Below are 54935 nucleotides of genomic sequence, written 5' to 3' on the forward strand. Positions count from 1 at the left end.
ATAGGGTTTCGCCATGCCCGCTGGCCTCCATTCCCCAGCCGGCATCTTGAATCACATAATAGGCCCGAGCAAAACCCCTCTCGATTCAGCCTCACGTCATCTCGCTCTAAAATCAGGACGAGCGCTCCAGGATCACGCGGAGATCATCGAGGCTTGGCAGCACATGCGCGCCGGCGACAAGAAGATCGTCGCTGGGCGGGAGCAGGTCAGGCACCATGACCGTCGCGGCGCCGGCCGCAAGGGCCGCACGCACGCCCGCCGGGCTGTCCTCCACCGCCACGCAGTGCGCCGGGTCGATGCCTAGGCGACGGGCCGCGAGCAGATAGGGCTCCGGGTGCGGCTTGGGATGGCGGACGTCGGTGCGGGTCACCACCACCTCGAAATAATGCAACAGCCCGCTGCGCGCGAGCCGCTGCTGCGCATAGGGCGCGTTGGTGGACGTGGCGATGGCCATCGGCACGTCCCGTTCGGACAGATATGCGAGCAGGTCCGCCGCGCCGGGGCGAAGCGGGACGCCGGCATCCACCGCCGCCTCGAACGCGGCGTCGCTCAGCGCGTAAAAATGTTCGAGGGGGAAATCCGCGCCTAGGCGGTCGCGCAGCATCGCTTGGTTGGCGTCGCGGTTGATGCCGACCATCTCGCGCAGCAGCATATCGGGCAGCGGCCAGCCGATCGCATCGCCAACGTCGATGAACACGCGGCGATGCGCCGCCTCGGTATCCAGCAAGGTGCCATCCATGTCGAAGATGACGCCGCAAAGCGGATCGGGCAGCCAGCCGGCAATCGGCCGCGCGAAATCATGGTGGAGGGAAAAGGCCATGCCCCCCATATGGCCGCGAAGCGTTCCAGTTCCATTGCAAAGCGCGGATATTGCGTTTCCGGAAATGCAGGTCAGTCCACCACCTGCGCCGACCAGGTGCGGATCCAGCGCCATGCGCCGCGACATTCGCCCATGCTGGTCGCTTCGACCAGGCGGAAGCGCGCGCCGTCCCAGACATAGGCGCTGCTTTCGCCGCAATCGCCGATGCCGCGCCCCTTGCCGAAACTCTCGAGCCGCGATGTGTCCGCCGTCCAGCTGGCGTTGATCAGGTCCGGGCGCTTGGCGTCTTCGCCCCAGCCCGGTTGCAGGTCGAAGGCGGCGTAGCGGAAGGTCCGCCGTCCGGCCACACCGCTGGCGATCACCGGGACGGCGGTGGCGTTATACGCACCCAGGCCGCACGGCGTCAGGATCAGCGTCTCGGTCTTGCTCAGCCGATGCAACTCCGGCGGCTCCACGTCCTTCATCTGGTCGGTGCAGCCCGTGAACTTGCCCAGCGCGGTCAGTTCCTCGCGCCAGAGCGCGGCCGGCGCAGGGCCGGCGGGGACCGGGGCGCGGCGGATGACAGGCGCGGCGGGCGCCGGCTTCACTGCGAGCGGTCCGAGCGCGCCCGTGGCGACGAGCGCGGTGCTGGTGCCGGCCCTACCCTGCCGCGCGTCCATGTAGCGGAGCGCCGCGGCCGCGCCGGCAAGCGAGGGCTTGCCCAGGACACGGCCGCCGCTCCGCACCTCCAGCACCCGGCCGCGCGCCATGGCAATGGCAAGCGCGGCGGCCTGCGGCCCGCGCAATGTCGCTTCGCCATCGCGGGTCGGGGCGAGCGCGATCTTCTGGCCGTCGATATGGAAGGCCACCTCGCCCCCGCCCTTCGCGTCGCGGCTGACCCACACCTCGGTCGCGCCATCTGGCCCGGCTTCGCGCACGACGCCGACCATCACCGGATTATCGGGGATCGACCCGTCTTCCGGCACCAGCGACACGGCTTCGCATCGGTTGCGATTGTCGCAGCCGATCGTCCAGTCCCGGTAGGTTTCCAACGCGCCGGGCTTGGGCACTTGCGCCTGCGCGCCGCCCATGCCCGACCAGCCCAGCGCCGCGATCGCGGCGACGTAGAAAAATTTGTCCCCCATCGCTTAACCATAACCGATTTGAAATCGTTGCGGTAGAGTCCTGTTTCAGAGGCTCAGCATCAGCCCCGCGAGCGCCGCGCTCATGAGGTTGGCGAGGCTGCCGGCGACCAGCGCCTTCAACCCCAGCTTGGCGATCATGGGCCGCTGGTTGGGGGCAAGATTGCCAGTAACCGCCATCTGGATCGCGATCGAGCTGAAATTGGCAAAGCCGCACAGCGCGAAGGTGATGATCGCGACGGTGGCCGGCGAGAGCGTGCCCTGCACCTGCCCCAGGTTGATATAGGCGACGAATTCGTTGAGCACGACCTTCGTGCCGAACAGGCCGCCGGCGACCTGCGCCTCGGTCCAGGGAATGTTGAGCAGATACATGACCGGCGAAAAGACATAGCCGAGCAGCATCTGGAAGCTGAGATCGGGATAGCCGGCAAGCGCGCCGATGCCGCCCAATATGCCGTTCGCCAGCGCGACCAGCGCAACGAACGCCAGCACCATCGCGCCGACCGCGACGGCGAGCTTGACGCCGGTCTGCGCGCCCTGCGCGGCGGCCATGATGATGTTGGCGGGCTTCTCCTCATCATGGGTGGCGACCGGCATGGGCTCGCCGGGCACGGTTTCGGCGTTGAGGACCGCCGGACCCGCGCTGCTGCGGCGCGTTTCGGGCAGGTGGATGTCTTCCTCCAGCGGCAGTTCCGGCTCGCGCACCGGCTCGTCGGGCATCACGATCTTCGCCATGAGGAGGCCGCCGGGCGCGGACATGAAGCTCGCCGCGAGCAGATAGTCGATCTTGATCCCCATGGAGGCATAGGCGGCCAGGATGGTGCCCGCGACGCCTGCCATGCCGCTGGTCATGACGGCGAAAAGCTGCGGCCCGTTGAGACCGGCAAGATAGGGGCGGATGACGAGCGGGCTTTCGCTCTGCCCCACGAAGATATTGGCGGCGGCGCACAGGCTTTCGACCTTCGAGACGCCCGTGACCTTCTCGATTCCGCCGCCGACCCAGCGGACGATGAACTGCATGATGCCGAGATAATAGAGGATCGACACCAGGCTGGCGAAGAAGATGATGACAGGCAGCGCCGAAATGGCGAAGCTCGCCCCGCCGATTTCGGGCCTCGCGAGCGGACCGAAGATGAAGTCGGTGCCGGCCTGGGCATAGCCGAGCAGGTTGGCGACGCCGCGCGACATGGTGGCGATGATAGCGCGGCCGGCCGGAACATAGAGGACGAGGAGCGCGATGCCGGCCTGGAGCAGGAAGGCCGCGCCCACGACGCGCGGGCGGATGGCACGGCGGTTGGAGGACAGGGCGAAAGCGATGGCGAGGATGAGAAGGATGCCGGCCAGGCCGATGAGGAGATGCATGAAGCGCTTTCGCGTGAAGGACGGGTTGGCGCGACTATATGGTCGAGGCGCGCCGGAGGCCAGAGCGTTTGACCATAGCCTTGGTGCCCGTTCAGGCCGCCTTGCCCGCCTCGTCCGCTTCGCCCGATCCGAAAGCCAGCGACATCCAGCTGCTCATCGCGTCGATCGCGAGCGGGGTCAGGCGCATCGACCGGCGACGGCGGCTGTTGGGGGATGTGCGATGCTCGGCCAGCAGCCCGCGCCGCTCCATCAGGCCCACATGCCCCAGCGTGACGTTCATCGACAGGCGCAGCGTCTCGCTCAACTGTTCCAGACTAAGCGACGCGCCGTCCAGTTCAGCCCGATAGAGCAGCAGCAATATGTCCCAGGCGGGGTCGGAGAAGAGATTCTGCCCGAACAGCATCGCGCGCACCCGGCGCGCCTCGACATAGCGGGCGAGAGACGCGGCTTGCCCGGCATCCTCATTGTCGAGAATGGCGGGCTCTTCGGGCCGGGCGTGAAAATTGCTGAGGCAGCGTTGCAGCGCGACCACCAGATCGACCGCTTCCTGACTGGGGAGGCCCCGCTCAGGCGGGATATGCGCGGTCATGGCGAGCCTTCCGGTCGAGTTCGATGCCAATCAGGGTGAAAAGCAGCAGCGGGATGACCCAGACGGTGCTCAGCCCTTCATAAATGCGTTCGGAAAATGTCTGGAGCAGCAGGGTCGCGGCGTGGGTCAGCACGGTCAACAACTGGCTGGCGGCCGCCCAGATCGGCCAGTAACTAGACGATTGCAGCATCAGCCAGATCAGCGCCACGAGCAGCGCAGTATCGACGATGGTGAGCCAGAGCTGCGTGCCCTGCCATGACCCCACCAGCAAAGCGGGCATGGTCAGCAGCACGCTGGCGAAGAACAGCAAGGCGAACAACCGGCCGTCACGCCCACCGAACAGCATGGCGAAGCCGCAGGTCAAAAGGGTCAAAGACCAGAAGGAAGCCGCCAGCATCCGAAACTCCGAATGAGAGGGGTCATACGCGCGCCGAATGCGGGCGGCTTCCACCCAGGTCAAGCGACCAGGGTCAGGTGGCGCGGCTCTTCATGAGCGGGCGCGTCCATTCCGAGCGGGCAGCCAACGGCGGTGACCTCCATCTGGCTGTGCTCGAGGCAGCGGGTCAAAAGGGCGGTCGCGCGGATCATGTCGCTGCGTCCCTCGATGAGCTTGGCTGCGCTGTCGTGAATCTGCTTCAGGATGCGCTGGCTTTCCATGGCGGTGAGGCCCGAACCCTGCGCGGCGGTAACAAAGGCGGTCGTCAGATGTGCCGCATCGACCAGCGCATTGTCGATCGTAGCGAAGGCCTGCCGGGTCTGGTCGGCGACGGCCTGGGTCTTGGCGGGGTCAAGGTTCAGCACAAGTCTTCTCCTTCGCACGACACCCGGTCGGGGAGGTGCGTTATCAGCGTGGCGATGTGGGGAGGATCAGCCCAGCGCCTTGAAGGCGCCGGCTATCAGAAGCAGCAGAGTGACGAGGCCGACCCCGGTCAGGACCGCGGCGCGGATCATCGCCAATATGCGGCCATCGGCACTCAGTTCATTCGTCGATCCCCCTAGTGGCGGGCCGAAGGCGAGAAGACGGCGCAGGAGCGTGCCCTGCTTTCTGTCGTCATCCGGCCTGTCCGGCTGAGCCAGAGTTGCCGCAGCGTGGGGATCGGACGCAAGCCGTTCCGATTGATGTATCAAAGGCTGATATGTACCGAACTGGGCCGCTGGTTGGTGTCCCGAAACGAAAAGCCGCGCCGCCTCCTTGCGCGACGGCACGCCGAACTTGCGCAAACTGGTGCGGACGCGCTGATCGACCGTATGCTCCGATACCTGGAGCTGGCGCGCGATCTCCTTGGAATTGAAGCCCTGCGCGACCAGGCGCAGGCACTGCTTTTCCCCCTCGCTCAAGGCTGGCAGGGTATCGGCCACTCCATCAGTCCTCCTGCGCGTCACGCGACACGGTTTCGGCAGAATGCCCCGCCGCAGGGGCAGTCTGTCAACGACCTATTGCGATTCGCCTAAGCCACTGGTCGCAAAATCGCACGACATGGGCAGGTTGCGCAATGAAACGGCAATTCCGAAATCGCGTTTCGGTTCCGTAATGGAGGATCGCGGCCGAATGCGGAGGGTGGATGTCACCCCCCTTCGGTCAATCAGGCCGCCTTGGCGCGCGACTGGCGCTTGCGCTCGTTGGGATCGAGGAAGCGCTTCCGCAGGCGGATATTCTTCGGCGTAACTTCGACCATCTCGTCGTCGTCGATATAGGCGATCGCCTGCTCCAGCGCCATGCGCTTGGGCGGGGTCAGGCGGATGCTGTCATCCTTGCCGCTGGCGCGGAAGTTGGTGAGCGCCTTCGACTTCATCGGATTGACTTCGAGATCCTCGGGTTTGGCATTCTCGCCGATGATCATGCCTTCATAGAGCGCTTCGCCCACACCCACGAACAATATGCCGCGCTCTTCCAGCGGGCCGAGCGCATAGGCGTTCGCCTCGCCCGCGCCGTTGGAAATGAGGACGCCGTTCTTCCGCCCTTCGATCTTGCCCTTGTAGGGGCCATATTTCTCGAACAGGCGGTTCATGATGCCGGTGCCGCGCGTGTCCGACAGGAATTCGCCATGATAGCCGATCAGGCCGCGCGACGGGGCGGAGAAGGTGATGCGAGTCTTGCCGCCGCCCGAGGGACGCATGTCGGTCATCTCGGCCTTGCGGATGTTCATCTTATCAACGACGGTGCCGGAGAATTCATCGTCCACATCGATGACGACCGTTTCATAAGGCTCGGTGCGGTCGCCATTCTCGTCCTGGCCGAAGAGAACGCGCGGGCGCGAAATGCCAAGCTCGAAGCCTTCGCGGCGCATCGTTTCGATAAGGACGCCAAGCTGGAGTTCGCCGCGCCCGGCAACCTCGAAACTGTCCTTGTCCTCCGATTCGGTGACCTTGATGGCGACGTTCGATTCAGCTTCACGGGCCAGGCGGTCGCGGATCATGCGGCTCGTCACCTTGCTGCCCTCGCGGCCCGCCATCGGCGAATCGTTGACGGCAAAGCGCATCGACAGCGTCGGCGGATCGATCGGCTGCGCCTGGATCGGCTCGCTGACCGAGGTGTCGCAGATGGTGTTGGCGACGGTCGCGACGGTGAGGCCGGCCAGTGAAATGATATCGCCCGCCTTGGCTTCATCGACCGGCACGCGGTCGAGACCCTGGAACGACATGATCTTCGACGCGCGGCCGGTTTCGATCACCTTACCGTCCATGTCGAGCGCGTGGATCGCCTGGTTCACCTTGACCGTGCCGGACTGGACCCGGCCGGTCAGGATGCGGCCAAGGAAATTGTCGCGGTCGAGAAGTGTCACCAGGAAGCTGAACGGCGCGTCCTGCTCCAGCGCCGGTGGCGGCACATGGTCGACGATCTTCTGGAACAGCGGCTCCAGCGTGCCTTCGCGGCGCTGCGGGTCTTCGCTGGCATAACCGTTGCGGCCCGACGCGTAGAGGACCGGGAAGTCGAGCTGCTCGTCGGTCGCTTCCAGCGTCACGAACAGGTCGAACACCTCGTCCAGCACTTCCTGGATGCGCTCGTCGGGGCGATCGACCTTGTTGACGACGACGATGGGCTTCAGGCCCAGCGCCAGCGCCTTGCCGGTCACGAACTTGGTCTGCGGCATCGCGCCTTCGGACGAATCCACCAGCAGGATAACGCCATCGACCATGGAGAGGATGCGCTCCACCTCGCCGCCGAAATCGGCGTGGCCGGGCGTGTCGACGATGTTGATGCGGGTGCCGTTCCATTCGACCGAGGTGGGCTTCGCCAAGATGGTGATGCCGCGCTCTTTTTCCAGGTCGTTGGAGTCCATCGCGCGCTCTTCGACACGCTGATTGTCGCGGAAGGTGCCAGACTGGCGGAAAAGCTGATCGACGAGAGTGGTCTTGCCATGGTCGACGTGCGCGATGATGGCGATATTACGCAGGGACATGAGGTGCCTTTGGGATCGGTTGGGTCCGGTCGGCACAGGGGCTGTCCGGGGTCTATCGGGCGCGCCCCTACAGGAAATGATGCGATGCGGCAAGGGTGGGGCGGCGCCGCCCGATCAGCGCAAAAGGCCCGGCCTCACCACGCGAATGCGGCGATAGCGCGCCTCCACCAGGCTGAACAGGCCGAACAGCCCAAGGCCGAGCGCGACGATCCCCAAGAGGAGCGCGCCATAGGGTTGCGCGCGCAGTTGCCGCAGCGCCTCTCCCAGGCCCCCGGCCTGATCCGCGTCATGGGCAAGGGCGGCCGAGGTGAGGAACCAGCCAACGATAAGAAAGATCAGGGCACGGGCGGCATAACCGCACCTTCCAATCAATCGGACCGAGTCGGGTGCCGGGACATCGCCGCCCAGTTCGTCGAAGCGCGCCTTATAGGCTTTGATCGCCTGCGCCGCCGCAACCGCCCCGAAGCCGAGCCCGACCAGCACCAGCAGCAGGACGCCGCCGGGCTGGTCCAGCAGCCAGGCCGACCATCCCTGCGCGCTGGCATCGCCCGGCGTGCCTTGGCTCCGCGGCGTTTCGCGCAGCGCCAGTCGCCCGGACAGTATCGCCAGCCCGACATGGGTCAAGCCGCTCAGCGCATAGCCGATCCGCTCGAACGCCCCCTTCATGTCCCGGCCGCGCCGCTCGGGATCGGTCCATGCTTCGGTCAGCCGCCAGAAGGCATATCCCGCAAAGCCCATGGCGCACAGAGCCAGCAGCGCCCGCCCCATCGGTGCCTCCGCCATCGTACCGAGCGCCCCCTGATTGTCGATCGGACGGCCGCCGTTGATCGCGGCATCGAGCGCAAACCAGCCGATGAGGATATAGACCAGTCCCCGCGCGGCAAAACCCAGTCGGGCCAATGAAGTAAACCGGTTGTCGCGCGTCATAGGATCTCCCTTGTCGCGCGCCAATGCGTGGGCCAAGCCATTCGTTCCGAGACGGCAATCGCCGATGGACATTGCAAGCGCCATCCGCGTTCATAAGTGCGACAGGCAGCGCGTCGCATAGCGCCGACAAATCATCGAAGGAGGCGATGCGATTATGAGCACAGGGATTACCACGCCGCGCCGAAGCCTGCTGGCCGCCGGCGCGGTCCTGCCGTTCATGGCACTGGCGGGATGCGCGACCACCATGGGCCGGTACAGCCTGGAGGAAGGGGTGCGCCGATTGCTGCAATTGTCGACCCAGCGCGCCTTCGCACGACTGACCGAGCCCGGCGGCTTCTATGACGACCAGTTGACGCGCATCGCCGTACCCGACCTCGCCGACACGCGCAGCGGCGCGATCGTGGCGGCGATCCTGCGGACCAACGCGGTGCGCGATCGGATCGCGCTGGCTCTGAACGACGTCGCAGTCGATCTGGCGGACGGCGCCGCGCCGATCGTGCTGGACACGGTGCGGTCAATGTCGATCGCTAACGCGGTCGACGTGTTGCGCGGCGGGCCGACCGCCGCGACCGACCTGCTCGCGCGCAATGCCAGGGGCGCGGTGGTGGAAGCGCTGCTGCCCGGCCTGTCCCGCGCGCTGCGATCCGACCTATTCGAAGTGCTGAGCGCCGCGCTGGCGGCATCGTCCGGCAACGATCTGACCGCAATGGCCGACAATGTGTCCAACCAGATCGGCGGCGCGATCTTCCGCGCGATCGGGCGAGAGGAAGCGGCGATCCGCGCCGATCCGCGCGCGACCCGCGACCCCATGCTGATCGCGCTGCTCGGCTTCTGACCTTGCCCACGGGCGCGGCGCGCGGCAATATCGCGCCGGGCTTGCCGCCAAGGTGCGTTATCTCCATATGACACCTTGAGCGCTGATGCAGGCAAGGAGACGAGATGGCTACCACCGCGCCCACGACGACCGCGACCGCCGATACGCTGAACCTGACCCCGCCCGATCCGGTGCCGGTGGTCGCGCCCGAAAAGGCGGCGGGACTCGTGCCGATCGAGGAGGGCACGCGCAGCAAGCTCGAAGAAAAGGTCGACGCCTTCGTTGAAGATCTTGTCGCGCAGGATGCCAATTCGCCCGAATTCGGCAAGCGCGTCGATCAGCTCACCAATATGGGCCGCAAGGAAATCGCCGAGGCGGCGGGGCACTCCAACCGCTTCCTCGACCGCCCGGTGCGCGCGATGGACAGCGACAGCAAGGTCGGCGCGGATCTCGCCGAACTGCGCCGCACGGTGGAGGATCTCGATCCCGGCAAGCAGGGCAGCCTGCTCGCGCCCAAGAAGCTGTTCGGCATCATTCCCTTCGGCAACAAGATGCGCGACTATTTCGACGGCTATAAGAGCGCGCAGGGACACATCAATTCGATCCTGGGCAGCCTGGCCAGCGGGAAGGACACGCTGATCAAGGACAATGCCGCGATCGACGTCGAGCGGCAGAATATGTGGCAGACCATGGGTCGTCTGGAACAGATGATCCACATCAGCAAGACGATGGACGCGCGGCTGGAGGCCAAGGCGCTGGAGCTGGATTCGTCCGACCCCGCCAAGGCGAAGGCGATCCGCGAAACCGCGCTCTTTTATATCCGTCAGCGCACGCAGGATCTGCTGACGCAGATGGCAGTGACGGTGCAGGGCTATCTCGCGCTCGACCTCGTCAAGAAGAATAATGTCGAACTGGTGAAGGGCGTCGACCGCGCCAGCACCACGACGGTCGCGGCGCTGCGGACGGCGGTGACGGTGGCGCAGGCGCTAGTGGGCCAGAAGCTGGTACTCGAACAGATCACCGCGCTCAACACCACCACCGCGAACATGATCGACCGGACCGGCGAGTTGCTGAAAAGCCAGACCGCGCAAATCCACGAGCAGGCGGCGTCCAGCACCATCCCGATCGAAACGCTCCAGCGCGCCTTCCAGAATATCTATAACACGATGGACAATATCGACACGTTCAAGCTCAAGGCGCTGGAGAATATGAAGACCACGGTGAACACGCTGTCGAACGAGGTCGAAAAGTCGAAGGGCTATATCGCCCGCGCGGAAGGACAGGCCCGCGCCGCGCAGGAAGCGCGGACGGACAATCCCCTGCTGAGCGCGATCGAGGGGTGAGGAAAATGCCCTGCGCCCCTTCCCGTTCGGTTCGAGCCTGTCGAGAACTGTTCTCGATACGCCGTCTCGACACGCTCGACGGCTACTCGAACCGAACGGAGACCGGAAAAGCATGAACCGCTCCGACCGCGTCCTGGCCGATGCCGAAGCGGTGTTGCGCCGGCATAGCGAGCGCGGGCAGAGCCTGTCCACGCGCGCGCGACAGCGGCGCAATGCGGGCCTGATTCGCAAGCTCAAATATGCCTTCTGGGCGGTGCTCGCCATCCTGCTGGGCAGCGCGGTCGCGGGCTTCGTCATGCCGCTGGGCATTACCGGGGTGATGATCGCGCTCGGCGTCGTCATCGCGGCGCTGATCCTGATCGCGCTGCTGCCGATGCAGGATCGGGTAAGGACCGAAGCGCTCGCGCAGACCGATCTTGCCGCCCTGCCGCTCAAGACCGAAATCTGGCTGGAGAATCAGCGCAAGGCCCTGCCCGCTCCTGCCGTCACGCTGGTCGACAGCATCGGGGTGCGGCTCGAAACGCTCGCTCCCCAGCTGGAACGGGTGGGCGAAGGCGATCCCGCCGCGCAGGAAATCCGCAAGCTGCTGGCTGATCACTTGCCCGAACTGGTCACAGGCTATCAGTCTATCCCCGAACCGCTGCGGCGCGAGGAGCGCAACGGGCGCGTCCCGGAAAAGCAGCTGGTCGAAGGGCTCAGCGTCATCGACGCCGAAATCGCGCGGATGAGCGAAACGCTCGCCAGCGGCGATCTCGACAAGCTCGCCGTGCAGAACCGGTTTCTGGAGCTTAAATATCAGGAAGCCAGGGATTTGGGGCAGTAGGCCCCTCCCCGGCGATCCATGATCCACCTGACCCTCATCATCGTCGATTTTCTGACCGGGCTGCTGGCGGCCGGCGCATGGGCGCTGGCGTCCGCCGGCGGAGCGATTGCGATGCTGGTGGGGGGCGGGTTCGCCGGCTTCAAACTTTTCAGGCGCTGGCGGCGCAAACCATAAAGCTTGGAAAGAAATGCCCCGGCCGGCCATCGGCGCGTGCAGTTCGCCTCAGGGCCGACCGGGGTTCCAGCATCGTCCGACTTGGAGAGGACATGACAACGCTGTCCAAGGCGCTCTAGGCGATGCGGCACACCAACGCAAGCCTCTTTATCTATGTTGCCGCCCCGGCTTCCCGCCGGGGCGGCCGCGGATCAGCGCGCGACCGACAGGCGGTAGATCATCGCATGATGATAGGGCTTGCCGGGATCGACCCGTGCCGACACGAAACCGGGCTTGTTCGGCGCATCGGGGAATTTCTGCGGCTCCAGCGCGATGCCGTCGCCCATGCGATAGACATGGCCGTTCTTGCCGATCAGCGCGCCGTTCAGGAAATTGCCGGTGTAGAATTGCACGCCGGGTTCTGTGGTAAGCACCTCAAGAACACGGCCGGATACCGGGTCTTCGAGGCGGGCCGCGAGTTCAGGCGTCTTGGTCAGCCCCTTGTCGAGCGCGAAATTATGGTCGTAGCCGCGCCCATAGACGATCTGCTGGTCACGCCCATCACGGATGCCGTCCGCCACGCGCCGCCCGGCCCGGAAGTCGAAAACGCCGCCCGCGACGGGCTTCAGTTCGCCGGTGGGGATCAGATTGGCATCGACCGGCGTGTAGGCTTTTGCGGGAATCGTTAGCCTGTGACCTAGCGCGCCGTCGGGCGATCCTTCGCCGGCCAGGTTGAAAATGGCATGGTTCGTCATGTTGACGATCGTGGGCTTGTCGGTCTTGGCATCGAAAGCGATGCCGAGATTGCCCGCCTCGTCGAGCGTATAGGTGACGGTGACGTCCAGCTTGCCGGGATAGCCGGCGTCGCCGTCCGGGCTGCTGAGGCCGAGCACCAAGGTTGCGGTCGGCCCGCTCTTCAATGAGACGATTGTCCAGTTCTGCTTGTCGAAGCCCTTGCCGCCGCCATGCAGCGAATTGACGCCATTGTCGTTGACGGGAAGCTGATAGGTCTTGCCGTCCAGCACGAACTTGCCCGCCGCGATCCGGTTCGCGTAGCGGCCCACGGTCACGCCGAAATAGTTCGGGAAATCGACATAGCCCTTGGCATCGTCATAGCCGAGCAGGACGTCGGAGATCTGGCCGTTGCGGTCGGGACCGGACAACGACTGGAGCGTCGCGCCATAGGTCAGTATCTTCGCCGACACGCCCTTGCCATTGCTGAGCGTGACGCTTTCGATCGGGCCGCCATCGGCCAGCGATCCCGCCGGTGCCCGGCTCGCCTCGGCTGCCAGCGCCGTGCCGCCCCACAGCGCGAGCGCCATCGCGCCCGACAGCTGTAATGAAAGATTGACCAGCCTTCGCATCGACGTCCTCCCGAAACCCAAGCGCCCATTGACGGGCGGTTGAGGGGGATATACTCGGACATATTAAGCGGACGCAAGCCTTTGAAAGGCGGGTGCGCATCGATCGACATGCGGGAGAAGGGTGGATGGCAGGACCGATATCGTCAGGCGCGGCGGCGGCCGCTCCGCACAGCCCTGGCACGCGCTATGGCCCGGCGCTGGCCCTGCTCGCCAGCCTCTTCTTCATGTGGGGCTTCATCACCGTCATCAACAACACGCTGCTGCCGCACCTGCGCAGCGTGTTCGACCTCAGCTACACCCAGACGACGCTGATCGAATCCGTCTGGTTCATCGCCTATTTCTTCGCGTCCATTCCGTCCGCCAAGCTGATCGAACGGGTCGGATATCAGAAATCGATGGTGATCGGCCTGCTCGTCATGGCGGCGGGCGCGCTCGGCATGACGCTGGCAGCATCGATCCCCTCCTATGGCGTGACCCTTGTCATGCTGTTCGTGATCGCCAGCGGCATCACGCTGCTGCAGGTGGCGGCCAACCCCTATGTCGCGGTTGTGGGAAAGCCGGAGACTGCTTCCTCGCGCCTCAACCTCGTCCAGGCGATGAACTCCGCCGGCACCATGCTCGCGCCGATGTTCGGCGCCTATCTCATCCTTGGCCGGTCGAAAGGCGGCACGGCGCAGGGCGAAGTCGTCCTAACCCAGGCCGAACGGCTCGCCGACGCCCAGTCGGTCATCCTGCCCTATGTGCTGGTGGCCGTGGTGCTGGTGGTGCTGGCAGTCGTGATCGCCCGCTTCCCCCTGCCCGCGATGGGCGCGGCGACGCAGCGGCACAGCAAGGAGGAGCGGCGCAAATATTCGCTCTGGAACCACCGCAATCTGGTGTTCGGCATCCCCGCCATCTTCATCTACCTGATCGCCGAGATCGGCGTCGCCAATCTGTTCGTCAATTTCGTCAGCCAACCGCAGATCGCCAACCTGACGCACGAACAGGCGGGCAATTACCTCACTTTCCTGTGGGGCGGGATGATGGTCGGGCGCTTTGCGGGTTCCGCGATCATGCAGAAGTTCGATGCGGGCCATGTCCTTGCCGCCTTCTCGATCGGCGCGTTCCTAGTGATGCTGGTGACGGTGTTCACAACCGGCCCGGTCGCCATGTGGTCGCTGATCCTCGTCGGCCTGTTCCATTCGATCATGTTCCCGACCATCTTCACCTTGGGGATCAAGGGCTTGGGTCCGCTGACCGAGGAAGGGTCGGGCCTGCTCATCATGGCGATCGCCGGCGGTGCGCTGGTGGTGGTGCAAGGGTGGCTGGCGGACCTGTATGGGCTCCAGACCAGCTTCCTGCTGACCGCCGCGTGCGAGCTGTACGTGCTCTTTTACGCCCTTTGGGGCTGCAAGGTCACGAACGCCCTGCCCGATCAGTAGGTGGGGCAACGATAATCAAATCCCCCCTGCAACTGCAGGAGGGATGATTGCCGAACCGCCCTTACCGCAAAATCAATGCACGAAGCGCGCCACCACGTCGCGATAGGAGCGGCTGACCTTCACCTGCGCGCCGCTCTCCAGCACCAGGAAGCACTCGCCGTTGGTGTGCGGCTTCACCTGCCGCACCTGGCTCAGATTGACGATGGTGGAGCGATGCACCCGCTGGAAATTGCGCGGGTCGAGCCGCTTTTCCAGATCTTTCATCGTCTCGCGCAGGATCAGGCTGTTATCGGCGGTGTAGATGCACATATAGTCGCCCGCCGCGTCGATCCGCTCGATCGAATCCACGTCCACGCGGAAAATCTGCCCGCGATCCTTGATGTTGATGAGCTTCTCGAACCGGTTGGAGGCCGGCGCGTCGTCGTCCGCCGCGAAGTCGCTCATCGCCTGCGGCGCGACCTCGGCCAGCACTTCGCGGAGCTTTTCCGCCTCCTGCACCTGCCGCTTTTCATTGAGGCGCTGGCGCACCCGGTCGAGCGCGTCGGCCAGGCGCCCTTCCTCGACCGGCTTCATCAGATAATCGACCGCCTGCGCCTCGAACGCGCGGATCGCATAGTCGCTATAGGCGGTGCAGAAGATGACGAGCGGCGGCTCCACCTCCATCAATCCCTGGACGACCGAAAAACCATCGAAGCCCGGCATCTGAATGTCGAGGAACACTAGGTCGGGTTTATGCGTCTTGATGGCACGGATCGCTTCGCGGCCGTTGGTGCAGGTTTCGATAATTTCGACATCCTCATGCGCTTGCAGACGGAGCTGAAGGCCTTGAATAGCCAGGCTTTCGTCGTCGACGAGGATCGTTCTGATGGTCATGCGGCCACTTTCGATGTTTCATCCATATTCAGCGGAAATTCGATGATGACCGAAAATCCGCCCGGCGTGGAACGCGTTTCAAAGCTCTGTCGTTCCCCGAAGGCTTGAATTAACCTGTCGCGGATGTTCGGCAGGCCCACGCCTGTTCCCTCGCTCATGGGAATGTGCGGCTTCATTCCGCTTTCGTTCAATCCCGGCCCGCTATCCGATACGACGATCCGGACATTATCCCCGGCAGGTTGCGCGCTGACAGCGATATCGGCACCGTCCTCCCGTGGCGTGACGGCATATTTGATCGCATTTTCGACCAGAGGCTGAAGCAGCAGCGACGGAAGCCGCGCCTTCGCCACCGCAGGATCGATGGTAAAGCTCGGCCGCAACCGATCCTCGAACCGCATCTTCTCTATCTCCAGATAGAGTTTCAGCGTCTCCACCTCCTGCTCGATCGTCACCTGCGCGGTCGGCTCGTTGATCAGCGTGTAGCGCAGGAAGGAGGACAGGCGCGAAAGCATCGCGTTCGCCCGGTCGGTTTGCTTCAGCAGCACCAGCGTCGAAATGCTGTTGAGCGTATTGAACAGGAAATGCGGGTTGAGCTGGTAGCGCAGCATCGCCAGCTGTGCGTTCGCCGCCTGATTTTCCAGCCGCAGCAGCTGGTCCGCCTGTTCCTCCACCGTCAGGTAGAAGTTGATGGCGTAGTATAGCGCGGACCACGCCCCGATCAGCGTCATCGACAGGTAGAATGCGCCCAGAAACAGTTGCAGCCCCGCCGTTTCGCTGCCCCGGTTCTGGGTCGAAAAGACCCAGGCGTCGATGAAGGCTACCAGGCCCGCCGCCATCACCACCGTCAGGATCGAAACGCCCCAGGTGATGATCGGGCGCTGCTTCAGCAGAAAGCGGAAAACGACCGCGATCAGCAACGTCACGGAATAGCCGGTGACGGTGGAGATCAGCACCGGGATCAGGCTGGAAAAAGGCTGGCCGTTGGCCACGGTGGACGATCCGCGCAGCAGGAACGCGCCGGCCCAGCCGACCGACTGGAGGTTCCAGAAAGCGCGATTCTTGTCGGCGAAGAATGGCTGCGGCTTGATGCGAGGCACGGACACGGACATTCCAGCGAGCCTAGCCGCCCGCGCGCCACATTGGAACCACTCCGTTCGCCAGCCTCGCCGGCTGGTCAGCGACGGTCCTTGACCTTCATGCTCGGCGCCAACTGGTTCGCGCCGATCTTCACCGGGTCGTCGGTGAAATTGGCGACAAAGGTCGAATTGCGCTCCAGCCCCGGCACGAAGCCGGCGCTGTTCCCCTCGATCGTCAGCCCTGCGCTCGAATGTTCGCGGCCTTCCGGCGCCACGGTGATGAAAGCGGACCAGTTATCCTTGTCCTTGCCCTGCACCATCTCGTTGCCCGAAATGATCCCGGTCGCGCCGTTCGACAGGTCGATCATATAGTTGGTGAGCTTGCCGCCCGAATCATCGAAGCTGTTGCCGGTGATGGTGACGCGGGCGGTGCGGGTCTTGAGATAATGGCCGCCGTCACCCTGGTCGAAGCGGCTGTTGGTCACCACCAGATTGGCGAGCCGGCCGATATAGACGCCGTGGGCGCAGTCGAGATCGCGGTCGCAGCGGCCGAGATGGCGGAAGGTCGACTTGTCGATCATCACCTGCCCGCCGTCATAATCGCCGGTCAAAATCCCTTCCTCGCTGTTGCGGAACAGGCTGTTGCGGACGGTGAGGTTACCGCTTTCGAGGCGGATGCCCGCGCCATTGCCGTCGGGGACGCGGATATTCTGGAATATCACGCCCTCGACCGTGCTCGCCCGGCCACGCAGGACCAGCGCCCCCTTCCCTTCGCACGGCACCCCGTCGAAGATCGCCGTGCCGGGCTTTGAGGCGCGGATTGTGACGTCGCCGCCCTGCTGCACGCCGCACTGGTGATAGGTGCCGGGCGCCACCTCAATCGTGCCGCGCCGGTCGCCGATCGCCGCCAGCGCGTCGCCGATGGACCCGAAGCCCTGCCCCGTTTCGACGACGGTGAAGGGCGCGCCGCCGCCCTGCGCCAAAGCGGTGGAGGCAATCGCGGCGGATACGAGGAGGGCGGTGGAAAGGATGCGCATGCTGCTGAAAATAGGCCGCATCGGCTGAACGGCCAAGGCGACAACGGGGTTAACATGGCTTCGCCCCGTTATGGCACAGGCGCAGGGCGGGAGGTTAACGCGCCCCCGCCTTACGCCGCCATCTCATCGCCGCCCGGTCATTCCCACTTGGCGGTCGCCTTCTGCGTCTTGCTGTTCCAGAAAATCTGGATCTTGCTGATCGTGCAGAGATCGAAGTTGGTCCAGTAGGCATCATCGCCATCGGTGAAGACGACCTTCAGGTCATAGGTGCATGTCTTGCCGCGCGCCGGAAAGGTGATCGGCACCGACTGCTGGTCCTCCAGCACATCGTTGCCCATCACATCCTCTTCCCAGTTCTTGGATTTGGCGGGCGACACATAGACTTCGGCAATGTCATAGCCGGTGCGGTTGACGAGCGTGAAGTCCTGATCGCCGGCATGGGCGGCAACGGGCAGCAGCAGCGCGGCAGCGCCCACGAAAAACGCGAATCTGTTCATGATGATATGTCCCCCGCCGACAGGAATCGCCGGCATGTTGGTGGCTAATCATCCGACCATCTCTCAACAAGACGTTGTTTTATAATATTGATCCAGATCAGCATGATTTCGCGGGCCGGTTCAAGGTCACGCCCGGATCATCCCGCCGCATCCTCCCGTCCACGGTGGGACGGCTGTCTGACGGGCGTCAGATGTCGATCGGCAATTCGGTAGTGGCCTTGATTTCCGACAGGGCGACCATCGAATTGACTTCCTGCACCCCCGGCACGCGCGAGAGCTTCTCGAAGAAGAAGCGCTCATAGGCTTCGATGTCCCGCGCGACGATCTTCAGCATGAAGTCCACCGTGCCGAGCAGCACGAAACATTCCAGCACTTCGGGAAATTCCCGGATCGCGGCGGTAAACTCCTCCAGGTTGGAACGGCCCGTCGCCGTCAGCTTCACCTGGGCGAAGATCTGGGTGTTGAGGCCGATCTTCCGCCGGTCGAGCAACGCCACTTCGCCCCGGATGTAGCCGGCATCCTTCAACCGTTGGATGCGCCGCCAACATGGCGCCTGCGACAGGCCCACCAGCGCCGCGACATCGGCGGTGGAGCGGCTCGAGTCCTGCTGAACGGCCGTGAGGATCTTTCTGTCGAAGGCATCCAGAAATTCCGACATGATTTATTCTCAATTTATCTAATTCTCGAACATATTTATTCCCTAATCGACATAACGGCGTATGAATAGCAATTTTTATCAGCCCGTGCGGTGATAGTATTGCCGGAAAGGGAGCAGCGCCATGGCGCACGCCTTCGAAAATGCCGATTTTCAGGAACGCCTTCGCGTCATCAACGACGAGCAAACCGGTGCGACGGGGATCATCGTGATCCATTCCACCGCCATCGGCCCGGCGGCTGGCGGCTGCCGTCTCTGGCATTATGACACGCAGACCGATCTCGTCACCGACGCGATCCGTCTGGCGCGCGGCATGAGCTACAAGAATGCGATGGCGGGCCTCCCCTTCGGCGGGGGCAAGGCGGTTCTGCAACGCCCCGAAGGCGATTTCGACCGCGCCGCGCTCTTCCGCGTGTTCGGTAACGCGGTGGCATCGCTCAAGGGCGAATATATCACTGCCGAAGATGTCGGCACCACCATCGCCGACATGCGGGTGGTTCGGCAGCAGGCGCCCTATGTGGCGGGGCTGGAGGTGGCCGAGGGCATGGCCGGCGGCGACCCGTCGCCCTGGACCGCGCTGGGCGTGTTCGAAAGCATGAAGGCCGCCGCGCGGGACGTGCTGGACTTCGACCTCGCCGATGCAACGGTCGCGGTGCAGGGTGTCGGCAATGTCGGTGGCCGCCTGTGCCGTTTGCTACGGGAAGCCGGCGCGAAGCTGATCGTCGCCGACGTCGATGAAGCGCGCGCCGCCGCACTCGCCCGCGACCTTGGCGCAAAGCATGTCGGGATCGAGGAAATCCTCGTCGCGGACGCCGACATCCTCGCCCCCTGCGCGCTGGGCGGCGTCCTTAACGCCGACACCATCCCCGACCTTCGCGTCCGGCTCGTCTGCGGCGGCGCGAACAACCAGCTTGCGACCGAAGCGGACGGCCAGGCGCTGGTGGATCGCGGCATCCTCTACGCCCCCGACTATGTCGTGAACGCCGGTGGCATCATCAACGTGTCGGCCGAATATCTGGGCGAAACCAGCGATCAGGTCGCCGACCGCGTCGGCCAGATCGCAGGCCGGCTGCTCGATGTCCTCCACCGCTCCACCCAGGAACAGGTGCCCCCCGGCGTCATGGCCGATCGCCTCGCCCAGCATCTGATCGCGAGCGCGAGGCGGCGTCAGGCCGCGTGATGCGCTTCGACATCGTCACCCGGACCGATCCGCAGGCGTTGATCCGGCTGCTCAACCATTTCGCGCAACGCGATCTGCTTCCCGGCCATGTGACGGCGACCCAGGCGGACGGGCGGCTCACCATATGCATCGTTCAACCGGACATGGACGAAAAGCAGGCGCGCATCATTGCCGAGAAAATGGGCAGTTCCGTGCTCGTCGAAACCGTTTGCCTCCAGCCGGGCACAGCGGCCTGCGCAGCATGATGCTGACCCGCGCCTATGACGCCCGCATGGTCCGCATGTAGCGGCAGGGCGAAGTCCGACGAACTGTCGGGTTCGACCCTGACGATAACCTCGCCCGGCCCGCGCGCCCGTGGTCCGATCAGAAGGGCACCGGACCGGCTAGATGAGGCCGGCAAGCGGGCTCGAAGGATCGGCATACATGCGCTTGCCCATCCGCCCGGCGCGATAGGCCATGCGCCCTGCCTCCACCCCTGCCTTCATCGCGGCCGCCATCAGCACCGGGTCTTTGGCTTCGGCGATGGCGGTGTTCATGAGCACGCCGGTGCAGCCCAGCTCCATCGCCTGCGCTGCCTCGGACGCAGTGCCGACGCCAGCGTCGACCAGCACGGGCAGCTTCGTACCCTCCACGATCAGGCGGATCGTGACGCGGTTCTGGATGCCAAGCCCCGAACCGATCGGCGCGCCCAGCGGCATGATCGCCACCGCGCCCGCATCCTCCAGCCGCTTGGCTGCGATCGGATCGTCGACGCAATAGACCATCGGCTTGAAGCCTTCCTTGGCCAAAATCTCCGTGGCGCGCAGCGTCTCGACCATGTCGGGATAGAGCGTCCGCGCCTCGCCCAGCACCTCCAGCTTGACCAGATCCCATCCGCCCGCCTCGCGCGCCAGCCGCAACGTGCGGATCGCCTCCTCGCCGGTGAAGCAGCCGGCGGTGTTGGGCAGGTAGGTCACTTTCTTCGGGTCGATATAGTCGGTCAGCATCGGGGCGTTCGGGTCGCTCACATTCACCCGCCGCACCGCGACCGTCACGATCTCCGCGCCCGACGCCGCCAGCGCCGCCGCATTCTGCTCGAAGCTCTTATATTTGCCCGTCCCCACGATCAGCCGCGAGCGGAAGGTCTTGCCCGCGACGCTCCAGCTATCGTCATCAACGGGAGACACATCGCCGCCTCCCACGAAATGCACGATCTCCAGCTCGTCGCCATCCTCGACCCGCACATCCTTCAGCGTTGATCGCGGCACCACCTCCAGATTGCGCTCCACCGCCACCTTCTCGGGCACGAAGCCCAGTTCGCTCGCCAGCTCCGCCAGTGTCATGCCCTGACGCACACGGCGATGCTCGCCATTGATATGGATGGAAATGGTGCCGTCTATGCTCACGCTCATGTCCCGAATTGGCGAAGAGTCTCGACTAAGCGAGACAGGAAGGGCTAAGGATCGTGCCGCATATAGGGGCCACCGCGCCCCTGCCGCAACAGCATAGGGGGACAGGGCTTGGGCGACACACGCAAAATCTATGTGCTGAATGGCCCCAACATCAATATGCTCGGCACCCGCGAGCCTGAAATCTACGGCTATGACACGCTGGACGACATTGCCGACCGGATGGAGGACGCCGCCGGCCGCGCCCATGTCGAACTGGATTTCCGCCAGTCCAATCATGAAGGCCATCTGGTCGACTGGCTCCAGGAAGCGCATCAGGAGGGCGCGCACGCCGTCATCCTCAACGCCGCCGCATTGACCCACACTTCCGTCGCGCTGCACGACGCGATCAAGGCGATCAGCGTGCCGGTGATCGAGGTTCACCTCTCCAACCCCCACAAGCGCGAGGATTTCCGCCACAAAAGCTATGTCGGCATGGCGGCGAAGGGTACGATCGCGGGCTTCGGCGCGCTTTCCTACATGCTGGCGCTCGAAGCCGCGCTGGAACTCTGAGCCAGCGCCACCTGCCGCACGAAAGTTGCGCTTCGGCGTGAAACTGCCTAGGCGCTCCCCCCAACGAACAGATTATTCGAACAAGGGTCTCTCATGAACGACAAGCATGACAAGGGCGCGATGCAGGTGGATGTCCAGCTGGTGCGCGATCTCGCGGCGCTGCTCGACGACACCAACCTCACCGAGATCGAGGTCGAGGATGGCGACCGCAAGATTCGTGTCGCGCGCAAGGCTGCTCCTGCCGCGCAGGCCGCCCCCGCCTATGCCGCCCCGGCCCCGGTCGCCGCACCCGCCGCCGCTCCCGCCCCGGCCGCCACACCCGCCGCCTCGCCCGAACCCGCGTCACCCTCCGGCCATGTCGTCAAATCGCCGATCGTCGGCACCGCTTATCTGTCGGCCGAACCCGGCGCAGCCCCTTTCGCCCGCGTCGGCGCGCAGGTCGGCGTGGGTGAAACCGTGCTGATCGTCGAAGCGATGAAGGTCATGAACGCCATCCCCGCGACCGTCGCCGGCACGATCAAGGCGATCCTGGTCGATAACGGCCAACCGGTCGAATATGACCAGCCGCTGATCGTCATCGAATAAGGCCGCGCACCCCATGGCCATCGAGAAACTGCTGATCGCCAACCGCGGCGAGATCGCGCTCCGCATCCACCGCGCCTGTCACGAGATGGGTATAAAGACGGTGGCGGTGCATTCCACCGCCGACGCCGACGCGATGCATGTCCGCCTCGCCGACGAAGCCATTTGCATCGGACCGCCCGCCGCCAAGGACAGCTATCTCAACATCGCCGCCATCATTTCGGCGGCGGAAATCAGCGGCGCGGACGCGATCCATCCGGGCTACGGATTCCTGTCCGAGAACGCCAAGTTCGCCGAGATCGTGGAGGCGCACGGCATCAAGTTCGTCGGCCCCAAGCCCGAACATATCCGCACCATGGGCGACAAGATCGAGGCGAAGCGCACCGCCGGCGCATTGGGCCTGCCGCTCGTCCCCGGTTCCGACGGCGCGGTCAGCGATGTCGAGGAGGCCAAGTCGATCGCGGAGGCGGCCGGCTATCCCGTCATCATCAAGGCGGCGTCCGGCGGCGGCGGCAGGGGCATGAAGGTCTGCAACTCGCCCGACACGCTCGAAACGCTGATGCAGCAGGCCGGCAGCGAGGCGAAGGCCGCCTTCGGCGACGCGACCGTCTATATCGAAAAATATCTGGGCAACCCACGCCATATCGAGATCCAGGTGTTCGGTGACGGCAACGGCAATGCCATTCACCTCGGCGAACGCGACTGCTCGCTCCAGCGCCGCCACCAGAAGGTGCTGGAGGAAGCCCCCTCCCCCGTCCTCTCCGCCGCAGAGCGCGAGCGGATCGGCGGCGTGTGCGCGAAGGCCATGGCCGACATGGGCTATCGCGGCGCGGGCACGATCGAGTTCCTGTGGGAAAATGGCGAATTCTACTTCATCGAGATGAACACCCGGCTCCAGGTCGAACATCCGGTGACGGAGATGATCACCGGCCTCGACCTCGTGCGCGAACAGATCCGCGTCGCCGAAGGCCGCCCGCTCTCGGTCGCGCAGGAAGATCTGCGCTTCACCGGCCATGCGATCGAATGCCGCATCAACGCCGAAGACCCCAGGACCTTCGCGCCCTCGCCCGGCACCGTCACCAGCTATCATGTGCCCGGCGGGATGCACGTCCGCGTCGATAGCGGCCTCTATCAGGGCTACCGGGTGCCGCCCTATTATGACTCCATGATCGGCAAGCTGATCGTCTATGGCCGCACCCGCGAAGGCGCGATCATGCGCCTAAAGCGCGCGCTGGAGGAATATGTGATCGAGGGCATGAAGACGACCATCCCCCTTCACCAGGCGCTGCTGACCGACCCGGATTTCCTCGACGGCAATTATACGATCAAATGGCTGGAGGAATGGCTGGCGCGGCAGGAGGGATCATAATCCACCCCCGTTCGTCCTGAGTAGCCATTGAGCTTGGCGAAATGGCGTATCGAAGGATCAAGTGCTTCGATACGAGGCTTCGACAGGCTCAACTTCTACTCAGCACGAACGGCTGCGGGATTGTGGCGCATCTCCTCGCGACCCCCTTGCAGCCTTCCATATTTCGACTAATATCGAAATATGGAATCGGCCGCCGCCATCGACGCCCTCAGCGCCCTTGCCCATCCCACGCGGCTGGCGCTGTTCCGACTGCTCGCGACAGCGCCCGACGCGGGCCTGGCGGCCGGTGACATAGCGGAAAGGCTCGCGGTCGCGCCCTCGACCCTCTCCCACCACCTGTCCGCGCTGGAGCGGCCCGGCCTTATCCGCCACCGCCGCGACCAGCGCCGGCTGCTCTACAGCGTCGCGCCGCCGACCGTCAGCGCGCTCATCGCCTTCCTGACCGACCAATGCTGCGACGGCCGCCCGGACCTGTGCGGAGGACGGCCATGAAGCGCGTCTGCGCCGCCGAAGCGCTCGGCACCGCGCTGCTCGTCGCGACCGTGGTCGGATCAGGAATCATGGCGCAGCGGCTTTCGGGCGGCAATGTCGCTGTCGCCCTCCTTGCCAACACGCTCGCGACCGGCGCGGCGCTTTATCTCCTCATCACCCTCTTCGCCCCGATCAGCGGCGCGCACTTCAACCCCGTGGTGAGCGCGCTGGCCGCTCCGCGCGCCGAATGGCTCCCGCGCATGGCCGCTCAGGTCGGCGGCGGTCTTGCCGGCACGATCCTCGCCCATGCGATGTTCGGCCTGCCGCTGCTCGCCCTCGGCACGAAGGTCCGCACCGGCCCCGACCAATGGCTTGCCGAAGCCGTCGCCACCTTCGGCCTGCTCCTCACCATCCGCCTTGGCGTGGCGCTCCGCCCCGCCGCCATCCCCGCTCTGGTCGCCGCGTGGATCGCCGCCGCCTACTGGTTCACCGCCTCGACCAGCTTCGCCAATCCGGCGGTCACGCTCGCCCGCGCCTTCACCGATAGTTTCGCCGGCATCCGTCCGGTCGATGTCCTGCCCTTCGTCGCAGCCCAGATCGCGGGCGCGACGCTCGGCCATCATCTCGCCGGCTGGCTGCTCGCCGCCCCGGCCCAACCACAGGAAAGCCCGACCCATGAAAGCCACCATCTGGCATAATCCCGCCTGCGGCACATCGCGCAAGACGCTCGCAATCCTTGAGGAAACGCCGGGGGTCGAGGTCACGGTGATCGAATATCTGAAGACCCCCTACACCCGCGAAAAGCTGGCCCAACTCATTGTCGACGCCGGTCTCACCCCCGCCCAGGCGATCCGCAAGATGGGCACCGATGCCGAGGATATCGGCCTGCCCGATCTTCAGCCCGACGCGATCCTCGACGCGATGGTCGCCAACCCCGCCTATGTGAACCGGCCTTTCGTGGAAACCGACAAGGGCGTTCGCTTCTGCCGCCCGCAGGACGCGGTTCGCGAGATTCTGTGATCATGTTTCGATATCGAAACGATCTCCGGGAAAACCGCCAAACAACTGTACAGCTCGCTGTACAAATCGGCCGCTCGCCCCTGTCACGAGGCCGTAACAAAGCCATGATTTGAGCCTTGCTTTAGGCGCGGGAAAGCATAGCCTGCGGCCATGGCAAAGGAACCGGCATTGGCGACCATCGCCGTCTACAGCCTCAAGGGCGGCGTGGGCAAAACCACCTTCTCGGTCAACCTCGCCTGGGCGTCCGCGACCATATCGAAACGGCGCACCCTCCTCTGGGATCTGGACCCGCAGGCCGCCTCCAGCTGGCTCCTCTCCACCGACAGCAAAAGCCGCGACGCCGCCCAGGCGATCTTCAGCAAGGATGTCGAGGTCAGGAAGCTGATCCAGCCCTCGACCGTACCGGGGCTGGACCTCATCGCCGCCGATACCTCGCTGCGCGGCCTTGATCATCTGTTCCGCGAGCTGGACAAGAAGAAGCGGCTCGCCAAGCTGATCGAGAGCCTGGGCAAGGAGTATGACCGCATCATCCTTGATTGCCCGCCGGGCCTTACCGAAACCAGCGAACAGGTGCTGCGCGCCGCCGACCTGATCGTCATCCCGGTCATCCCCTCCCCCCTGTCGCAGCGCGCCATGGGGGAAGTCGCCCGCTACCTCGTCCAGCGCGGCGGCGCTCATGCGCCGATCCTGCCGGTCTATTCCATGGTCGACCGCCGCCGCAGCCTTCACCGTAAGGCAATGGACGATCAGCCCGGCTGGGGCGTCATTCCGATGGCCAGCACGATCGAGCAGATGACCGTCCGCCGCAAGCCGCTCGGCGCCTTCGCCCCCGCTTCGCCACCGGCCCAGGCATTCGCGTCGCTGTGGACCATGGTCGAACGGCAGCTAAGCGCCGGCTGAGCCCTTACCCCACAGCCCGCTGCAAGGGCGGCGGGAACAGCCGAGCCGCATCCTTCGCCATCATCGGCCGCCCGAAATAATAGCCCTGCACCTTGTTGCAGCCCAGCTGCCGGATCATGTCCAGCTCCGCCTGCGTTTCGACCCCTTCGGCGGTCGTCGCCATCCCCAGGCTCTGCGCCAGCGTCACCACCGCGCGGATGATCGCCAGGCTCTCGGCCGTGTTCTTCGATGCACCCACCACAAAGCTGCGGTCGATCTTGATGGTGTTGAACCGGGTGCGGCTGAGATAGCCGAGCGAGCTATAGCCGGTCCCGAAATCGTCGAGCGACAGCTGCACCCCCAGCCCGATGAGCTGGTCGAGCAGCTTCAGCGCGCCGGTATCGTCGTTCATGAACAGGCTTTCGGTGACCTCCAGCTCAAGCCGCCGCGCCTCCAGCCCGCTGCTCGCCAATGCCGAGATCACCGCCGCGACGAAGCTGGGATGCGCCAGTTGCTCGGCCGACACGTTGACCGCCACCCGCACATCCTCGGGCCAGTTCACCGCTTCCATGCACGCGGTCCGCAGCACCCATTCGCCGATCGGCCCGATCAGCCTCGCCTCTTCCGCAACCGGCACGAACCTGGCGGGCGAGATCGGCCCCAGTTCCGGGTGAGTCCAGCGTACCAGCGCCTCGAACCCCACCACCACCTCGCGGGTCGCATCGACCACCGGCTGATAGACGACGTGCAGCTGTTCCTTCTCCAGCGCCTCGCGCAGCGCCATCTCCAGCTGCCGCCGCTCTTCGGCCTGGGCGTGGAGCTGCGGTTCATAGGCGCAATGCTGGCCGCCGCCATTGCCCTTGGCGCGATAGAGCGCCAGGTCGGCGCTGCGGGTCAGCGCCTCGGCGTCGCGGCCATCCATCGGCGACATCGCCGATCCGACCGACGCCCCGATATGCAGCATATGCTGGTCGACCTGATAGGGGGCGGACAGCGCAACGATGATCGCCGATGCCAGCCGCGCCACCGCCGCCTCGTTGTCGACATGGGGCATGATCACCGCGAACTCGTCGCCGCCGATCCGCCCGCAGAAATCGCCATCATGGCATAGGTCAAGCAGCCGCTGCGCGACCTGGCTCAACAGCCGGTCGCCGGTCTGGTGGCCCAGCGTATCGTTGATCGCCTTGAACCGGTCGAGGTCGACCATCAGGAAAGCGCAGCCCGGCAGACGCTGCTTCGCCCCCTCCAACGCCTTGTCGAGCGCCTCGCGCAAATGGCTGCGGTTGGGCAGGCCGGTCAGCGGATCGAAACGGGCGAGCTGCGCGATCTTGTCGGCCGACTCGCGCTGCGCGGTCACGTCGGACCCCACTCCGCGAAAGCCCAGAAAAGCACCCGTCTCGTCATAACGTGGCGAAGCGGACAATTCCCACCAGCGCCACTGGCCCTTAACCTCGACCGGCAGCACCAGCTCGCTGAAGCTCTCCCGCCGCTTGAGATGATCGGCCAGGGTGCGAAGCCCCGCCGCGAACCGCCCGTTGTCCCATCCGCTCCCGGCGAGCAGTTGCACCAGGGGGGCGCCCTCCACCTGATGCGGCGGCAGGCCCAGCGTCTCGGCAAAGCGCGCCGAAACGCCGCTGATCCGGCGCAGCGCGTCCGTCTCCCACAGCCAGTCCGACCCGCCCGCCTCATATTCGCGCAGCAGCAGGCTCACCACCTCGGATTTTTCCACGAGCTGCGCGGTCGTGCTGTGCTGCCGGGCGAAGGTGCGGGCATAGATGATGCACCCGACCAGCAGCGCCATCGCATAGCTGATCGAAAGCGCGCGCGACGGCGCCTCGCCGCTGCCGCCGAACATGCCGAACAGGCCGACGATGCAGGGCAGCAGGAAAGCTGAGGCCGACAGCGGCACCGGCGCGTAGCTGATCGCGCCGCACACCATGACGCAACTGATGAGGGTCCAGAGCGCCACCAGCTCTTCGGTCATGCCCGACCAGCCGACCAGCATCATGCAGGCGGCCCAGGCCAACCCCTTGAGCAGCGCGCCCAGCGCATGACGGCGCAGATCGGCCGGCGTCACGCCCCCGCCGCTGGCGCGCCGTCCCCGGTCCAGCAGCAACCCGGCCACCGCCGCGCATACCAGCCCGGCGGTAAGGCCGCTCAGCAGCATCGGGGAACAGCAATGGATGAAGACCTGCCAAAGGAACAGCACACCGCAGATGGTCATGCCGTGCCGCAGCGGCGCGATGGCGTCGGCCGACCGAAGCTGCGCCTCCGCGACCCGCAGGTCGGACCGCCCCGAAAGGCGCGCCAGCCCCATCATCGCCCGCAGCGACACGCGCGCATTCTGCCCGTTGGGCGCGCTTATTATATCATCTTCGACCACATGCCGGCCTTAGCAGGCGCGGGTTAGCAATCGGTAACTCGCGCGCTAAGCATGTTGCCGACGGGTCAGGCAGCGATGTCGTAGGGCCGGATTTCGCCGGTCAGGTAGAGGTTTCGCGCCTTCGAACGGCTGAGCTTGCCCGAGCTGGTGCGCGGCAGCGTGCGCGGCGGCACCAGTTCCACGACGCAGTTCATGCCCGTGATCGCCCGCACCCGCTCGCGGATCTGGTCCCGCAGACGGGATCGCTCCTCATTGTCCGACGTGCGGCAATGGACCAGCACGGCGGGCGCTTCCTCGCCACCCGGCGTCGTGATGGCGAAGGCGGCGATATCGCCCTGCTTGAAGCCGGGAAGCTGTTCAACCGCCCATTCGATGTCCTGCGGCCAGTGATTCTTGCCGTTGATGATGATCATGTCCTTGGCGCGGCCGACGATGTAGAGATAGCCGTCGCTCAAATACCCCATGTCGCCGGTGTCCAGCCAGCCATCGGCCATGCAGGCCGCCGTCGCCGCCTCGTCGCGGAAATAGCCGACCATCAGGGACGGCCCCGTCGTCCACACCTTCCCGATCTGCCGCTCGGCCATCAGCCCGCCATCCTCGTCGCGGATTTCCACGACCATGTCCTTGGCCGGCTTGCCGCAATTGACGATCGACCGATAGCGCTGCGGCCGGCCCTCGGGCGCGTCGCCGCCTGACAGGTCGGTTTCCTCGACCAGTTCGACGATGATCCCCTCGCCCGGCGGCATGATGGTGACCGCCAGCGTCGCTTCGGCAAGGCCATAGCTTGGCAGGAATGCCCTGGGCGAAAAGCCCGCATCGGCAAAGGCATCGACGAAGCTCTGCATCACGTCCGGGCGGATCATGTCCGCGCCGTTGCCCGCAAGCCTCCACCGGGACAGATCGAACCGGTCCTGCGCCTTGGTCTGGCTCGACATGCGCCGCGCGCAGATGTCGTAGCCGAAGGTCGGCGAATAGCTGATCGAAGTGCCCTGATTGCGGCTGATAAGATCGAGCCAGGCCAGCGGGCGGCGGGCGAAATCCTCGGTCTTCATGTAATCGGCCGACACCTGGTTGGCGACCGGCGACAGGAAGCAGCCGACCAGCCCCATGTCATGATACCAGGGCAGCCAGCTGATGCAGCGGTCGCTTTCGATCACTTCCATGCCATGGCTGTGCGCCGACAGATTGCTCAGCAGCGCATGATGGGTGACGGCGACGCCGTGGGGGAAGCGGGTCGATCCGCTCGAATATTGGAGATAGGCGATGTCCTGCGGCTCCGCCTGCGGCAGGTCGCGCGGCGCTGCCTCACGGGCGACGAAATCCTCGAACGCGATGCTGTCCACCGACTTCTGCCGGCCCGCTTCACCCGCCATTTCGGCGAGTTCGCCGGGGAAGAGGAACAGCATCGGATCGCAGCTCGAAAGCTGGACATTGAGCTGGTCGATATAGCTTTCCTTGCCGCCGAAGCTGGTCGGCAGCGGCAGCGGCACCGGCCAGGCGCCGGCATAAACGATGCCGAAGAAAAGCTGCGCGAAATCCACACCCGTTTCCGCCACCAGCGCGACCCGGTCCTGCGGCTTCACGCCATGGGCGATCAGCCGGTGCGCGCAGGCGATGGCATCGTCCCGCAGTTCGCGGAAAGGATAGGCGCGCGCCAGATTGCCCCGCGCATCGTGGAAATTGAGGCCCCGCTTCCCCCGCGCGGCGTAATCGAGCGCTTCGCCCAGCGTCCCGAAATCGGAGAAGCGGCGCGGCAGATCGTCATTGGTCGGCGTCGGTGCCATCATCTCTTGCGAACCCGTCATATTGGTTTCACCCAACGTCATAAATCATTGAAGCGCGGCCGCTAGCAGCTTTGCGGCCGCCGCGCACCGGATAGTTACAGTCCAGCGTCACTTCTATCCGACAAGGCAAGGTAAAATTCGGACCCGACTGTGGCATAAAGATGGCGGCTGATCCATGGTGCGCCAATGCCCGCCAAACGCCCGCCCCCGCCGCTCGATGCGGACGCCCTGCGCGACTTGGCGCTGCGCCATGTCAGCCGCTTTGCGCTCAGCCGGGGGAAGCTGCTCGCCTATCTCAACCGCAAGCTGCGCGAACGCGGCTGGGAAGGGGACCGGCCGCCCGAGCCGGAGGCGCTCGCCGACCGGTTCGTGGAATTGGGCTATATCGACGACGCCGGCTATGCCGCGATGAAGAGCGCCGCACTCAGCCGGCGCGGCTATGGCGCACGGCGGATAGACGACACGCTACGCGCCGCCGGCATTGCCGAACCGACCCGGCAGGAAGCCGGCGCGCAGGCCGACCGCTGGGCGGCGGCAGAGCGCTTTGCCCGGCGCAAGCGGATCGGCCCCTATGCCGCCGGGCCGCCCGACCCCAAGCAGCGCGACAAGGCGATCGCCGCCTTTCTGCGCGCCGGCCATGATTATGACCTCGCCCGTCGCTGGGTTGATGCACGCCCCGGTGAGCCGCCCGAGGAAGCATGATCAGACGGCGACAGCCACGCTTTCGGCCAGCGCCTTGAACTGCGCGATCATCTGGTCCCAGCCAGGATGAAAGCCCATGTCCAGATGCCGCTGCCTGGTTTCCGCATCCCAATGTCGCGCCGTCGCGGTGAAGCGGGTTCCCCCGCCTTCGTCGGCGAAGCTCCAGATGGCGGTCAGGAACGGCGTCTGCGGCACCCAGCCGACGCGATAGGCGTCGGTCGTCACCACCCGCTCGCCGGGCACGACCTCCAGGAACACCCCCTCCATCGGCCCGGTATCCTCGCCATCGGGGCCGAACATCTGGACGGCGCTGCGGCCACCGGCGCGCATATCCTCCTCGATCACTTCGGCGCGCCAGGGTTTGGGGCAGAACCAGTCCGCCTTGCGCTCCGTCCACACGCGCCAGCAGATGTCGCGCGGCGCGGCAACATGGGCCGTCACCGACAGTTCATGGTCGGCGTTGCTCATGCCGTCTCTCCCTCAAACGCCGCCTGCATCGCGGCCGTGTCCAGTTTCTGCATGGTCATCATCACCTTCATCATCCGGGCGATGCCATCCTTGTCGCCCGACCGATAATTGGCCAGGATTCCACGCGTCACCAGTTGCCAGGACAGGCCAAATTTGTCCTTCACCCATCCGCACGGCCCCGGCGCGCCGCCATCCGCCGTCAGCGCATCGAAATAGCGATCCAGTTCGGCCTGGTCGTCACACGCGACCGACAGCGATACCGCCTCGTTGAAACTATAATGCGGTCCGCCATTGAGCGCCTGATAGCTTTGCCCGTTCAGCGTGAACTCGACCAGCAGCACCCGGTCGGGGTGTGTCGGCGACGGGGTCATATTCTCTTCAGGATAATGGCTCACATGATCCACCGACCCGCCGAACACGGAGACGTAGAAACGCGCCGCCGCCTCCGCCTGCCCGTCGAACCACAGGCAAGGCGCGATCTTGTCCATCACGCTTCCCCCTTCATGCCGACCAGCGCGAACATCGCGCCCTGCGGATCGGTCGCCTGGATGATCCAGCCGCCGCCCGGCACTTCCATCGGCCCGTTCAGCACCTGTCCGCCGCCGGCCTTGACCTTTTCGACCGCTGCGTCGATGTCGCCGACCACGAAGTAGAACAGCCAGATCGGCACCGGCACTTCGTTCGGGCGCGGCATGATGCCGCCGGTCATGCTCTCGAATTCGGCGCCGCCGGTCTGCGACACCAGCTGATAGGTGCCCATCGGCCCCATATCCATGGCCTCACCCATGCTCCAGCCGAACTGGCCGGTGTAAAAGCCCAAGTCCCGGTCGAAATCGCCGCTGTAAAGTTCATGCCAGCCGACATGGCCCTGGGCCATCGGCGGGGCGGGCTCCATGCCGTCGGGGCTAGAACCCTTCAGCAGCATGAAGGTCGCGCCGCCCGGATCGTTCATCACGGCAAAGCGCCCGACGCCGGGAATATCCTCCGGCGCGCGCATCACCTTCCCTTCGGCTTCGGCCAGTCGCGCGGCATCGGCATCGACATCGTCTGACCCGATATAGCCGCCCCACCAGGGCGTCATGCCACAATCCTTGGCTTCCGCCGGGATCGCCATGATGCCGCCGACCGGCCCGGCGCTGCCGGACACGACATGATAGGGATCGTCGGCCCCCTCCGCGCCAAAGGGTTGCGAAGTCCAACCCAGCACATTGCCGTAAAAGGCCAACGCGGCGTGCGGATCGCTGGTCATCAATTCATACCAGAAGAATTTGCCCGTCAGATCAGCCATCGTTCTTCTCCTCTTTCAGCCCCGTTGGTCGACCAGAACGGCAAATCCGCCATAAATCAGCCGCGCGCCCGAAAAGGGCATCTCGTCCGGCCCTTGGTTCATCCGGGGATCGGCCATCACCTTGGCGGAGCCGGCGTCGCGCGTTTCCTTGTCGGGCCATTCGATCCAGGAGAAGACGACCTCCTCCTCTTCCTCGGCGATGACGGCGGTGCGGAAGTCGTTGACCTTCCCCGGCTTCACATCATCCTGCCAGCATTCCACGACCCGCAATGCGCCATGCTCGATGAAGATCGGCGCGGCGAAGGCCGCCAGTTCCCGATATCGCTCCTTGTTTCCCTTCGGCACCGGGATCACAAATCCGTCCATATAGGCCATCGTCTCTCTCCTTATGCAGCCGCGTCAGCGTGATTGGCCTTCGTCGCGGCCTCCACGTCCATCCAGCAGAAATCCCACATATGCCCATCGAGGTCGGCGAAGCCGCGCGCGTACATGAAACCATGGTCCTGCGGCGGGTTGGGCTCGGTGCCGCCCGCTGCAAGCGCGCGGGCAACCACATCGTCCACTGCGGCGCGGCTTTCCTCGGTCAGGCACAGGCCAAGCTGAACCGCATCGCGGGCATCCACGACCGGATGCTCGGTGAAGGTGGCGAAGCGGGCACGTGTGATCAGCATCGCGTGGATGGTGTCGGAAAAGCTGATCATCTGTGAGGTTTCATCGGCAAGATCATTGTTCCGCGCCGCGCCGATCGCCTCGTAGAAAGCGATGGCAGCCGGCAGATCATGCACCGGCAGGTTGACGAACAGCATCTTTGGCTGGCTCTGGCCCGACATCGCACTCTCCCTTGCGACTGGCGGCGGCTGCCCGAAAGGACAGCGACTCGCGGCTTGCACTTTGTGCGCTTCGCGATTACTCAATGCAACTTATAAGTTATAAAAGATAACCAGTGAAGACCGAAACACGCAAACGCGCCTATCAGGATGGCTGCGCCACCGCGCACGCGCTCGACATCATCGGCGATCGCTGGGCCATGCCGATCATGCGCGAACTGATGCTGGGGCCCAGGCGCTTTACCGATATCCGCGCCGGACTGCCCGGCATCAGCGCCAATGTGCTCACGCAGCGGCTGGAGGAGTTGGAGGCGACAAGCATTATCGTGCGCCGCCGCCTGCCCCCTCCCGCCGCGGCTCAGGTGTATGAACTGACCGATTGGGGCCGCGAGTCGGAGATTTTGTTTCAGGTGCTTGGTCGCTGGGCCTGTAGGTCGCCAACGATGCAACCGGGCAAGCCGATGAGCCAGGCATCGGTCGTGCTGTCGATGCGCACGATGATCGACCGGACGCGCATCGGCGGCCTCGCCGCCACGATTGGCTTCCGCTTCGGCGAGGAAGAATTTCGCGCCGAGATCGCCAAGGGCGACTTCTATATGGATCGCGGCGAGGCGGCGGGGGCGGATCTTGTCCTGTCGGGCGACCAGAATGCGCTCGCTGCAGTGCTCTATGGCGGGGCGTCCTATGCCGATATGGCGGGCGCGCTTCATGTCGAGGGAGACAGGCGGCTGGCCGAGCGCTTTGCCCGCCTCTTCCCCCTGCCTCCCAAGGCCCCATCGACGGTCAGTGCCGATTGAGCGCTGCAAATACCTGGTCAAACTCGCCGCGCTTGGTCGCTTCGCTCAGGAATTTGACCCGCTCGACATGGATTTCCGCTGGCGTCGGCTGCTGCCGCAGCAGCGCCATCGTCTCGGCGATATATTCGGCGAGCGGCATCATCTCGGTATTTTCGGCATGGCCCGGCATCAGGTCGGTCTGAACGCCCGGCGGCACGATCTCGATCACCTCGACCCGACCCTTGAGTTGCTCGCGCATCGAGAGCGACCAGCTGTGGATCGCCGCCTTGGTCGCGCTGTAGGTGGGCGTCGCCGCCAGCGGCACGAACGCAAGGCCCGACGAGACGGTCAGCAGGGCTGCATCTGCCTGCGCCTCAAGATGCGGGAGCAGCGCATGGGCGAGACGGATCGGCCCCAGCAGGTTGGTCGCGACCGACGCTTCGGCGGTGTCAAGATCGATGCCCTGCTCCGCTACCATAATCCCGGCGTTGAGCAGGGCGACATTGAGCGCCGGAAACTGCGCCACAATCTCCCTGGCGAATGTTTGGATCGCCGCCGGGTCGGTCATGTCGAGCGTCATCGCCGCCATGCCTGGATGCTCCTCGACCACGGCGTCGAGCGCCGTCTGCCGCCGTCCCGCGATGATGACCTGATTCCCCGCGCCGTAAAATTCATGCGCCAGCGCCGCGCCGATGCCCGATCCGCCGCCGGTGATGAGGATGGTGTTGCCTGACGTCTGCATGGGAAAGCTCCTTTCTTTCGATCTGCATCTCCATGTAGAAGGGCACTCTCTTTTGGAAAGTAGGCACGATAAAGTGCCATAGTCACCGGGAAGTAAGCATGAGCAAATCCGCCACCCGATTTTCGTCGGGCACGATCGCCGAGGCCGAAAACTACCTCGCCGACCCCGGCGAGGAGACGACCGATCCGCGGGTCGAGCGCCTCGTCAACGATCTGATCGGACGGGTCGCGGACAAATGGACCCTGCTGGTTCTCGAAGAACTGGAGGAGAAAGGCGTGATGCGCTTCACCGAAATCGGTCGTGCCGTCGAGGGGATCAGTCAGAAGATGCTGACCCAGACGCTGCGGCAGATGGAGCGCGACGGCCTTGTCTGCCGCACCGTCCATCCGGTCGTGCCGCCCCATGTCGACTATGCGCTGACCCCGCTCGGCGAAAGCTTGAGCGCTGCCTTTTGCGGCGTGTGGATGTGGGCGGAGCGTCATCTGGAACAGGTGGAAGCCGCGCGCGCCCATTTCGACGCGCGCGACTGACTATTCGTCCCCGGCGGGGAGCGGCTGCACCACCAGTTTGGGAGCGCTGTTGTCGGGCAAAGTCCGGGCTGGCGCTGGCGGCCCGGATGGGGTGTTCGCCGGCGTCGTGACCGGCACGGTCGGTGTCGCCGGGAGGCTCGTCGGCATGCCGGGCGTCCAGCCGGCGGGCACTTCGGCAGGAGGCTTGGGCGGGGTCGGCATGGTCTGACCCGAGATGATCACGGTCACGCGCGACCCGAACCGGGCCTGCCATTCGGCCAAGCGCCGCAGATAATCCTCATAGGCGGCATAGAATTCCTGGAAAGGCTTTTCCAGCTCCGCCAGGAGGGCGGGCGCTTCTACCAGAAGCTGACTTGACGGCATCAGCAGCATCTTTGCGCCGACAGTGACCGCCACCGGGCAGAAATTCTTGATGACCGGTGGCAGGGCGAAGAAATTATAGACGATCGTGTTCAGCCGCTCGCGCGATTGCAGCGCGGCATTGCCATAGGCCGCCTTGTAGTTGCGATCGACCGCCGCGTTGGCGGACGACAGCACGTTCCTGTGGACGGAGAGCAACTGATTATACTGGTTGCGCGCGGTGCTGCCAAATTTGTCGCAATTGAGCGCAGCGACGTTGAGCGCCATGCGGACATGCCAAAGCGCAGTGTTGGCGGTCGTGCCGCGATTGGCGGTGAGGAACTTCCCGTTTTCATCCTTCTCCGGGATCGCCATGCCGGCAGCCGCATTGTCAGGCGGCGTGGGCATGACCGTCGGCACCACCGGCGGCGGTGGCGTGGGGGGCGGCGGGGGTGGCGGCGGGGTCGCGCAGGCCGCCAATGCCGCCAGCGATACCAAAGATATACGGCCGAGGATGCGGCGCGAAACGAACATCAAATTCTCCGATGAAACTGTGCGCCGGTCATGCCGGGCATTGGGGCATGAGGAAATATGCCGAACGCTCCGTTCACCGCAAGCCTTCAGGCGGCTCGCCGCTCCAGCGCCTGCGCGGCCTCGTCCAGCAGCTGCGCGATGATCGCCGCGACCGGCTCTTCCTTCGTCACCATGCCGACGGATTGCCCCGCCATCAGCGACCCGCCATCGACATCGCCGTCGATCACCGCGCGGCGCAGCGCGCCCGCCCAATAATGTTCGATCTGCAACTGCGCCTCACCCATGTCGACCTTGCCCTCGTCAAGCAGGTTGGCGACTTCGCGCTGCTTGGCTGTGAAGCTTTCGGTCCCGGCATTTTTGAGTGCGCGCACGGGAATGACGGGCAAGCGGGGGTCGATCTGGACGCTGGCGATGGCGTCACGGGCCGAGGCGCGGAAGAAGGCCTTTTTGAAGGCGGGATGGGCGATGCTTTCGGTCGCGCAGGCGAAGCGGGTGCCAAGCTGCACGCCCGCCGCGCCCATTTCCAGATAGGCAGCGATCGCTTCGCCCCGGCCGATACCGCCGGCGACGAACACCGGCACCTGGTCGGCCATTTCGGGCAGGATTTCCTGCGCCAGCACGCTGGTGGCGACCGGGCCGATATGGCCGCCGGCCTCCATCCCCTCGACCACCAGCGCATCGACGCCCGAGCGCACCAGCTTCTTCGCGAGGCTGAGCGCCGGGGCGAAGCAGATGAGCTTCGCGCCCTTTTGCTTGATCGCCTCGATGCTGCCCTTGGGCGGCAGGCCGCCGGCAAGCACGACATGGCCGACATCATGGCGCGCGCACACGTCGATCAGGTCGAACAATTGCGGATGCATGGTGATGAGGTTGACGCCGAACGGACGGTCGGTCAGCGCCTTCGTCGCCGCGATTTCCCGGTCCAGGAGGTCTGGCGTCATCGCCCCGCAGGCGATCACCCCAAAGCCCCCGGCGTTGGAGATGGCGGAGACCAGATGCCGTTCCGACACCCAGCTCATCGCGCCGCACAGGATCGCGGTGTCGCATCCCAGAAAATCGGCGCCGCGCGCCATGAGGGACGTGAGCTTGCTGTGGCTGGTCATGATGCGGCTTCCTTTTTCGCCGGCCCCGGTGGGTCGCGCCTATCCCGGGCATCGGCACGCGATGCAAGCGCAAAATGGCGGCGAGCCGGAGCAAGCGACGCGCTCAATCGACCCGGTCCATAAGGTAAAAGTCGCGCAGCGCCCGCGCATCGTGCAGCGCATTGTGGGGCACGCGGCTGTTGGCGGCGGCGCTGAAGCCGGCGGCGTTGATGAGTTCGAGGCGCAGGCCGAAATCCACCCCGGCCATCCTGCCCGGCCCGGTCACCAGCAGCGCGCAGAAATGGGCGAGATCCTCCGGCCAGTCGGCGATGATGAGGGGGTCGTCGTCTCCGGCAAGATAGGCGGCGACAAGGTCGGCGGCCTCCACCCGGTCCAGTTCATGATCGACGCCCGGCGGCACGAGGCGGAGATAGGGCACGACATTCTGCGCCACCCAGGGTTCGAGATCGTCGGGCAGCGGGAGCGAGATATAGAGTTCCTGGTCGCCATGTTCGGGCACCAGCGCGACGCTGATCAGACCGCCGCCAAAGCCGTTGAATTCGGTATCGAGAAAATAGCGCATCGCGGCTGCCTGTAGCATTTGCGCCGATGTTGCCAAGCTGCCATGCGGCGCGACGCGGCAAATGGAAGGACAGGCATCATGATCCCGCGGGAATATCTGGGCTCGGCGCTGGTGCCGGGCGGGCAGGAGCTCAAGCTCTACCGGCGCGGCGCGGACCATATGATCGTGCTCGACCGCAACGAACTCATGAGCAGCCGGATGAGCGGCTCCGAGAAGCAGCTGGCGCTGATGACGATCGAGCGGTTGAAGGGGCGGAAAAGCCCGCATCTGCTGATCGGTGGCTATGGCATGGGCTTTACCTTGCGGGCGGCGCTGGGCGTGCTGGACGGCGCGGCGCGGGTCACGGTGGCGGAACTGGTGCCGGAGATCATCGCATGGGCGCGCGGGCCGATGGTCGATCTGATGGCGGGGTGCCTGGACGATCCGCGCGTCGAGTTGCTGATCGAGGATGTGGTGCCGGTGATCGGCCGGGCGCGGGCAAGCTATGACGCCATTCTGCTGGATGTCGACAACGGGCCGGACGGGCTGACGGCGGCGGCGAACGACCGGCTCTATGCGATGGCCGGACTGGAGGCGGCCAAGGCAGCGCTGAAGCCCGGCGGCATATTGGCGGTGTGGTCGGCGGGGTCCGACGAGCCCTTCACCCGGCGGTTGCGGAGCGCGGGCTTTTTGGTCGACGAGGTCGCTGTCAAGGCGCGCGACAATGGCAAGGGGCCGCGTCATGTCATCTGGTTCGCCACGAAGCGATGAGGGGCGAAGTATACAGTGTCGTGAGGCTTTTTCGGGCTGAAGCGCCTGCGACGCGCTCGCGACGCGCCTGCAAGGCGACGGTTGGGTCACAGCGGCGCGCCGCCGACGCGCCGTCGACGCTTCACCGGCTTGGCGGGCGCTATTTTGTGAACGGGAGGTCGGCAAGGGCTTCATCGCCGAGGATAGATCAGGAAAAATCCTATTTTGGAAGGGGTTGAGTGCTGCCACTTACCCCGCGCTTCTTGAGAAGCGGGATGCCGGGTCGAGCCCGGGATGACGAAGTGGTATGACAGCTATCGACCCATTTTTTGCCGTTCCTTGATCCTCTGGCTCGATCTAGGAGCTGTCATTCCTCTTTGCGGCTGGTCGCTCCTGTGGCAATGCAGAGCTATGCTGTCGGATGAATTAGGCGATCTCATTGAGATTATAATTTTGCTCCTACGAACTGACCAAGGCGTTCGAAGAGCGATCACGCCTGCTACCCAGATTTGCTATCAGCTTGGCGTCTGTGATGACGATATGGATGACGTTATGTTGGAGGCAATTCGCCGTGTGGGCAGGCGTCCGCTTATGGTGGGTGAGCCCGGCAGCGAAGAGGTCGTTTTTGATCCCGAGCTAACTGTGGAGGGCTTGGCAAGTTTCATACTAACTCGTTGCCCTCCGATTGCGCCGACTTAGACCGCTGGGTAGGTGTCGATCATTTGCAGACATACTACGCACAGCATAAGGTTTCAAAATGCACGACTTTAGGCCCATCATTTTTGTAGTCATCGGGCTGGGAATTTACCATTTATCTTTGCCGGCGCTGCATGCAGAGGGCATGAATGGCTGGGTCGCAGCTAGTCTTGCATGCATAATTAGCATTGCAACTGTTTTTGCCATTCTTAAAGTTTGGCGGCTAATACGACAGCGGACGGACCGCTAGCCACCCATCTTCGTCATGCCAGCGACCCGAAGGGCGGCCGCAGGCCAACGCTGGCATCTCACTTCTTCTTCTGGCACCGCGGTTTGAAGAACAGTGAGATCCCCGCCTGCGCGGGGATGACGGTATAAGGGATTCCTTGCGTCGGCCAGCTATCCCGCCCTGATGCTGGCTCGCCGACCTCAATGAAAATCACGCGAACTCGGTAGTATCCGCACGTCCCTTGGGTGCCGGCGCGGCGAGGGGGCGGCGCGGGGCGCGCCGGGGTGGGTGACTTCGTCGCTGCGGCTCATGGGCTGTTCGTGCAGCCAGTCGAGCGCGCTGCTGGCGTCGGTGACGCGGTCAACCATCAGGTGGACGACATTTTCCTTGCTGCGCTGGATCGTGCCGTCGATCAGCATCAGGCGGGCGGCCATGACGGCGCGGCGTTGTTTCTCCATCTCGCGCGCCCAGAGCAAAGCGTTGACGATGCCGCTTTCATCCTCGATCGTGATGAACACCGCATTGCCCTTGCCCGGCCGCTGGCGGATGAGGACGACGCCCGCCACGCGCACCTTCGCGCCATCCTTGGCGGCGTTGACGGCGGCACAGTCGATGACGCCATGGCGCGCGAAGCGGGCGCGCAGGAACTGCATGGGGTGGCCCTTCAGCGACAAGCGATGGGTCTGATAGTCGATCGCCACTTCCTCCGACAGGGGCATGGGGGGCAGCGCGGCGTCGGCTTCCCGGCCGAGTTCGGGCAAGTCCTGCGCGGCGAAGAGGGGAAGTTGCGCGGGGGGCACGCGGCGCGCCTCCCACCCCGCCTGCCGCCGGTTCTGGCCGATCGAGCGGAGCGCGTCGGCGTCCGCCAGCAACTGGAGCGCGCGCGCAGGCATGTGCGCGCGGCGGGCGAGATCCTCCATGTCGCGGATCGGTGCTGATGCGCGCGCGGCGATCAGCGCCTTCGCCCATTCCTCGCGGAAGCCGTCGATGCGGTGGAGGCCGAGGCGCAGGATTCGCGGCCCCTCCAGCGTGCTGTCCCAATGGCTCGCCTGCACGTCGATCGGCCGCACCTCGACGCCATGCTCCTGCGCGTCGCGAACCAGTTGCGCGGGGGCGTAGAAGCCCATCGGCTGGCTGTTGAGCAGCGCGCAGGTGAAGACGGCGGGGTGATGGCATTTGAGCCAGGAGGAGACATAGGCGAGCCAGCCGAACGCCTGGGCGTGGCTTTCGGGGAAGCCATATTCGCCGAACCCCTCGATCTGCTTGAAGCAGCGTTCGGCGAAGTCGCGTTCATAGCCGCGCTTCACCATGCCTTCGACCAGGTCGGTCTGGTAGTTGCTGACGAGGCCGGTACGGCGGAAGGTCGCCATCGCGCGGCGCAGCCCGTCAGCCTGTTGCGAAGTGAAGCCGCCGGCGACCATGGCGAGCTTCATCGCCTGCTCCTGAAACAGCGGGACGCCGAGCGTCTTGCCCAGCACATCTTCCAGTTCGCGCGGGTTGCCGGGCGGGCCGGGCAGTTCGGCGGCTTCCTCGCCGTTGCGGCGGCGGAGATAGGGGTGGACCATGCCGCCCTGAATCGGGCCGGGGCGCACGATCGCGACCTGGATGACGAGGTCGTAGAGTTCCTTGGGCTTCATCCGGGGCAGCATGGCGATCTGCGCGCGGCTTTCGACCTGGAAGGTGCCGATGCTGTCGCCCTTTTGCAGCATCCGGTAGGTCGCTTCATCCTCCAGCGGGACGGTGGAAAGGTCGATGTCGCCAAGGTCGTGCTGACGCATCAGGTCGAAGCTTTTGCGGATCGCGGTCAGCATCCCGAGCGCCAGCACATCGACCTTCATCAGTTCCAGCGTGTCGAGATCGTCCTTGTCCCATTCGATGAAGGTGCGGTCCGCCATCGCGCCGTTATGGATCGGGACCAGTTCGTCGAGCCGCCCTTCGCTCAGCACGAAGCCGCCGACATGCTGCGAGAGGTGGCGCGGCGTTTCGTAGAGGCGGTCGGCCATGTCGCGCAGGCGCGCCAGTTCCGGGTTTGCGGGGTCGAAGCCGGCTTCGGCCACGCGGCTTTCGGGCAGCCCCTCCCCGCCCCAGCCCCAGACGGTGCCGGAGAGGCGCGCGGTCACATCCTCGGTAAGGCCCAGCGCCTTGCCCACTTCGCGCAGCGCGCTGCGCTGGCGGTAGCGGATGACGGTGGCAGCGATGCCGGCGCGATCGCGACCGTAGCGGGCGTAGATATATTGCATCACCTCCTCGCGCCGCTCATGCTCGAAATCGACGTCGATATCGGGCGGTTCGGTGCGTTGTTCGGAGAGGAAGCGGGTGAAGAGCAGCTTTTCGCGCACCGGGTCGATCGGCGTGATGCCGAGCAGGTAACAGACGAGCGAATTGGCGGCCGAGCCGCGCCCCTGGCAGAGGATCGGTGGCTCCAGGCTGCGGGCATAAGCGACGATGTCGTGGACGGTCAGGAAATAATAGGCGTAGGTCTTGGCACGGATGAGGGTGAACTCTTCGGTCAGCGTCTCGCGATATTTGGGCGGCAGGCCGTCGGGGAAGCGCTGCTTCGCTTTCTCCTCCACCAGATGCTCCAGCCAGTCCTGCGGCTGCCAGCCTTCGGGCACGGGTTCATGCGGATATTCATATTTCAGCTGGTCGAGCGTGAAGTGGATGCAGCCGAGCAAATCCTGCGTCGCGGCGATGGCTTGGGGTGCTGACGCGAAGAGGCGGGCCATTTCGGCGGGGGCTTTCAAGTGCCGCTCGGCGTTGGCGGCGAGCTTTCGCCCCGCCGTCTGCACGCTCAGCCCTTCGCGGATGCAGGTCAGCACATCCTGCATCGGCCGGTCGTCGGCCTCCGCATACAGGGCGTCGTTAGTGGCGATCAGGGGGACGCCGGTCTGGGCGGAGAGCGCCTTTCGCTTCGCGAGCATCCGTGCGTCGCGGCCGGCGCGGTGCATCGTCGCGGCGAGCCAGAGGTGGGGCGTCGCCTGTTTGAGCTGCGCCAGCAGCGCCGCGTCGCCGTCCGTCGCGATCAGCGCCATGTCCTGCATGTGGTCGAGCAGGTCCGGGAGGGTGAGGATGCAGTCCCCCTTCTTCGCCTGCCGGTTGCCGAGCGTCAGCAGCCGCGTCAGCCGCCCCCAGCCGAAGCGGGTCGCGGGATAGGCGACGATGTCGGGCGTGCCGTCCGCGAATACCAGCCGCGCGCCGACGATCAGGCGCATGTGCCCGGCAAGCGCGCCCAGATCTTTCAGCGCCTGATATGCGCGCACCACGCCCGCCACGCTGTTGCGGTCGGCGATGCCGATGGCGGTCATGCCGAGATAGGCCGCCTGCCGCACCATGTCGCGCGGGTGCGAGGCACCGCGCAGGAAGCTGAAATTGGTGGCGGCGACCACTTCCGCGAAGGGCAGCGCGCTCATGCGAAAAGACCGTGGAGATACCAGCCGATGTCGGCTTCCTCGCCGAACAGGCCGTGGCGGAACATCCAGTAACGGCGGCCGTCGCTGTCCTCGATCCGGTAATAGTCGCGCGTCCGCCCTGCCCCGCCGGCATGATGGCCGCCCTGCCTGCGCCACCATTCGGCGGCGATCCGCTCCGGCCCCTCGGCCAGCACAACCTCATGCAGCTTGCCGCGCCAGCGGAAGCGCTGCGGCGGGCCGTCGGGGACGCCGGCGATCGCGGCGACGCTTTGGGGCGGGTCGAACAGCAACAGCGGGCGCGGCGGCCGGTCATCGGTCGAGGGCCAGCCGGCGTCGCCCGCCTGGGCGGCGGGGACGAGGCGTTGGGCGGCTTCGGGCAGATGCCGGTCGCGCGGTTGCAGGCGGCGGATGCGCTGGGGGCCAAGGCGGATGCCGAGCCGGTCGATGAGGGCGATGACGCCTTCCTGTGCGGCCTCCCGCGCGCTGCCGTCCAGGCTACGCTGGCGGTCGGCGAGCGGCTCGGTCCAGGGCACGGCGAGATGAACCGAATCGAAGCCGAAGCCGGGATCGATCGGGTCGGCGAGCGTGTCGATCCGCTCGCGCAGCAGGCGCAGCACGGCGGCGGGATCGCACACCGGCTGGGCGGTTTCGATGGTGAGATCGCGCCGCGCGCCGTCGCTGCGGACGAGGCGGACGAGGAAGCGCCGGCCGCCCAGCCGCCTTTCCTCCATTTGCCGCGCGGCGTCGGCCAGCAGATGCTCCACCACCTCCATCACATCGTCGGTGCGGGCGATCGGCTCGGGAAAGCGGGCGTCGGCGCGGATCGGCGCTTGCGCGCGGCGCGGCGCGATCGGGCTGGCGGCCTCGCCCAATATCTGGCGCAGGCGGGTGACGGCCTGCTGCCCGAAGCGGGCGGCGATCATGCCCATGGGCCGCCGCGCGAGATCGCCGATCGTGCGGAGTCCTGCGCGTCGCAGCGCCGCGAGCGCGCGATCATCGAGATCGAGCGCAACGACGGGGAGCGCGTGGACATCACCGCCCTTGCCGCCATGGCGGGCGAGCGCGCGGGCGGCGGTGGCGTTGGGGCCGAAGCCGCAGCGGCTGGCATAGCCGGCTTCGCCTTTTGCGGCGCGGGCCAGCGCCTTTTCGCCGCCGAAGAGATGCGCGCAACCGCTGATGTCGAGGATCAGGCCATCGGGCGGGTCGAGCGCCACCATCGGCGTGAAGCGCCGCATCGCCACGGCGAGGCGATCGAGTTCGCGCGCGTCGGCATCCGGGTCTGCGGAACAGGTGGCAAGGGTCGGGCAGCGCGCCCGCGCGTCGGCCAGGGTCATGCCGGCGATCAGCCCCTCCGCCTGGGCCAGGGGATCGAGCGCCGCCAGCCGCAGCGCATTGCCGGCGCGCGTCACCAGCGCCAGCGGCGCGTCAGGCGACGCGGCGTCGGGGGTCGTGCGCCGCGTCCGTTCGCAGGCGAGGAAGGGGAACCACAGCGCCAGGCATTGCCTCGAATTGGGGCTGGAATTGGGCTCCATCGCGAAAACATCCATGGTCCATGTCCCAGATCAGCCGCCATCGCGACCCGGCGGGGCCGCCCCGGCAGCGCAGCAGTTCCGCGTCGATCGCGGGCCAGCCCGGCGCGTCGGCTTCCAGCGGCACCGACGGCGCGCTGGCGATCGACCAGCGCGTGCGCGCCGCGCTCGATCGTGGCTGGGCATCGACCCGCAGCAGGATGACGCAGGCGCGCGAGGCTTCGGCCGCCAGCACCAGCCGGCGGCTGGCGGTGAGGTCATAGTCGGCGAAGCGGCCCTCGCTTTCGATCAGCACCGCCGCCACCCCGGCGCAGCGCGCGGCATCCAGTCCCGCGCGCAGCATGTCGATCTCGCTCGCCGGCTCGACCAGGGTCAGCCGGGCCGGGTCCAGTCCCAGCAGCGCCAGGCCGTCGCCCGAAAAGAGCGTCGGCAGGCGGGATCGCCCCGGCACCCGCAGCGCGACGATTGCGCCGTCGGGGACGAAATGCCCCGATGCCAGTGCGAAGGCGAGCGCTGCGGCGCGATCCTCTCCCACGGCATGGATTTCATGCAACTGCCCCGCTCCCAGCGCCGGCAGCGACGCTGGTTCCTGCGCTGCGGTCCGTTCCGAAGAGCGGCCGCCGCCATGAGGCGCAATCGAATCCATATCCCGAATCATCCACGATGTTCACTTTATGTTCCATCGCACAACGCAGGTCCAGAGGATTTGAGCCCCTGCTTTCGCTCAGGATGCCGGAATGCCCGACATGGGATGGCCGGCCGGGCAAGGACGAGGCGGGCCAAAGCAGATCAAGGCCCTTGCAGACCGTCCTTCACCCACTATTCAGCCCGACTTTGCATAATGTGAAGGACGATGACGATCCTGTTCCGGTTGCTCCTGCCGAGCTTTCTCCTGTCGTCCGGCCTGGGCGCTGTGGCCCATGCCGAGACCTATTTCATCGATTCCCGCATCGGCGACGATCGCGCCAGCGGGACGTCGGCGGACCAGCCCTGGCGATCGCTGGCGCGGGTCAACCGCCAGCCGCTCAAGGCCGGCGACCGGATATTGCTGACCGCCGGGTCGGTCTGGCGCGAGCCGCTGACCATCACACGGTCGGGGAGGAAGGATTCGCCGATCAGCATCGCCGCCACCGGCGCGGGGCCGCGTCCGCGCATCGACGCGGGCGGGGTGTCGGCCCATGCGGTCGGGATCATCAACGCCGAATATGTGACGCTGAGCGGCTTGGAGGTCACCAACGACGCGCCGGCACCTGCGTTGCGGCATGGCGTGCTGGTGTCGGCCGAGGATCGCGGGGTGACGCGCGGTATCCGGGTGCATGACATGTATATTCATGACGTGCGGGGCATCAACAGCCGCAAGGATAATGGCGGCATCGTCTTCCGCGCGGTGGGAGCCAAGCGCCCGACCCGGTTCCACGACCTGCGGATCGAACGCAACATCGTGTGGAAGGTCGACCGGTCGGGCATTGCCGGCATCAGCGATCGGGTGACCGCGCGCGACTGGTTTCCGAGCGAGCGGGTCGTCATCCGCGACAATCTGGTCGAGGATGTCGGCGGCGACGGCATCGTGCCGCGCGGCACCGACGGGGCGCTGGTCGAGCATAATATCGTCCGCTACGCCGGCAGCCGCGCGCCCGGCTACAATGCCGGCATCTGGCAATGGAGCACCGACAACAGCCTGATCCAGCTCAACGAGGCGGCGCATACCGTGACCCGCTATGACGGGCAGGGGTTCGATTCCGACTTCAATTCGCGGCGGACGGCGATCCTCTATAATTACAGCCACGACAATGCGGGCGGCTTCCTGCTGATCTGCTCGCCCCGACCCGACGACAAGAACAATTTGGGCAACCGCGGCACGGTGGCGCGGTTCAATGTCAGTCGTAACGACGGGACGCGGATCTTCCAGCTGTCGGGCAATGTGTCCGATGCGCTGATCGAGCGTAACGTCGTCCATGTCGGCAAGACCAAGGACGTGCAGATGGTGGTAGCGACCAACTGGGACGGATGGGCGCGCGACGTGCGCTTCGTCGGCAATGTCTTCAACGTCGCGGGGACGGCGCGCTATGGCAGCGAGAGCGGGCGGAACGGGCCGGATTATCTGATCAGGGCGGGGTTCGATCCGGCCAGCTTCATCCGGTTCGAAAGGAACAGCTATTTTGGCGCGCATGTCGATCGGCCGGGCGAGGATGCCGGCGGATCGACGCTGCCCTTCCGCGATGTGGCGGCGGACTGGGCGGTGCCGGTGTTCAACCCCGCCAGCGCGGATGGCTTCCCCGCCTTCATGGCGCAGCATCGCGCCTGGATGCTGGCGATGCTGGAGCGCGAACTGGGCGAGCCGGTGCGGTTGCGTCAGCCGAGGCGGATTTCGATCTTCGAGGCGCGGTGACGAGGACCGGCTTGGCCTTTATGACGGTTTAATCGCTGTCTCGGTCGTAGACATCCGGCAGGAAGCGGACGCCCTGGTCGGTGGGGACGGCGGTCAAATAGGTGAGATAGACCGGCACCGGCTGGGGCAGCGGGCGATGCTGTTCCGGGGCGGTTCCGTCCGCGGCGGGCGACTTGCCGAAGAACCAGCTGCCGAGGCGCTGCGCGTCCTCCAGCCGGACGCAGCCATTGCTGTAGTGGCGGTCCTCCTTGGCGAAGAGCGCGCGCTGGGGCGTGTCGTGCAGATAGATGCCAAGATCGTTGGGAAACATGAACTTGACCCGGCCCATCGCATTGTCGCCGCCGGGCAGCTGGCGCACGCGCACTTCCTGCCGGCCGGCCGCCACCGCGTTCCAGTCGATCGCGCTCTGGGCGAGCGGCGCGGGATTGGCGCTCCAGTCGGCGAGCGCTTCGTAGCGCATGGCCTTCAGCGAACCGCCGCCCAATATCTTCGGCGCGACCTTGCGTTCGACGAGGTCGGGCGGGATGTTCCAATAGGGGTTGAGCGTCGCATAGCGGATCATGCCCGCCATCATCGGGGTCTGGCTCTCCTTGGCTCCGGCAACGACCTTCATCGTGCCGTCGAGCGCCCCCTTGCTGTAGTACCAGAGGCGGGCGGAGGCGGCGTCCACGACGACATGGCGGGTCCAGGGGCCGGGCAGAAGGCGCGCGCGTTCGAGGTTGAGGGCGAGCGCCCGCTCGTATCGGTCGCTCCCTTGGTTAAGCGCGGCGATGGTCATGGCGCCGGCGACGCCATCGGGATGAAGGCCATGGTCGGCCTGGTAGGCGCGGACCCTTGCCGCCAACGCCTTGTCATAGCCGGTGCCACCAGGCAGGCCGAGGCGATGGCGCAGGAGGGCGACGGCTTCGCCCTTGCCGCCGGGACGCAGCTTGACGCCGGCGGGAATCTCAACCGCCGGCAGGCCACCCCATTTGCGGGCATAGTCGGCGCGGGCGCTGCGCAGCCGCATGTAGAGCGGGCTCATCCAGCCGGCGCTGCGGATATAGTCTGTGAGCGAAGGCGCGAGCGCGGCGGCGCGCAGCGTGTCCGACGGATCGGGGTCGCGCGGCTCAACCTCGCGGTCGAGATAGCGCATTTTGAGGCCGCGCGCCGGGCGGCGCATGTCGGCGACGAGGCTCGCGAAGCTGCGCGAGAGGGCGAGGTCGGCGCGGGCGAGCGATTTGGGATCGGCCGAAGCGTCGGCGTCCTCGATCAGGCGGCGCAGGGCGCGGGCGTCATAGTCGCGCGGGTCGAGGCCGTCGACCTCCACATCCTCGATCAGAGCGAGCAGCGCGTCCGCCTGGGGGCCGATACGGTCCTGCGCCAACCAGAGCGGCCAATAGCCGCGCGGGGCGTAGAAATCCTTGTATTTGCCGCCGACCTGCGCGCGGATTTCCGCCGCGACGCTCGACCGGGCGGCCTGCGCGACGTCGGGCTGCGCGGCTGCGCCCTGGGGCAGCGCGGCGGCGATCAGCAGCAGGGGTAGAAGCGAGGGGGCGCGGCGGTGTCGCCGCGCCCGGTCTGACAGGTGGATCAGCCGCGTTCTCCCCGGCGGGGCGGCGGCGGCGGCGGCGGGGGCGGACAGGGCGGCCCCTGGACGGCGTGATAGATGCCGTCGGCGGTGTAATAGCCGTCGACATAGCCGTCGCCGTCGCGGTCGGCCGCAACCGTGCCGGCGATCGCGCCGGGACCAATCGGCGGCGCGGTGGTGACCGGCGCTTCATTCCGGGTGCAGGCGCCAAGCGCCAGCAGACCGCCCGTGGCGATTGCCAGATATTTTAGGTGCATATCATCTCCCTGGACGTATCGGGCGCCAAGCGCCGTCACGCCGTTTGACCTTGATGCCGCGACCCGTGCGGCGGGACGCTAACGCCCGACCGGGAAATATAATCCATTACCGCAGCGAAATGACGGCAGGCCGTTATAGGGGAGCGCCGAGCCGTTAGTCCATCGCCCAGTCGCGCGAAGCGATGCCTTGGGCATAGAGGAGGACGGAGAGGTCGCCATGGATGATTTCCGCCGCGGCGGCTTCGCGGGTCTTGGGCTTGGCGTGGTAGGCGACGCCCAGCCCCGCCCCCTCGATCATCGGAATGTCGTTCGCGCCGTCGCCCACCGCCAGGGTCAGCGCCCGGCCGATGCCGCCGTCGATCGCCGCTTCCAGCTCCGCCCGCTTGCGCGCGGCGTCCACGATCGGGGTTTCGACCGTGCCGAGCAGTGCGCCGTCGGCGATCTCCAGCACGTTGGAGACATGGGTGTCGAAGCCGATCTCCGCCGCCACCGGGCCGGTGAAGCGGGTGAAGCCGCCGGAGACGAGCAGCGTCCGCGCTCCGCGCGCCCTCATCGTGCGGACCAGCGCCTTTGCGCCGGGCATGATCCGCACGCGATCGGCGCGGCACTGGTCGATGGCGCTGTCGGGCAAGCCTTTCAGCAGGGCGACGCGACCGTGCAGCGCGCCCTCGAAGTCGAGTTCGCCGCGCATCGCCCGTTCGGTGATCTCGGCGATCTGCGGCTTGATGCCGGCATAGTCGGCCAGTTCGTCGATGCACTCGACGGTGATCATGGTCGAATCCATGTCGGCGATGAGGAGCGTCTTTTCGCGGGTCGCGGCGGGCTGGACGATGACGTCCAACGCAAGGTCACGGCCAAATCCGCCGAGGGCGACAGAATGTCCGATTTCCTTGATTGCCCGCGCAATCTGGAGGCAATCGCTGCCGCTAAAGTCGCTCAATGGATTGAAGAAGAGATCAGCAGCGATGCCTTCGTCGATTATGGATGTGGAGCAAACATCGCCTGCGGTACAATCTCGGTCGAATTGATACGCGATTTCGCTGAGCAGGCCGTGGTCGAGGCCTTCCTTTGCCACTAAGGTCGCGACGAACATGCTCAACTCCCAGCCCCCTGCCGACGAATCCCGCCCACCGGTCGCGCTTATTGCCGGGCCGACCGCCAGCGGCAAGAGCGCGCTGGCGGTCGCGCTGGCGAAAGCGGCCAATGGCGTCGTCATCAATGCCGATGCGAGCCAGGTCTATGCCGACCTGTCGATCCTGTCCGCCCGGCCGACGCGGCAAGAGATGGGCGATGTGCCGCATCGGCTGTTCGGCCATATCGACGGGGCGGAAGCGTGCACGGCGGCGCGCTGGGCGGGCGAGGCCAGGGCGGAGATCGATGCGGCCCATGCGACCGGGCGGCTGCCGGTGCTGGTCGGCGGGACCGGCCTTTATATCCGCACCTTGCTGGACGGGATCGCGCCGGTGCCGGACATCGACCCCGACGTGCGGGCGGCAGTACGGGCTATGCCGGTGGCGGAGGCTCACGCGGCGCTGACCCGCGAAGACCCGGAGGCGGCCGCCAGGCTGGCGCCTGCCGACACGACGCGGGTGGCGCGGGCGCTGGAGGTGGTGCGGTCGACGGGACGGACTCTCAAAAGCTGGCAGGCGCACAAGGCGGGCGGGATCGGCGACGGGATCGCCCTCTCCCCGCTGATCCTGCTGCCGCCGCGCGACTGGCTGATGGCGCGGTGCGACCGGCGGTTCGGGCAGATGGTCGAACGCGGCGCGGTGGCGGAGGTCGAGGCACTGCTGGCGCGCGGGCTCGACCCGGCGCTGCCTGTCATGCGGGCGATCGGGGTGCCGGAGATCGCCGCCGCGATCAATTTGTACAGCGAGTTGGACAGTTGTTTGGACAAGGCGCGAACCGCGACGCGGCGCTACGCCAAGCGGCAATATACCTGGTTCGCGCATCAACCGCCCGCCGACTGGCCGCGCGAGCATCGCGAAATAGATGACAAAATCATTGATGAACTGGTAATTAAATTTCAAGGTTAGCTATTGACCTGCCATTTTATGTCCACTAGAGGCAGGCGCCTTGCCATGGCCGGCGCTTGCGCGCAAAGGCGCGGACTGACAATCGGAGGAGTGATCTCGTGGCCGAAAAGAGCGGCGCGGACATATTGGTCGAATGCCTGGTCGATCTGGGCGTCGAAGTCGTGTTCGGCTATCCGGGCGGCGCGGTGCTGCCCATCTATGACGCGCTCTACAATCACCCCACGATCCGGCACGTGCTCGTCCGCCACGAACAGGGCGCGACGCATATGGCGGAGGGCTATGCGCGTTCGACCGGCAAGCCCGGCGTCGTGCTCGTCACCTCCGGCCCCGGCGCGACCAATGCCGTCACCGGCATCACCGACGCGCTGATGGATTCGATCCCGATGATCGTCATCACCGGGCAGGTGCCGACGCAGCTCATTGGCACCGATGCCTTCCAGGAAGCCGACACGGTCGGCATCACCCGCCACTGCACCAAGCATAATTATCTGGTCAAAGACCCCGCAAGACTGGCGCAGGTCGTCCATGAAGCGTTCCACATCGCCACCACCGGCCGCCCCGGCCCGGTCGTCATCGACATTCCCAAGAACGTCCAGATCGCGACCGCGCCCTATGCGAAGCCGGAGCTGAAGGTCCATGCGAGCTACCACCCGCAGACGAAGGCGGATGCGGCCGCGATCGACGCGGCGGTCGAGATGCTGGCGGCGGCGGAGCGGCCCATCTTTTACACCGGCGGCGGCGTCATCAACTCCGGCCCGCAGGCCTCCGCCCTGCTGCGCGAACTCGCCGCGCTGACCGGAGCGCCCGTCACGTCCACGCTGATGGGCCTGGGCGCCTTCCCTGCCTCCTCCGACCAGTGGCTCGGGATGCTGGGGATGCACGGCACTTACGAGGCCAACTGGGCGATGAACCAGGCGGACCTGATCCTGTGCGTCGGCGCGCGCTTCGACGATCGGGTGACGGGACGGCTCGACGCCTTCGCGCCCCACAGCCGCAAGGTCCATATCGATATCGACCGCAGTTCCATCAACAAGATCGTCGATGTCGATGTCGCCATCGTCGCCGATGTCGGCAGCGCGCTCGATGACATGATCGCGCTGTGGAAGCAGCGGGGCCACCGACAAGCCGACCTTTCCGAATGGTGGGCGCGGATCGCGGGCTGGCGCGCCAGGCGCAGCCTGGATTATGCCGAAGACGGCATCGAGATCATGCCCCAGCGCGCGATCGCCGACCTCTACAAGGCGTGCGTGGCGACAGGCAGGGACGTCATCATCACCACCGAAGTCGGCCAGCACCAGATGTGGGCGGCGCAGCATTTCGGGTTCGAGGCGCCGAACAAATGGCTGACCTCGGGCGGCCTTGGCACGATGGGCTATGGCTTTCCCGCCGCGATCGGCGCGCAGATGGGCAATCCCGACAGCATCAGTATCTGCATCGCGGGCGACGCGTCGATCCAGATGAACATCCAGGAGATGGGCACGGCGAGCCAGTATCGCCTGCCGGTCAAGATCTTCATCCTCAACAATGAATATATGGGGATGGTCCGCCAGTGGCAGGAGCTGACCTATGAAAGCCGCTATTCCAACAGCTATTCCGACAGCCTGCCCGATTTCGTGAAGCTGGGCGAAGCCTATGGCTGGACCGGCATCCGCATCGAGGGGCCGCAGGAACTGGAGGCCGGCATCCGCCAGATGCTGGAGACCGACGGGCCGGTGATCGTCGATTGCCGGGTGGCGAAGCTCAGCAACTGTTTCCCGATGATCCCGTCGGGCGCGGCGCATACCGACATGCTGCTCGATCCCAGGCAGATCGCCGGCGTCATGTCGGACGAGGCGAAGGCGCTGGTATGACGCAGCATTTGAAGCTGCGCATCCATGTGACCGAGCCATGGGATTTCGATCGCGAGGCGGGGACGGCGGAGCTGACCGGCTGGACCGTCGATCATGCCGACCCGGACAATGAGGAATGGGAAGTGCATCTCGACCATGGCTTTGATTTCCACAAGCGGCATATCGGCACGCTGCTGGTCGGGCCGCGCTATGTCGGCGAGCGGCTGGAACGGATGTTCGACGCGGTGGCGGGCTTTCCGGTGCGGCTCGCCCACCGGCTCGACAATGACTGGCATTTCGCCTTCGTCGCCTTGATTTCGCAGCGGCACGACCGGGAACCGCACGACGACCATCAGGATCACGGAACCAGCATCTGATGCATATCCAGGAAGAAACCAGCCAACGGCACGTCCTGTCGCTGACCGTGTCGAACGAGGCGGGGATATTGGCGCGCATCGCGGGGCTGTTCACCGCGCGCGGCTATAATATCGACAGCCTGACCGTGGCCGACATCAGTGCGGACCATGCGATCAGCCGCATCACCATCGTGACCAACGGCCCGCCCAAGGTGATCGACCAGATCATCGCGCAACTGGACCGGCTGGTGCCGGTGCACAAGGTAACGGACCTGACCGAGGCAGGCCCCTTCGTCGAGCGCGAGCTGGCGCTGGTGAAGGTCGCGGGCATCGGCGAGGACCGGATCGAGGCGCTGCGCCTGGCCGACGTGTTCCGTGCCAAGGTGGTGGATACGACGATCGAAAGCTTCATCTTCGAGATTACCGGCACGACCGAGAAGATCGACAATTTCGTCGGCCTGATGCGGCAGATCGGCCTGGTCGAGGTCGGCCGGACGGGCGTCGTCGGGCTGATGCGGGGGAAAGAGGCGAATTGAATTTAGACCCCTCTCCCGCCGGGAGAGGGAGGGGCCCATGCGAAGCATGGGAGGGTGAGGGCCTGCGCGCCCACGCCCGGTGGTTCCCCCTCACCAACTTCGACTAGGGCCTGCCGGCCCAAGTCTTCGTATCCTCTCCCTCTAGGGAGAGGGTTGGGATGAAAAGGGACGAGACATGAAGGTGTATTACGACCGCGACGCGGACATCGGGCTGATCAAGGGGAAGAAGGTCGCCATTCTGGGCTATGGCAGCCAGGGCCACGCCCACGCGCAGAATCTGCGCGACAGCGGCGTCGCCGAGGTGGCGATCGCACTGCGCGCCGGGTCGCCGAGCGCGAAGAAGGCCGAAGGCGCGGGCTTCAAGGTGCTGCCCAACGCGGAAGCCGCCGCCTGGGCCGACGTGCTGATGATCCTGGCGCCCGACGAGCATCAGGCCGCGATCTACGCCGCCGACATCCACGCCAATCTGCGTCCCGGCGCGGCGCTCGCCTTCGCCCATGGCCTCAACGTCCATTTCGGGCTGATCGAGCCGCGTGCCGACGTCGACGTCATCATGATCGCGCCCAAGGGGCCGGGCCATACCGTCCGCAGCGAATATCAGCGCGGCGGCGGCGTCCCCTGCCTGATCGCGGTCCATCAGGACTCGACCGGCAACGCGCATGACATCGCCCTCTCCTACGCCAGCGGCGTGGGCGGCGGCCGCAGCGGCATCATCGAAACCAATTTCCGCGAGGAATGCGAAACCGACCTGTTCGGCGAGCAGGCGGTGCTGTGCGGCGGCACGACCGCGCTGGTGCAGGCGGGCTTCGAGACGTTGGTCGAGGCGGGCTATGCGCCCGAGATGGCCTATTTCGAGTGTCTGCACGAATTGAAGCTGATCGTCGACCTGATGTATGAGGGCGGCATCGCCAACATGCGCTATTCGATCAGCAACACCGCCGAATATGGCGACATCAAGACCGGGCCGCGCATCATCACCGAGGAAACCAAGAAGGAGATGAAGCGCGTGCTGGCCGACATCCAGTCGGGCCGCTTCGTCAAGGACTTCGTGCTCGATAACCGCGCCGGCCAGCCCGAACTGAAGGCCAGCCGCATCGCGTCCAAGCGCCACGCGATCGAGGAAACCGGGTCCAAGCTGCGCGCGATGATGCCGTGGATCACCGCCAACAAGCTGGTGGACCAGGAAAAGAACTGAGACGATCGGTGTCGTCACCCCCGCGCAGGCGGGGGTGACGATGCAGGATCGACGCTGTCCTCAGCCGAGGATGAAATCCACCCCGGCCCTGGCGTGGATATGGGTGCAGTCGTAGATGGGGAGGACGTTGGCCTTCACGTCGACGATCAGCTCCAGCTCGGTGCAGGCCAGCACCGCCGCCTGCACATCCTGCTTGGCGATGTCGGTCAGTTCCGACTTCATGAAGCGTTCGGATTCCTTGGACACCTTGCCCACGGTCAGCTCGTCATAGACGATGCGGTCGATCCGGTCGGCAAGCTCCATGTCGGCGGGCAGCAGCGACACGCCCTTCGCCACCAGCCGCTGGCGGTAGAATTTTTCGGTCATGACGTTGCGCGTGCCGATCAAAGCGGCCCGTTCCACCCCGTCGGCCTGCATCC

At 65.6% G+C, this 54935-nt stretch carries 59 protein-coding genes (1 of these 59 running past the window's edge); 25 read left to right on the forward strand and 34 right to left on the reverse strand.

The features are described 5' to 3' along the window. Positions 1-112: 112 nt before the first annotated feature. The 9 genes from ACETPF_RS06425 to ACETPF_RS06465 form a co-directional block, all read right to left on the reverse strand. Positions 113-820, reverse strand: a complete 708-nt coding sequence (locus ACETPF_RS06425; RefSeq protein WP_373933537.1) for an HAD family hydrolase — start codon at positions 818-820, stop codon at positions 113-115. Positions 821-891: 71 nt separating this feature from the next. After that, positions 892-1944 (reverse strand): DUF1176 domain-containing protein, encoded by a 1053-nt coding sequence (locus ACETPF_RS06430; protein WP_373933538.1) that lies wholly within the window; start codon positions 1942-1944, stop codon positions 892-894. A gap of 45 nt (positions 1945-1989) precedes the next feature. Further along, entirely contained in the window at positions 1990-3303 is a 1314-nt protein-coding gene (locus ACETPF_RS06435) for a NupC/NupG family nucleoside CNT transporter (RefSeq protein ID WP_373933539.1), read from the reverse strand. Between the two features lie 91 nt (positions 3304-3394). After that, positions 3395-3892 (reverse strand): ArsR family transcriptional regulator, encoded by a 498-nt coding sequence (locus tag ACETPF_RS06440; RefSeq protein ID WP_373933540.1) that lies wholly within the window; start codon positions 3890-3892, stop codon positions 3395-3397. Further along, positions 3870-4265, reverse strand: a complete 396-nt coding sequence (locus tag ACETPF_RS06445; RefSeq protein WP_373933541.1) for a hypothetical protein — start codon at positions 4263-4265, stop codon at positions 3870-3872. The genes ACETPF_RS06440 and ACETPF_RS06445 overlap by 23 nt, the downstream gene beginning before the upstream one ends. Positions 4266-4348: 83 nt before the next feature. Next, positions 4349-4693, reverse strand: coding sequence for a hypothetical protein (locus ACETPF_RS06450; protein ID WP_373933542.1), 345 nt, complete (start codon positions 4691-4693; stop codon positions 4349-4351). Between the two features lie 66 nt (positions 4694-4759). Beyond that, the gene (locus tag ACETPF_RS06455) at positions 4760-5251 is read right to left on the reverse strand and encodes a LuxR C-terminal-related transcriptional regulator (protein ID WP_373933543.1); all 492 of its coding nucleotides are present in this window, start codon (positions 5249-5251) and stop codon (positions 4760-4762) included. 224 nt (positions 5252-5475) lie between these two features. Beyond that, positions 5476-7293, reverse strand: coding sequence for a translational GTPase TypA (gene typA / locus ACETPF_RS06460; protein ID WP_373933544.1), 1818 nt, complete (start codon positions 7291-7293; stop codon positions 5476-5478). A 114-nt stretch (positions 7294-7407) separates the two neighbouring features. After that, complete coding sequence (locus ACETPF_RS06465; protein WP_373933545.1) at positions 7408-8220, reverse strand: DUF1206 domain-containing protein; 813 nt, start codon at positions 8218-8220, stop codon at positions 7408-7410. Positions 8221-8374: 154 nt separating this feature from the next. Between ACETPF_RS06465 and ACETPF_RS06470 the strand changes: the two genes are divergently transcribed. The 4 genes from ACETPF_RS06470 (at position 8375) to ACETPF_RS06485 (ending at position 11374) form a co-directional block, all read left to right on the forward strand. Beyond that, positions 8375-9055 carry a DUF4197 domain-containing protein gene (locus ACETPF_RS06470; protein ID WP_373933546.1) on the forward strand — a complete coding sequence of 227 codons (681 nt, stop codon included), beginning with the start codon at positions 8375-8377 and terminating at the stop codon, positions 9053-9055. Positions 9056-9159: 104 nt separating this feature from the next. Then, on the forward strand, positions 9160-10377 hold the full coding sequence (locus ACETPF_RS06475; RefSeq protein ID WP_373933548.1) for a toxic anion resistance protein: 1218 nt from the start codon (positions 9160-9162) through the stop codon (positions 10375-10377). A 112-nt stretch (positions 10378-10489) separates the two neighbouring features. Next, on the forward strand, positions 10490-11200 hold the full coding sequence (locus ACETPF_RS06480) for a hypothetical protein (RefSeq protein ID WP_373933549.1): 711 nt from the start codon (positions 10490-10492) through the stop codon (positions 11198-11200). Positions 11201-11218: 18 nt separating this feature from the next. Continuing rightward, the gene (locus ACETPF_RS06485; protein WP_373933551.1) at positions 11219-11374 is read left to right on the forward strand and encodes a hypothetical protein; all 156 of its coding nucleotides are present in this window, start codon (positions 11219-11221) and stop codon (positions 11372-11374) included. A gap of 191 nt (positions 11375-11565) precedes the next feature. On the opposite strand, the gene ACETPF_RS06490 is transcribed toward ACETPF_RS06485, so the two are convergent. After that, positions 11566-12717 carry an aldose epimerase family protein gene (locus ACETPF_RS06490; protein ID WP_373933552.1) on the reverse strand — a complete coding sequence of 384 codons (1152 nt, stop codon included), beginning with the start codon at positions 12715-12717 and terminating at the stop codon, positions 11566-11568. A gap of 125 nt (positions 12718-12842) precedes the next feature. Between ACETPF_RS06490 and ACETPF_RS06495 the strand changes: the two genes are divergently transcribed. Further along, positions 12843-14138: a sugar MFS transporter gene (locus ACETPF_RS06495; protein ID WP_373933553.1), complete on the forward strand. Its 1296-nt coding sequence runs from the start codon at positions 12843-12845 to the stop codon at positions 14136-14138. Positions 14139-14210: 72 nt separating this feature from the next. Here the strand turns inward: ACETPF_RS06495 and ACETPF_RS06500 are convergent, their stop codons facing one another. The 5 genes from ACETPF_RS06500 to ACETPF_RS06520 form a co-directional block, all read right to left on the reverse strand. Beyond that, entirely contained in the window at positions 14211-15011 is an 801-nt protein-coding gene (locus ACETPF_RS06500; RefSeq protein WP_373933554.1) for a LytR/AlgR family response regulator transcription factor, read from the reverse strand. Next, positions 15008-16114: a sensor histidine kinase gene (locus tag ACETPF_RS06505; RefSeq protein ID WP_373933555.1), complete on the reverse strand. Its 1107-nt coding sequence runs from the start codon at positions 16112-16114 to the stop codon at positions 15008-15010. The genes ACETPF_RS06500 and ACETPF_RS06505 overlap by 4 nt, the downstream gene beginning before the upstream one ends. 71 nt (positions 16115-16185) lie before the next feature. Beyond that, positions 16186-17124 (reverse strand): right-handed parallel beta-helix repeat-containing protein, encoded by a 939-nt coding sequence (locus ACETPF_RS06510; RefSeq protein ID WP_373933556.1) that lies wholly within the window; start codon positions 17122-17124, stop codon positions 16186-16188. Positions 17125-17261: 137 nt separating this feature from the next. Continuing rightward, entirely contained in the window at positions 17262-17621 is a 360-nt protein-coding gene (locus ACETPF_RS06515) for an argininosuccinate lyase (RefSeq protein WP_373933557.1), read from the reverse strand. Between the two features lie 187 nt (positions 17622-17808). Beyond that, positions 17809-18279 carry an Lrp/AsnC family transcriptional regulator gene (locus ACETPF_RS06520; protein WP_373933558.1) on the reverse strand — a complete coding sequence of 157 codons (471 nt, stop codon included), beginning with the start codon at positions 18277-18279 and terminating at the stop codon, positions 17809-17811. A 121-nt stretch (positions 18280-18400) separates the two neighbouring features. Here ACETPF_RS06520 and ACETPF_RS06525 point away from each other — a divergent pair, with 121 nt between their 5' ends. Continuing rightward, on the forward strand, positions 18401-19456 hold the full coding sequence (locus tag ACETPF_RS06525) for a Leu/Phe/Val dehydrogenase (protein ID WP_373933560.1): 1056 nt from the start codon (positions 18401-18403) through the stop codon (positions 19454-19456). Continuing rightward, entirely contained in the window at positions 19456-19701 is a 246-nt protein-coding gene (locus ACETPF_RS06530; RefSeq protein WP_500862649.1) for an ACT-like domain-containing protein, read from the forward strand. Before ACETPF_RS06525 ends, ACETPF_RS06530 begins: the two co-directional genes overlap by 1 nt. 138 nt (positions 19702-19839) lie before the next feature. Here ACETPF_RS06530 and thiS read toward each other — a convergent pair whose 3' ends face one another. Further along, on the reverse strand, positions 19840-20841 hold the full coding sequence (thiS, locus tag ACETPF_RS06535) for a sulfur carrier protein ThiS (RefSeq protein ID WP_373933955.1): 1002 nt from the start codon (positions 20839-20841) through the stop codon (positions 19840-19842). A gap of 114 nt (positions 20842-20955) precedes the next feature. Between thiS and aroQ the strand changes: the two genes are divergently transcribed. The 7 genes from aroQ (at position 20956) to ACETPF_RS06570 (ending at position 25738) form a co-directional block, all read left to right on the forward strand. Beyond that, positions 20956-21396: a type II 3-dehydroquinate dehydratase gene (aroQ, locus tag ACETPF_RS06540; protein ID WP_373933562.1), complete on the forward strand. Its 441-nt coding sequence runs from the start codon at positions 20956-20958 to the stop codon at positions 21394-21396. A 93-nt stretch (positions 21397-21489) separates the two neighbouring features. Then, complete coding sequence (gene accB / locus ACETPF_RS06545) at positions 21490-21981, forward strand: acetyl-CoA carboxylase biotin carboxyl carrier protein (RefSeq protein WP_373933564.1); 492 nt, start codon at positions 21490-21492, stop codon at positions 21979-21981. Positions 21982-21994: 13 nt separating this feature from the next. After that, a complete protein-coding gene (accC, locus tag ACETPF_RS06550) occupies positions 21995-23347 on the forward strand; it encodes an acetyl-CoA carboxylase biotin carboxylase subunit (protein WP_373933565.1) in 1353 nt (450 codons plus the stop codon). Between the two features lie 180 nt (positions 23348-23527). Continuing rightward, on the forward strand, positions 23528-23839 hold the full coding sequence (locus ACETPF_RS06555) for an ArsR/SmtB family transcription factor (RefSeq protein WP_373933566.1): 312 nt from the start codon (positions 23528-23530) through the stop codon (positions 23837-23839). Then, the gene (locus tag ACETPF_RS06560; protein ID WP_373933568.1) at positions 23836-24516 is read left to right on the forward strand and encodes an aquaporin; all 681 of its coding nucleotides are present in this window, start codon (positions 23836-23838) and stop codon (positions 24514-24516) included. Before ACETPF_RS06555 ends, ACETPF_RS06560 begins: the two co-directional genes overlap by 4 nt. After that, on the forward strand, positions 24494-24838 hold the full coding sequence (locus ACETPF_RS06565; RefSeq protein ID WP_373933569.1) for an arsenate reductase family protein: 345 nt from the start codon (positions 24494-24496) through the stop codon (positions 24836-24838). The genes ACETPF_RS06560 and ACETPF_RS06565 overlap by 23 nt, the downstream gene beginning before the upstream one ends. 150 nt (positions 24839-24988) lie before the next feature. After that, complete coding sequence (locus tag ACETPF_RS06570) at positions 24989-25738, forward strand: ParA family protein (protein ID WP_373933571.1); 750 nt, start codon at positions 24989-24991, stop codon at positions 25736-25738. 4 nt (positions 25739-25742) lie between these two features. Here the strand turns inward: ACETPF_RS06570 and ACETPF_RS06575 are convergent, their stop codons facing one another. Both ACETPF_RS06575 and ACETPF_RS06580 read right to left on the reverse strand, forming a co-directional pair. After that, positions 25743-28037: a putative bifunctional diguanylate cyclase/phosphodiesterase gene (locus ACETPF_RS06575; protein WP_373933956.1), complete on the reverse strand. Its 2295-nt coding sequence runs from the start codon at positions 28035-28037 to the stop codon at positions 25743-25745. Between the two features lie 128 nt (positions 28038-28165). Beyond that, a complete protein-coding gene (locus ACETPF_RS06580) occupies positions 28166-29926 on the reverse strand; it encodes a fatty acyl-AMP ligase (RefSeq protein ID WP_373933572.1) in 1761 nt (586 codons plus the stop codon). Between the two features lie 144 nt (positions 29927-30070). On the opposite strand from ACETPF_RS06580, the gene ACETPF_RS06585 reads away from it, so the two are divergent. Continuing rightward, the gene (locus tag ACETPF_RS06585; protein ID WP_373933573.1) at positions 30071-30586 is read left to right on the forward strand and encodes a regulatory protein RecX; all 516 of its coding nucleotides are present in this window, start codon (positions 30071-30073) and stop codon (positions 30584-30586) included. Here ACETPF_RS06585 and ACETPF_RS06590 read toward each other — a convergent pair whose 3' ends face one another. The 5 genes from ACETPF_RS06590 to ACETPF_RS06610 are packed head-to-tail and all read right to left on the reverse strand — an operon-like array spanning position 30587 to position 33172. Then, positions 30587-31054, reverse strand: coding sequence for an SRPBCC domain-containing protein (locus tag ACETPF_RS06590; protein WP_373933574.1), 468 nt, complete (start codon positions 31052-31054; stop codon positions 30587-30589). Then, on the reverse strand, positions 31051-31542 hold the full coding sequence (locus ACETPF_RS06595) for a VOC family protein (protein ID WP_373933575.1): 492 nt from the start codon (positions 31540-31542) through the stop codon (positions 31051-31053). The genes ACETPF_RS06590 and ACETPF_RS06595 overlap by 4 nt, the downstream gene beginning before the upstream one ends. After that, complete coding sequence (locus tag ACETPF_RS06600; RefSeq protein ID WP_373933577.1) at positions 31542-32342, reverse strand: VOC family protein; 801 nt, start codon at positions 32340-32342, stop codon at positions 31542-31544. The genes ACETPF_RS06595 and ACETPF_RS06600 overlap by 1 nt, the downstream gene beginning before the upstream one ends. 15 nt (positions 32343-32357) lie before the next feature. Then, positions 32358-32717 carry a DUF1428 domain-containing protein gene (locus tag ACETPF_RS06605; RefSeq protein WP_373933578.1) on the reverse strand — a complete coding sequence of 120 codons (360 nt, stop codon included), beginning with the start codon at positions 32715-32717 and terminating at the stop codon, positions 32358-32360. An 11-nt stretch (positions 32718-32728) separates the two neighbouring features. Next, the gene (locus tag ACETPF_RS06610; RefSeq protein ID WP_373933579.1) at positions 32729-33172 is read right to left on the reverse strand and encodes a VOC family protein; all 444 of its coding nucleotides are present in this window, start codon (positions 33170-33172) and stop codon (positions 32729-32731) included. A gap of 113 nt (positions 33173-33285) precedes the next feature. On the opposite strand from ACETPF_RS06610, the gene ACETPF_RS06615 reads away from it, so the two are divergent. After that, positions 33286-33966: a winged helix-turn-helix transcriptional regulator gene (locus tag ACETPF_RS06615; protein WP_373933580.1), complete on the forward strand. Its 681-nt coding sequence runs from the start codon at positions 33286-33288 to the stop codon at positions 33964-33966. On the opposite strand, the gene ACETPF_RS06620 is transcribed toward ACETPF_RS06615, so the two are convergent. Then, complete coding sequence (locus ACETPF_RS06620; protein WP_373933581.1) at positions 33953-34687, reverse strand: SDR family oxidoreductase; 735 nt, start codon at positions 34685-34687, stop codon at positions 33953-33955. The two genes, ACETPF_RS06615 and ACETPF_RS06620, sit on opposite strands and share 14 nt — an antisense overlap. A 98-nt stretch (positions 34688-34785) precedes the next feature. Between ACETPF_RS06620 and ACETPF_RS06625 the strand changes: the two genes are divergently transcribed. Next, positions 34786-35217, forward strand: coding sequence for a winged helix-turn-helix transcriptional regulator (locus ACETPF_RS06625; protein WP_373933582.1), 432 nt, complete (start codon positions 34786-34788; stop codon positions 35215-35217). Here the strand turns inward: ACETPF_RS06625 and ACETPF_RS06630 are convergent, their stop codons facing one another. The 3 genes from ACETPF_RS06630 to ACETPF_RS06640 form a co-directional block, all read right to left on the reverse strand. Next, the gene (locus ACETPF_RS06630) at positions 35218-36090 is read right to left on the reverse strand and encodes a hypothetical protein (protein WP_373933584.1); all 873 of its coding nucleotides are present in this window, start codon (positions 36088-36090) and stop codon (positions 35218-35220) included. Positions 36091-36176: 86 nt separating this feature from the next. Continuing rightward, positions 36177-37193: an NAD(P)H-dependent flavin oxidoreductase gene (locus ACETPF_RS06635; protein WP_373933585.1), complete on the reverse strand. Its 1017-nt coding sequence runs from the start codon at positions 37191-37193 to the stop codon at positions 36177-36179. Between the two features lie 103 nt (positions 37194-37296). After that, positions 37297-37755 carry a hypothetical protein gene (locus ACETPF_RS06640; protein ID WP_373933957.1) on the reverse strand — a complete coding sequence of 153 codons (459 nt, stop codon included), beginning with the start codon at positions 37753-37755 and terminating at the stop codon, positions 37297-37299. Between the two features lie 78 nt (positions 37756-37833). On the opposite strand from ACETPF_RS06640, the gene ACETPF_RS06645 reads away from it, so the two are divergent. Continuing rightward, the gene (locus ACETPF_RS06645; RefSeq protein WP_373933586.1) at positions 37834-38505 is read left to right on the forward strand and encodes a spermidine synthase; all 672 of its coding nucleotides are present in this window, start codon (positions 37834-37836) and stop codon (positions 38503-38505) included. 1104 nt (positions 38506-39609) lie between these two features. On the opposite strand, the gene ACETPF_RS06650 is transcribed toward ACETPF_RS06645, so the two are convergent. Genes ACETPF_RS06650 through ACETPF_RS06660 form a run of 3 tightly spaced genes read right to left on the reverse strand, consistent with a single transcriptional unit; the run spans position 39610 to position 44994 of the window. Then, on the reverse strand, positions 39610-42819 hold the full coding sequence (locus tag ACETPF_RS06650; RefSeq protein ID WP_373933587.1) for an error-prone DNA polymerase: 3210 nt from the start codon (positions 42817-42819) through the stop codon (positions 39610-39612). Then, positions 42816-44351 carry a Y-family DNA polymerase gene (locus ACETPF_RS06655; RefSeq protein ID WP_373933958.1) on the reverse strand — a complete coding sequence of 512 codons (1536 nt, stop codon included), beginning with the start codon at positions 44349-44351 and terminating at the stop codon, positions 42816-42818. The genes ACETPF_RS06650 and ACETPF_RS06655 overlap by 4 nt, the downstream gene beginning before the upstream one ends. Then, a complete protein-coding gene (locus ACETPF_RS06660) occupies positions 44245-44994 on the reverse strand; it encodes an ImuA family protein (RefSeq protein ID WP_373933589.1) in 750 nt (249 codons plus the stop codon). Before ACETPF_RS06660 ends, ACETPF_RS06655 begins: the two co-directional genes overlap by 107 nt. Before the next feature lie 207 nt (positions 44995-45201). Between ACETPF_RS06660 and ACETPF_RS06665 the strand changes: the two genes are divergently transcribed. Further along, positions 45202-46737 (forward strand): right-handed parallel beta-helix repeat-containing protein, encoded by a 1536-nt coding sequence (locus ACETPF_RS06665; protein WP_373933590.1) that lies wholly within the window; start codon positions 45202-45204, stop codon positions 46735-46737. Between the two features lie 28 nt (positions 46738-46765). Here ACETPF_RS06665 and ACETPF_RS06670 read toward each other — a convergent pair whose 3' ends face one another. The 3 genes from ACETPF_RS06670 to serB all read right to left on the reverse strand — a co-directional run bounded on the left by ACETPF_RS06670 (position 46766) and on the right by serB (position 49504). Beyond that, positions 46766-48313, reverse strand: coding sequence for a L,D-transpeptidase family protein (locus ACETPF_RS06670; protein ID WP_483475725.1), 1548 nt, complete (start codon positions 48311-48313; stop codon positions 46766-46768). Further along, positions 48310-48564: a hypothetical protein gene (locus tag ACETPF_RS06675; RefSeq protein ID WP_328280377.1), complete on the reverse strand. Its 255-nt coding sequence runs from the start codon at positions 48562-48564 to the stop codon at positions 48310-48312. The genes ACETPF_RS06670 and ACETPF_RS06675 overlap by 4 nt, the downstream gene beginning before the upstream one ends. A gap of 154 nt (positions 48565-48718) precedes the next feature. Continuing rightward, positions 48719-49504, reverse strand: a complete 786-nt coding sequence (gene serB / locus ACETPF_RS06680) for a phosphoserine phosphatase SerB (protein WP_373933591.1) — start codon at positions 49502-49504, stop codon at positions 48719-48721. On the opposite strand from serB, the gene ACETPF_RS06685 reads away from it, so the two are divergent. From ACETPF_RS06685 to ilvC, 6 genes are all read left to right on the forward strand, one after another. After that, positions 49442-49642, forward strand: coding sequence for a hypothetical protein (locus tag ACETPF_RS06685; RefSeq protein WP_373933981.1), 201 nt, complete (start codon positions 49442-49444; stop codon positions 49640-49642). The genes serB and ACETPF_RS06685 overlap by 63 nt on opposite strands. 13 nt (positions 49643-49655) lie before the next feature. Continuing rightward, entirely contained in the window at positions 49656-50600 is a 945-nt protein-coding gene (gene miaA, locus ACETPF_RS06690; protein WP_373933593.1) for a tRNA (adenosine(37)-N6)-dimethylallyltransferase MiaA, read from the forward strand. 98 nt (positions 50601-50698) lie between these two features. Next, positions 50699-52450: an acetolactate synthase 3 large subunit gene (locus tag ACETPF_RS06695; RefSeq protein WP_373933594.1), complete on the forward strand. Its 1752-nt coding sequence runs from the start codon at positions 50699-50701 to the stop codon at positions 52448-52450. After that, positions 52447-52806, forward strand: a complete 360-nt coding sequence (locus tag ACETPF_RS06700; RefSeq protein ID WP_373933595.1) for a hypothetical protein — start codon at positions 52447-52449, stop codon at positions 52804-52806. The genes ACETPF_RS06695 and ACETPF_RS06700 overlap by 4 nt, the downstream gene beginning before the upstream one ends. After that, positions 52806-53321 (forward strand): acetolactate synthase small subunit, encoded by a 516-nt coding sequence (gene ilvN, locus ACETPF_RS06705; RefSeq protein WP_373933596.1) that lies wholly within the window; start codon positions 52806-52808, stop codon positions 53319-53321. Before ACETPF_RS06700 ends, ilvN begins: the two co-directional genes overlap by 1 nt. Positions 53322-53496: 175 nt before the next feature. Further along, positions 53497-54516: a ketol-acid reductoisomerase gene (gene ilvC / locus ACETPF_RS06710; RefSeq protein ID WP_373933598.1), complete on the forward strand. Its 1020-nt coding sequence runs from the start codon at positions 53497-53499 to the stop codon at positions 54514-54516. 60 nt (positions 54517-54576) lie between these two features. On the opposite strand, the gene ACETPF_RS06715 is transcribed toward ilvC, so the two are convergent. Next, positions 54577-54935: the 3' portion of an aspartate/glutamate racemase family protein gene (locus tag ACETPF_RS06715; RefSeq protein WP_373933599.1), read on the reverse strand. Its footprint extends 331 nt past the window's final position; only the last 359 of its 690 coding nucleotides appear in the window; the start codon falls outside the window, past its right edge — the gene reads right to left on this strand; its stop codon occupies positions 54577-54579.

The sequence above is a fragment of the Sphingobium agrisoli genome (assembly GCF_041877245.1).
Taxonomy (GTDB): domain Bacteria; phylum Pseudomonadota; class Alphaproteobacteria; order Sphingomonadales; family Sphingomonadaceae; genus Sphingobium.

Coding starts and splice junctions, on each gene's coding strand:
- ACETPF_RS06470 (WP_373933546.1), top strand. CDS start 8,375: ATGAGCACAGGGATTACCACGCCGCGCCGAAGCCTGCTGGCCGCCGGC.
- ACETPF_RS06685 (WP_373933981.1), top strand. CDS start 49,442: ATGTCCGATTTCCTTGATTGCCCGCGCAATCTGGAGGCAATCGCTGCC.
- miaA (WP_373933593.1), top strand. CDS start 49,656: ATGCTCAACTCCCAGCCCCCTGCCGACGAATCCCGCCCACCGGTCGCG.
- ACETPF_RS06480 (WP_373933549.1), top strand. CDS start 10,490: ATGAACCGCTCCGACCGCGTCCTGGCCGATGCCGAAGCGGTGTTGCGC.
- ACETPF_RS06600 (WP_373933577.1), bottom strand. CDS start 32,342: ATGGCTGATCTGACGGGCAAATTCTTCTGGTATGAATTGATGACCAGC.
- ACETPF_RS06570 (WP_373933571.1), top strand. CDS start 24,989: ATGGCAAAGGAACCGGCATTGGCGACCATCGCCGTCTACAGCCTCAAG.
- ACETPF_RS06555 (WP_373933566.1), top strand. CDS start 23,528: ATGGAATCGGCCGCCGCCATCGACGCCCTCAGCGCCCTTGCCCATCCC.
- ACETPF_RS06520 (WP_373933558.1), bottom strand. CDS start 18,279: ATGTCGGAATTTCTGGATGCCTTCGACAGAAAGATCCTCACGGCCGTT.
- ilvC (WP_373933598.1), top strand. CDS start 53,497: ATGAAGGTGTATTACGACCGCGACGCGGACATCGGGCTGATCAAGGGG.
- ACETPF_RS06625 (WP_373933582.1), top strand. CDS start 34,786: ATGAGCAAATCCGCCACCCGATTTTCGTCGGGCACGATCGCCGAGGCC.
- ACETPF_RS06565 (WP_373933569.1), top strand. CDS start 24,494: ATGAAAGCCACCATCTGGCATAATCCCGCCTGCGGCACATCGCGCAAG.
- accC (WP_373933565.1), top strand. CDS start 21,995: ATGGCCATCGAGAAACTGCTGATCGCCAACCGCGGCGAGATCGCGCTC.
- ACETPF_RS06635 (WP_373933585.1), bottom strand. CDS start 37,193: ATGACCAGCCACAGCAAGCTCACGTCCCTCATGGCGCGCGGCGCCGAT.
- ACETPF_RS06650 (WP_373933587.1), bottom strand. CDS start 42,819: ATGAGCGCGCTGCCCTTCGCGGAAGTGGTCGCCGCCACCAATTTCAGC.
- ACETPF_RS06590 (WP_373933574.1), bottom strand. CDS start 31,054: ATGAGCAACGCCGACCATGAACTGTCGGTGACGGCCCATGTTGCCGCG.
- ACETPF_RS06435 (WP_373933539.1), bottom strand. CDS start 3,303: ATGCATCTCCTCATCGGCCTGGCCGGCATCCTTCTCATCCTCGCCATC.
- ACETPF_RS06430 (WP_373933538.1), bottom strand. CDS start 1,944: ATGGGGGACAAATTTTTCTACGTCGCCGCGATCGCGGCGCTGGGCTGG.
- ACETPF_RS06700 (WP_373933595.1), top strand. CDS start 52,447: ATGACGCAGCATTTGAAGCTGCGCATCCATGTGACCGAGCCATGGGAT.
- ACETPF_RS06440 (WP_373933540.1), bottom strand. CDS start 3,892: ATGACCGCGCATATCCCGCCTGAGCGGGGCCTCCCCAGTCAGGAAGCG.
- ACETPF_RS06595 (WP_373933575.1), bottom strand. CDS start 31,542: ATGGACAAGATCGCGCCTTGCCTGTGGTTCGACGGGCAGGCGGAGGCG.
- ACETPF_RS06645 (WP_373933586.1), top strand. CDS start 37,834: ATGATCCCGCGGGAATATCTGGGCTCGGCGCTGGTGCCGGGCGGGCAG.
- ACETPF_RS06475 (WP_373933548.1), top strand. CDS start 9,160: ATGGCTACCACCGCGCCCACGACGACCGCGACCGCCGATACGCTGAAC.
- typA (WP_373933544.1), bottom strand. CDS start 7,293: ATGTCCCTGCGTAATATCGCCATCATCGCGCACGTCGACCATGGCAAG.
- ACETPF_RS06495 (WP_373933553.1), top strand. CDS start 12,843: ATGGCAGGACCGATATCGTCAGGCGCGGCGGCGGCCGCTCCGCACAGC.
- ACETPF_RS06660 (WP_373933589.1), bottom strand. CDS start 44,994: ATGGATTCGATTGCGCCTCATGGCGGCGGCCGCTCTTCGGAACGGACC.
- ACETPF_RS06560 (WP_373933568.1), top strand. CDS start 23,836: ATGAAGCGCGTCTGCGCCGCCGAAGCGCTCGGCACCGCGCTGCTCGTC.
- ACETPF_RS06630 (WP_373933584.1), bottom strand. CDS start 36,090: ATGTTCGTTTCGCGCCGCATCCTCGGCCGTATATCTTTGGTATCGCTG.
- ACETPF_RS06580 (WP_373933572.1), bottom strand. CDS start 29,926: ATGACGTTGGGTGAAACCAATATGACGGGTTCGCAAGAGATGATGGCA.
- ilvN (WP_373933596.1), top strand. CDS start 52,806: ATGCATATCCAGGAAGAAACCAGCCAACGGCACGTCCTGTCGCTGACC.
- ACETPF_RS06425 (WP_373933537.1), bottom strand. CDS start 820: ATGGCCTTTTCCCTCCACCATGATTTCGCGCGGCCGATTGCCGGCTGG.
- ACETPF_RS06620 (WP_373933581.1), bottom strand. CDS start 34,687: ATGCAGACGTCAGGCAACACCATCCTCATCACCGGCGGCGGATCGGGC.
- ACETPF_RS06490 (WP_373933552.1), bottom strand. CDS start 12,717: ATGCGAAGGCTGGTCAATCTTTCATTACAGCTGTCGGGCGCGATGGCG.
- ACETPF_RS06585 (WP_373933573.1), top strand. CDS start 30,071: ATGCCCGCCAAACGCCCGCCCCCGCCGCTCGATGCGGACGCCCTGCGC.
- ACETPF_RS06525 (WP_373933560.1), top strand. CDS start 18,401: ATGGCGCACGCCTTCGAAAATGCCGATTTTCAGGAACGCCTTCGCGTC.
- ACETPF_RS06610 (WP_373933579.1), bottom strand. CDS start 33,172: ATGTCGGGCCAGAGCCAGCCAAAGATGCTGTTCGTCAACCTGCCGGTG.
- ACETPF_RS06500 (WP_373933554.1), bottom strand. CDS start 15,011: ATGACCATCAGAACGATCCTCGTCGACGACGAAAGCCTGGCTATTCAA.
- ACETPF_RS06640 (WP_373933957.1), bottom strand. CDS start 37,755: ATGCGCTATTTTCTCGATACCGAATTCAACGGCTTTGGCGGCGGTCTG.
- ACETPF_RS06605 (WP_373933578.1), bottom strand. CDS start 32,717: ATGGCCTATATGGACGGATTTGTGATCCCGGTGCCGAAGGGAAACAAG.
- ACETPF_RS06665 (WP_373933590.1), top strand. CDS start 45,202: ATGACGATCCTGTTCCGGTTGCTCCTGCCGAGCTTTCTCCTGTCGTCC.
- ACETPF_RS06515 (WP_373933557.1), bottom strand. CDS start 17,621: ATGAACAGATTCGCGTTTTTCGTGGGCGCTGCCGCGCTGCTGCTGCCC.
- ACETPF_RS06655 (WP_373933958.1), bottom strand. CDS start 44,351: ATGGAGCCCAATTCCAGCCCCAATTCGAGGCAATGCCTGGCGCTGTGG.
- ACETPF_RS06675 (WP_328280377.1), bottom strand. CDS start 48,564: ATGCACCTAAAATATCTGGCAATCGCCACGGGCGGTCTGCTGGCGCTT.
- ACETPF_RS06575 (WP_373933956.1), bottom strand. CDS start 28,037: ATGATGGGGCTGGCGCGCCTTTCGGGGCGGTCCGACCTGCGGGTCGCG.
- ACETPF_RS06510 (WP_373933556.1), bottom strand. CDS start 17,124: ATGCGCATCCTTTCCACCGCCCTCCTCGTATCCGCCGCGATTGCCTCC.
- ACETPF_RS06465 (WP_373933545.1), bottom strand. CDS start 8,220: ATGACGCGCGACAACCGGTTTACTTCATTGGCCCGACTGGGTTTTGCC.
- ACETPF_RS06530 (WP_500862649.1), top strand. CDS start 19,456: ATGCGCTTCGACATCGTCACCCGGACCGATCCGCAGGCGTTGATCCGG.
- ACETPF_RS06485 (WP_373933551.1), top strand. CDS start 11,219: ATGATCCACCTGACCCTCATCATCGTCGATTTTCTGACCGGGCTGCTG.
- accB (WP_373933564.1), top strand. CDS start 21,490: ATGAACGACAAGCATGACAAGGGCGCGATGCAGGTGGATGTCCAGCTG.